This is a genomic window from Streptomyces sp. MAR4 CNX-425, assembly GCF_048656465.1.
GTDB lineage: Bacteria > Actinomycetota > Actinomycetes > Streptomycetales > Streptomycetaceae > Streptomyces.
Genome location: NZ_JBMDLF010000019.1, coordinates 1 through 57,671, shown reverse-complemented (window position 1 = coordinate 57,671; position 57,671 = coordinate 1). Strand labels below are relative to the sequence as shown.

The 57,671-nt window shown below is 72.4% G+C and carries 39 protein-coding genes and 1 pseudogene (1 of these 40 running past the window's edge); 18 read left to right on the top strand and 22 right to left on the bottom strand.

The window, feature by feature from the left end:
• Nucleotides 1-7: the start of a glucoamylase family protein gene (locus tag ACHZ99_RS32640; RefSeq protein ID WP_420308459.1), read on the bottom strand. Its footprint begins 1,535 nt before the window's first position; the window shows 7 of its 1,542 coding nt (coding positions 1-7); its start codon is at nt 5-7; its stop codon lies off the left edge, out of view.
• A 127-nt stretch (nt 8-134) separates the two neighbouring features.
• The gene (locus ACHZ99_RS32635; RefSeq protein WP_420308458.1) at nt 135-1,238 is read right to left on the bottom strand and encodes a TIGR04222 domain-containing membrane protein; all 1,104 of its coding nucleotides are present in this window, start codon (nt 1,236-1,238) and stop codon (nt 135-137) included.
• Nucleotides 1,239-1,503: 265 nt separating this feature from the next.
• On the opposite strand from ACHZ99_RS32635, the gene ACHZ99_RS32630 reads away from it, so the two are divergent.
• Entirely contained in the window at nt 1,504-2,916 is a 1,413-nt protein-coding gene (locus tag ACHZ99_RS32630; RefSeq protein ID WP_420308457.1) for a putative T7SS-secreted protein, read from the top strand.
• Entirely contained in the window at nt 2,913-3,737 is an 825-nt protein-coding gene (locus ACHZ99_RS32625; protein ID WP_420308456.1) for a hypothetical protein, read from the top strand. The genes ACHZ99_RS32630 and ACHZ99_RS32625 overlap by 4 nt, the downstream gene beginning before the upstream one ends.
• On the opposite strand, the gene ACHZ99_RS32620 is transcribed toward ACHZ99_RS32625, so the two are convergent.
• Together ACHZ99_RS32620 and ACHZ99_RS32615 are read right to left on the bottom strand one after the other, a co-directional pair.
• Nucleotides 3,698-4,318 carry a hypothetical protein gene (locus ACHZ99_RS32620; protein ID WP_420308455.1) on the bottom strand — a complete coding sequence of 207 codons (621 nt, stop codon included), beginning with the start codon at nt 4,316-4,318 and terminating at the stop codon, nt 3,698-3,700. The two genes, ACHZ99_RS32625 and ACHZ99_RS32620, sit on opposite strands and share 40 nt — an antisense overlap.
• Nucleotides 4,319-4,329: 11 nt before the next feature.
• Nucleotides 4,330-4,623, bottom strand: a complete 294-nt coding sequence (locus tag ACHZ99_RS32615; RefSeq protein WP_420308454.1) for a hypothetical protein — start codon at nt 4,621-4,623, stop codon at nt 4,330-4,332.
• A gap of 221 nt (nt 4,624-4,844) precedes the next feature.
• Between ACHZ99_RS32615 and ACHZ99_RS32610 the strand changes: the two genes are divergently transcribed.
• The 5 genes from ACHZ99_RS32610 (at nt 4,845) to ACHZ99_RS32590 (ending at nt 9,819) form a co-directional block, all read left to right on the top strand.
• The gene (locus ACHZ99_RS32610) at nt 4,845-5,681 is read left to right on the top strand and encodes an alpha/beta fold hydrolase (RefSeq protein ID WP_420308453.1); all 837 of its coding nucleotides are present in this window, start codon (nt 4,845-4,847) and stop codon (nt 5,679-5,681) included.
• Between the two features lie 71 nt (nt 5,682-5,752).
• Nucleotides 5,753-6,340 carry a TetR/AcrR family transcriptional regulator gene (locus tag ACHZ99_RS32605; RefSeq protein WP_420308452.1) on the top strand — a complete coding sequence of 196 codons (588 nt, stop codon included), beginning with the start codon at nt 5,753-5,755 and terminating at the stop codon, nt 6,338-6,340.
• A gap of 102 nt (nt 6,341-6,442) precedes the next feature.
• Nucleotides 6,443-7,132: a type 1 glutamine amidotransferase domain-containing protein gene (locus ACHZ99_RS32600; protein ID WP_420308451.1), complete on the top strand. Its 690-nt coding sequence runs from the start codon at nt 6,443-6,445 to the stop codon at nt 7,130-7,132.
• A gap of 100 nt (nt 7,133-7,232) precedes the next feature.
• Nucleotides 7,233-7,889, top strand: coding sequence for an NAD(P)-binding oxidoreductase (locus ACHZ99_RS32595; protein ID WP_420308450.1), 657 nt, complete (start codon nt 7,233-7,235; stop codon nt 7,887-7,889).
• Between the two features lie 217 nt (nt 7,890-8,106).
• Nucleotides 8,107-9,819, top strand: a complete 1,713-nt coding sequence (locus ACHZ99_RS32590) for a sugar ABC transporter substrate-binding protein (RefSeq protein ID WP_420308449.1) — start codon at nt 8,107-8,109, stop codon at nt 9,817-9,819.
• A gap of 231 nt (nt 9,820-10,050) precedes the next feature.
• On the opposite strand, the gene ACHZ99_RS32585 is transcribed toward ACHZ99_RS32590, so the two are convergent.
• The 4 genes from ACHZ99_RS32585 to ACHZ99_RS32570 are packed head-to-tail and all read right to left on the bottom strand — an operon-like array spanning nt 10,051 to nt 18,348.
• Nucleotides 10,051-11,349 carry a TIGR02679 family protein gene (locus tag ACHZ99_RS32585; RefSeq protein ID WP_420308448.1) on the bottom strand — a complete coding sequence of 433 codons (1,299 nt, stop codon included), beginning with the start codon at nt 11,347-11,349 and terminating at the stop codon, nt 10,051-10,053.
• Nucleotides 11,340-15,506 carry a TIGR02680 family protein gene (locus ACHZ99_RS32580; RefSeq protein ID WP_420308447.1) on the bottom strand — a complete coding sequence of 1,389 codons (4,167 nt, stop codon included), beginning with the start codon at nt 15,504-15,506 and terminating at the stop codon, nt 11,340-11,342. Before ACHZ99_RS32580 ends, ACHZ99_RS32585 begins: the two co-directional genes overlap by 10 nt.
• On the bottom strand, nt 15,503-16,750 hold the full coding sequence (locus ACHZ99_RS32575) for a TIGR02678 family protein (protein ID WP_420308446.1): 1,248 nt from the start codon (nt 16,748-16,750) through the stop codon (nt 15,503-15,505). The genes ACHZ99_RS32580 and ACHZ99_RS32575 overlap by 4 nt, the downstream gene beginning before the upstream one ends.
• A complete protein-coding gene (locus ACHZ99_RS32570) occupies nt 16,747-18,348 on the bottom strand; it encodes a TIGR02677 family protein (protein ID WP_420308445.1) in 1,602 nt (533 codons plus the stop codon). The genes ACHZ99_RS32575 and ACHZ99_RS32570 overlap by 4 nt, the downstream gene beginning before the upstream one ends.
• Nucleotides 18,349-18,696: 348 nt before the next feature.
• On the opposite strand from ACHZ99_RS32570, the gene pglW reads away from it, so the two are divergent.
• Together pglW and pglX are read left to right on the top strand one after the other, a co-directional pair.
• On the top strand, nt 18,697-23,124 hold the full coding sequence (gene pglW, locus ACHZ99_RS32565) for a BREX system serine/threonine kinase PglW (RefSeq protein WP_420308444.1): 4,428 nt from the start codon (nt 18,697-18,699) through the stop codon (nt 23,122-23,124).
• Nucleotides 23,125-23,272: 148 nt separating this feature from the next.
• Nucleotides 23,273-27,055, top strand: a complete 3,783-nt coding sequence (gene pglX, locus ACHZ99_RS32560) for a BREX-2 system adenine-specific DNA-methyltransferase PglX (RefSeq protein WP_420308443.1) — start codon at nt 23,273-23,275, stop codon at nt 27,053-27,055.
• A 24-nt stretch (nt 27,056-27,079) separates the two neighbouring features.
• Here the strand turns inward: pglX and ACHZ99_RS32555 are convergent, their stop codons facing one another.
• Nucleotides 27,080-27,346, bottom strand: a complete 267-nt coding sequence (locus ACHZ99_RS32555; RefSeq protein ID WP_420308442.1) for a winged helix-turn-helix domain-containing protein — start codon at nt 27,344-27,346, stop codon at nt 27,080-27,082.
• A gap of 231 nt (nt 27,347-27,577) precedes the next feature.
• On the opposite strand from ACHZ99_RS32555, the gene ACHZ99_RS32550 reads away from it, so the two are divergent.
• Nucleotides 27,578-27,922, top strand: coding sequence for a hypothetical protein (locus tag ACHZ99_RS32550; RefSeq protein WP_420308441.1), 345 nt, complete (start codon nt 27,578-27,580; stop codon nt 27,920-27,922).
• A gap of 178 nt (nt 27,923-28,100) precedes the next feature.
• Here ACHZ99_RS32550 and ACHZ99_RS32545 read toward each other — a convergent pair whose 3' ends face one another.
• Together ACHZ99_RS32545 and ACHZ99_RS32540 are read right to left on the bottom strand one after the other, a co-directional pair.
• Complete coding sequence (locus ACHZ99_RS32545; protein WP_420308440.1) at nt 28,101-28,364, bottom strand: Txe/YoeB family addiction module toxin; 264 nt, start codon at nt 28,362-28,364, stop codon at nt 28,101-28,103.
• Entirely contained in the window at nt 28,361-28,651 is a 291-nt protein-coding gene (locus ACHZ99_RS32540; protein WP_420308439.1) for a type II toxin-antitoxin system Phd/YefM family antitoxin, read from the bottom strand. Before ACHZ99_RS32540 ends, ACHZ99_RS32545 begins: the two co-directional genes overlap by 4 nt.
• A 319-nt stretch (nt 28,652-28,970) precedes the next feature.
• Here ACHZ99_RS32540 and ACHZ99_RS32535 point away from each other — a divergent pair, with 319 nt between their 5' ends.
• The 5 genes and pseudogenes from ACHZ99_RS32535 to ACHZ99_RS32515 form a co-directional block, all read left to right on the top strand.
• Nucleotides 28,971-32,906: a hypothetical protein gene (locus ACHZ99_RS32535; protein ID WP_420308438.1), complete on the top strand. Its 3,936-nt coding sequence runs from the start codon at nt 28,971-28,973 to the stop codon at nt 32,904-32,906.
• A complete protein-coding gene (pglZ, locus tag ACHZ99_RS32530; RefSeq protein ID WP_420308437.1) occupies nt 32,906-35,632 on the top strand; it encodes a BREX-2 system phosphatase PglZ in 2,727 nt (908 codons plus the stop codon). The genes ACHZ99_RS32535 and pglZ overlap by 1 nt, the downstream gene beginning before the upstream one ends.
• Before the next feature lie 4 nt (nt 35,633-35,636).
• Nucleotides 35,637-36,992 (top strand): BREX system ATP-binding protein BrxD, encoded by a 1,356-nt coding sequence (gene brxD, locus ACHZ99_RS32525; protein WP_420308436.1) that lies wholly within the window; start codon nt 35,637-35,639, stop codon nt 36,990-36,992.
• On the top strand, nt 36,989-39,151 hold the full coding sequence (locus ACHZ99_RS32520) for a DEAD/DEAH box helicase (RefSeq protein WP_420308435.1): 2,163 nt from the start codon (nt 36,989-36,991) through the stop codon (nt 39,149-39,151). Before brxD ends, ACHZ99_RS32520 begins: the two co-directional genes overlap by 4 nt.
• A gap of 26 nt (nt 39,152-39,177) precedes the next feature.
• Nucleotides 39,178-39,684: pseudogene (locus tag ACHZ99_RS32515) on the top strand (helix-turn-helix domain-containing protein); the annotation flags it as partial.
• 158 nt (nt 39,685-39,842) lie between these two features.
• On the opposite strand, the gene ACHZ99_RS32510 reads toward ACHZ99_RS32515, so the two are convergent.
• Nucleotides 39,843-40,904, bottom strand: coding sequence for a LacI family DNA-binding transcriptional regulator (locus ACHZ99_RS32510; RefSeq protein WP_420308434.1), 1,062 nt, complete (start codon nt 40,902-40,904; stop codon nt 39,843-39,845).
• 274 nt (nt 40,905-41,178) lie between these two features.
• Here ACHZ99_RS32510 and ACHZ99_RS32505 point away from each other — a divergent pair, with 274 nt between their 5' ends.
• Complete coding sequence (locus ACHZ99_RS32505; RefSeq protein ID WP_420308433.1) at nt 41,179-42,567, top strand: glycosyl hydrolase; 1,389 nt, start codon at nt 41,179-41,181, stop codon at nt 42,565-42,567.
• Between the two features lie 199 nt (nt 42,568-42,766).
• Here the strand turns inward: ACHZ99_RS32505 and ACHZ99_RS32500 are convergent, their stop codons facing one another.
• The 10 genes from ACHZ99_RS32500 to ACHZ99_RS32455 all read right to left on the bottom strand — a co-directional run bounded on the left by ACHZ99_RS32500 (nt 42,767) and on the right by ACHZ99_RS32455 (nt 54,942).
• Nucleotides 42,767-44,770 (bottom strand): hypothetical protein, encoded by a 2,004-nt coding sequence (locus ACHZ99_RS32500; RefSeq protein WP_420308432.1) that lies wholly within the window; start codon nt 44,768-44,770, stop codon nt 42,767-42,769.
• 76 nt (nt 44,771-44,846) lie between these two features.
• The gene (locus ACHZ99_RS32495) at nt 44,847-45,584 is read right to left on the bottom strand and encodes a ribonuclease activity regulator RraA (protein ID WP_420308431.1); all 738 of its coding nucleotides are present in this window, start codon (nt 45,582-45,584) and stop codon (nt 44,847-44,849) included.
• A complete protein-coding gene (locus tag ACHZ99_RS32490; protein ID WP_420308430.1) occupies nt 45,581-46,480 on the bottom strand; it encodes an SDR family NAD(P)-dependent oxidoreductase in 900 nt (299 codons plus the stop codon). The genes ACHZ99_RS32495 and ACHZ99_RS32490 overlap by 4 nt, the downstream gene beginning before the upstream one ends.
• Nucleotides 46,477-47,640 (bottom strand): mandelate racemase/muconate lactonizing enzyme family protein, encoded by a 1,164-nt coding sequence (locus ACHZ99_RS32485; protein WP_420308429.1) that lies wholly within the window; start codon nt 47,638-47,640, stop codon nt 46,477-46,479. The genes ACHZ99_RS32490 and ACHZ99_RS32485 overlap by 4 nt, the downstream gene beginning before the upstream one ends.
• A complete protein-coding gene (locus ACHZ99_RS32480) occupies nt 47,628-49,511 on the bottom strand; it encodes a dipeptide ABC transporter ATP-binding protein (protein WP_420308428.1) in 1,884 nt (627 codons plus the stop codon). Before ACHZ99_RS32480 ends, ACHZ99_RS32485 begins: the two co-directional genes overlap by 13 nt.
• A gap of 17 nt (nt 49,512-49,528) precedes the next feature.
• Entirely contained in the window at nt 49,529-51,085 is a 1,557-nt protein-coding gene (locus ACHZ99_RS32475; RefSeq protein ID WP_420308427.1) for an ABC transporter substrate-binding protein, read from the bottom strand.
• A 74-nt stretch (nt 51,086-51,159) separates the two neighbouring features.
• Entirely contained in the window at nt 51,160-52,032 is an 873-nt protein-coding gene (locus ACHZ99_RS32470; RefSeq protein ID WP_420308426.1) for an ABC transporter permease, read from the bottom strand.
• 11 nt (nt 52,033-52,043) lie between these two features.
• Nucleotides 52,044-52,985 carry an ABC transporter permease gene (locus ACHZ99_RS32465; RefSeq protein ID WP_420308425.1) on the bottom strand — a complete coding sequence of 314 codons (942 nt, stop codon included), beginning with the start codon at nt 52,983-52,985 and terminating at the stop codon, nt 52,044-52,046.
• Nucleotides 52,982-54,232: a hypothetical protein gene (locus tag ACHZ99_RS32460; protein ID WP_420308424.1), complete on the bottom strand. Its 1,251-nt coding sequence runs from the start codon at nt 54,230-54,232 to the stop codon at nt 52,982-52,984. Before ACHZ99_RS32460 ends, ACHZ99_RS32465 begins: the two co-directional genes overlap by 4 nt.
• Nucleotides 54,229-54,942 (bottom strand): GntR family transcriptional regulator, encoded by a 714-nt coding sequence (locus ACHZ99_RS32455; protein ID WP_420308423.1) that lies wholly within the window; start codon nt 54,940-54,942, stop codon nt 54,229-54,231. The genes ACHZ99_RS32460 and ACHZ99_RS32455 overlap by 4 nt, the downstream gene beginning before the upstream one ends.
• 326 nt (nt 54,943-55,268) lie before the next feature.
• Here ACHZ99_RS32455 and ACHZ99_RS32450 point away from each other — a divergent pair, with 326 nt between their 5' ends.
• Together ACHZ99_RS32450 and ACHZ99_RS32445 are read left to right on the top strand one after the other, a co-directional pair.
• Nucleotides 55,269-56,834, top strand: coding sequence for a right-handed parallel beta-helix repeat-containing protein (locus tag ACHZ99_RS32450; RefSeq protein WP_420308422.1), 1,566 nt, complete (start codon nt 55,269-55,271; stop codon nt 56,832-56,834).
• Nucleotides 56,835-56,985: 151 nt separating this feature from the next.
• Nucleotides 56,986-57,621 carry a TetR family transcriptional regulator gene (locus ACHZ99_RS32445; protein WP_420308421.1) on the top strand — a complete coding sequence of 212 codons (636 nt, stop codon included), beginning with the start codon at nt 56,986-56,988 and terminating at the stop codon, nt 57,619-57,621.
• Nucleotides 57,622-57,671 lie beyond the last annotated feature (50 nt).

Genomic DNA, 57,671 nt, shown 5'->3' with positions numbered 1-57,671 from the left:
ATCTCACTCGGTGACTCCATCCTGGACTCGGGCGGTGTAAGCGCATACATGAGTCTGTGAGCGACACCGCGGAGAGTCAATGCCGCGCACGGAGATCATCCGGCGCGGCGGCGGAGCCGGCGGGACCGGCGGGATCAGCGGGAGTGGTCGGGCACTCGCACGTAGAACCTGCTGAAATACTCCGGCCCGGGCGGGACGAACTCGGGTCCCTGCGGCACCTCGGCGCGCCGCCAGAGCCGGTGGGAGCCGAACGGGCCGAAGTCGGCGAGGGCGGACTCCTGCTGCCGGAGGAAGTCCCACAGCTGCGGCGGAGCGACCCGCTCGGGATGCGCGGTGTCCGGCCAGACGGCCGGGGAGTCCGTCGGCCGCAGCAGGCAGTGCGCGGACGCGGAGAGGTACGTGCCCACGGAGCCGGAGACCGCCAGCCGGCGCAGGGCCAGGTCCGGGGGCAGCTCCTCCGGGACGTCGTCGCCGCCTTCCCCGAAGCGGCGGCAGTACTGCTCCTGCGCCCGGCGGACGAGCCGGTCGCCGGTCGCCGTGCGCGGGGAGACGCGGCCGACGACCCGGTGCGACCAGAGCATCAGCAGGCCGGATCCCGCGGCCATGGCGAGCCCCGCGGCGAGGTACGGCAGGCCGGCCGCGACGTCGCGGGCCAGGGCCATGCCGGCGAAGGTGCCGTAGATCACCACCGCGAACCCCAGCGACATCGACAGGACGAGCAGCAGGCGCGCGATCGCGTAGCGGCCCCGGGCCCGGTGCAGGTGCCGGTCGTGGGGGCGCAGCCCCCGGGCCGCCAGGCTCTGCCACAGCTCCTCGGCCTCGTCGGTGAGCAGGCCCCACCCGAGGACCTGCTTGAGCGGGGCGGGCTGCCGCTTCGGGAGCTGCGCCAGCAGCGCACGGTGCGGCGGGGACGGCGCGGCGTCGTCCCGCTCCGGCCCGTCCGCGCGCGCCGCGACCGCGTACTCGCGCAGCCGGGGGGTCCGGGTGAGCTCCAGGCGCCCGGCGAGATACAGCTCGGTGAGGAGTACCCGGGTGAGCCGGGCCGGCCCTCCGGCCAGCAGCGCCAGCTCCGCCGCGCTCAGGTCGTCGGGCTCCGGCGCGTCCTGCGGCGGGAGCGCCCCGGCGGCCCGCGCGTAGTCGGCGAGCACCCGGCGCCGTACGAGCGGAATCCACGCCCACGTCAGCAGGGTGAGTCCGCAGAGCGCCGCCACGACGGCCTGGAGGGCGTGGGCACCCAAGGAGAACCTCCCGAACGGACGACGTGATCACCTGGCAGCTACCCGCCTACCCGCCCGCGCGGCACCGACTCCCGGCCGCCGCGCCACCGCACCGCCCGGACGGTGCCGCCGGGCGGCGGCGCCCGTTCCCCGGCGGACGGGTTAGCCTGCTGGTCGCCGCCCCGTCCCGCCGCCACCACCGCGGCATGGAACCGGACCGGCGGGTGGCAGCGTGCTGTTCGCCGAGGCAACAGCTCTGATCAGGCGGTGACTGCTGGGAGGGCACGTGAGTACCGAGAGGAACTTCCCCCATCTGGGCTTCGACCCGGCCCCGGGGGATCTCGACGACCTGTCGACCCTGGTGTCGCTGGTGGGGAAGGTGAGCGGCGAGGGCAACTCCGCGCACACCGAGATCAACAAGATCGGCACGTCGGACGGCATCTGGGTGGGGAAGGCCGCCGACAAGTTCAGCGAGAGCGTCTCCGAGATACCGCCCTACCTGAAGAAGGCGCTGGGTTCCCTCGACGAAGCCCACCGGGCGCTCTCGTCGTGGCACACGAGCCTCACCCGATTCCAGGCCACGGCCCGCCGCCTGGAGAACGAGGCCGCGGACGCCGCCGGGCGGGTGTCCACCGCGCAGGGGGCGGTGGACGGCCTGCCGACCGACACCGCGGGTATGTCCGACAAGGAGAAGGAAGACCACGAAAAAGAACAGAAGGGCAAGAAGCAGGCGTTGACCGACGCGCAGGGCGAGCTGGACGGCATCCGCAGCCGCGCGCGCACCCTGAACGGCGAGTTCAACACCGAGGCCCGGTACGCCGCCCGCAGGCTCCGCGACGCCGCGGACGACGCCCCGCCGAAGCCCAACTGGTTCGAGCGGCGGATCAACGATCTCGGCAACATGCTGGAGAACGCCTTCGCCTCGATCACGGACCCCGACTTCTGGAAGGCGATCGGGGACTTCCTCGCCGACGCCGCGATGGTCGTCGGCATCCTGGCCCTCCTCGGCGTCCCCGGGCTCGGCTGGATCGGCCTCGCCCTGGCGGGCGGCGCGCTGCTGTTCCACGGCGCCGCCCTCCTCGGCGGCGCGGAGGGGGTGACGTGGCAGACGCTCGCCTGGGACGCGGCCGGGCTCTTCGCGGGCTTCCGGGCGGTGAAGGGGATGCGGCTGGCGAAGGCGGGCAAGGACCTCAAGAGCGCCGGCACCGCCATCCGGACCCTGGGCACGGACAGCCTCAACGCGGCGAGAACCCTGAAGAACACGGCCGGCTTCAAGGCCATGGCGTCCAACTTCATGCGCAAGCCGTGGAAGGTGGGCGAAGGGCTCAAGGGGTTGCGTACGGGCGCGCAGAACTCCCTTCAGGCGTTCCGGGAGATGCGGCAGTCGTACCGCTGGATCGACAAGGGGAACAGCCTGATCCGCCAGGGCGAGTCGATGATCTCGTCGGGGCGGCTGAAGGACCTGCGGTGGACGCAGGCCGGCGTCGGCCTGGCCGGCGGTTCCAACATCAACGGCCGGTACCTGTTCGAGGACGGCGCGCCCTGGTACGGGGACTGGAACACGGGCGACATCCCCCTGGTCGGCACCGCGCCGAAGGTGTGGGACTTCGTCGAGCCCAACCGGGACCTCAGTCAGCCGCTCGCCTCCGCCGGCAACGCCTTCGACAGCGGCATCTCCCCCCGGGCGGTCGGCGCGTGACCGCCGGCCCGGCCCCGGAGGGGGCCCCGACCGAGAACGCCCGCTACGCCTTCCGCTACGAGCTGCCCGGCGCGTTCGTGCACGTCCGGGATCCGATCCGGCTCGACGGCTGGCAGGAGGCGGCCGTCGAGCTGCTCCCCGGCGCGGACGAGGCCGAGCGCACGGCGTACGCCCGGCAGATGCTCCGGACCCTGCCCACGCTCCTCGTGGCCGAGGAGACCCTCGTGGACGTGGCGGTGTGCCTGGGAGTCGAGGACGGCGACGACGGCTACCGGCTCTCCCAGGGGCTGCTGGCCGTCTGCGCCCGCCCGAGCCGGCACGGCGACCGGCTGCTGGCCGCGGAAGGCATCTACCGGGCGAAGGAGCAGACGTTCTTCTCCGGCGAGCGGGACCTGACCGAGATCGACCTCCCGCGGGCGAAAGGCCGGCAGGGCAGCAAGGACACCCTGCTCGCCGTGCACCTGCCGTGCGGCCCCGGGGTGATGTCGGCGTCGGTGCGCGCGGTCACGCGGGCGGGCATCGCCGCGTCGATGCAGGACGGGGATGCGCCGCCGGCCGGCAGCCCGGCGATGGTGCCCGAGACCGTCTCCCTCGCCGCCCTCCAGCTGATCATCCCGGCGCCTCGGGACTACGTCGTGTACGTCACCATCTCCACGCCCTGCGTCGACCTGCTGACGGAGTACACCGAGCGGCTCTCCGCCATCGGCCGGACCTTCTCCTTCGACGACCCGGACGACCCGGACGAAGGGGACGGGCGGGACGAGGCGGCGGGCGCGGCGGCTCAGCGCTCCGCCCGCGCCGTCACCGGCGGAGGCCACTGAATCCCCTCGCGCGCCAGCAGCCGCAGGTACGCCGCGCGGCGCCGGCGCATGAACACCTTGGAGAACACGATCAGCAGGATCAGCCCCGCGGCCAGGCCGCCCCCGGCGACGAACGCCAGCGGCTCACCGACACCCCCGCTCACCAGCACGGCCACCATCAGCACCGCGAAGACCTTGACGGCCAGCCCGCGCACCGGCTCCCGGCCCACCACCCCGAAGTAGTCGGCCTTGATCCGGGCGTGCAGCAGCCGGACCTCACGCCGGGCGGGCCCCCGGGCGGTCAGCGGTACGCGCCAGGGAAACATGCCGGGCAGCCGGCCGCCCCGGAGCGCGCGCGGATAGTCCTGGCCGGTGCGCTCGGCGCGGCGGCGGGCGTCCGGCAGCCGGCGGAAGGTGTGCAGCGGCGGCCGCAGGTCGGCGGGGACGCCGGTGGCGAGCCCGGCGTAGCGGTAGCCGAACTGCTCGGCGCAGTAGGCGAACTTGGCGAAGAGCCAGACGGACGGCCACGGGATCGGTGTGTGGAACTCCCCGAGCGCTTCGCCCTCTTCGAGCATCTTGCGCAGGTATCGTCGCATCCGCATGAGGGCTCCGCTCAGCCGCCCTTGCCCATCAGCTCGTTGTAGAGCTTCTCGTCCAGCTTCTCGAACTCGTCGGCCGCGGTCTTCGTGAACGACGACACGCCCTTGGTCATCTTCGACAGCTGGCTGAACCCGTAGTCCCAGGATCCGGCGAAGTCGTCGCAGGCGGAGTGGAGCTCCTCGTGCCCGATCCTGGTCGCGTCGGCCCGGGTCATCTCCTTCGAGGCGCCCTTCATCCGGCTGCCGCTCTCCTCCAGGGTGCGGGCCATCTCCCTGACCTCGTCGTAGGCGAACCTCAGAAACGACACCGGACGCTCCCCTCAGCGCTCACCGAAGAACCTCCGCCACCGTACCAGCGGCCCGTGGACCCGGGTACGAGCCGAGACCGCCCGCCGCCGGCGCCGGTTCAGGAGCGGTGGGCGTCGCGAGTCGTGCGCGCCGACCCGGGGTTGCGGGGCGAGTAGACCGGTCGTATAGTGAGTGCGGAACACGGCAGCCAGCCACCGAACTCCCTGAAGGGGAAGACATCATGGGACGCATCAAGGTCGGCACGGAGAACAGCACCGACATCGAGCTGCACTACGAGGACAAGGGGACGGGGCAGCCGGTCGTCCTCATCCACGGCTACCCGCTGGACGGCAACTCCTGGGAGGGCCAGGTCCCGGCCCTGCTGGACGCCGGGTACCGGGTCGTCACCTACGACCGGCGCGGCTTCGGCAAGTCCAGCCAGCCCTCCACCGGCTACGACTACGACACGTTCGCGGCCGACCTGAACACCGTCATGGAGACCCTCGACCTGCACGACGCGGTCCTCGTCGGCTTCTCGATGGGCACCGGCGAGGTCGCCCGCTACCTGTCCACCTACGGCTCCGGCCGGGTCGCCAAGGCCGCGTTCCTCGCGTCGCTGGAGCCGTACCTGGCGATCACCGAGGACAACCCCGACGGCGCGGCCCCGCCCTCCTTCTTCGAGGGTGTCTCCGAGGCGGTCAAGAAGGACCGGTACGCCTTCTTCACCGGCTTCTACGCCGACTTCTTCAACCTCGACGAGAACCTGGGCACCCGGGTGAGCGAGGAGGCCGTACGCAACGCCTGGAACGTGGCGGCCGGCGCGGGCCCGATCGCCTCGGCGGCCGCCCCGCTGAGCTGGCCCACCGACTTCCGGGCGGACATCCCCCGCATCGACGTCCCCGCCCTGATCCTGCACGGCACGGCCGACCGCACCCTGCCCGTCGACGCCTCCGGGCGCCGCTTCGCCAAGGCCCTGCCCGCGGCTCGGTACGTCGAGATCGACGGCGCGCCGCACGGGCTGCTCGCCACCCACACCGCCGAGGTCAACGAGGTCCTCCTGGACTTCCTCGGCCGGTGACGCGCCGGCCGGTGCGGGCGACGCACGGAGGTGGACAGACGACTGGTCTAATGGGCGGTACGATGGGGTGCATGGCAGCCATCCATGGCGACACGCGCCGCAGCATCCTCGACGCCGCCCAGCGGATCATGTCCCGTAAGGGGTTCTCCGCGGTGGGCATCAACGAAGTGCTCACCGCGGCCGGGGTGCCGAAGGGGTCGTTCTACCACTTCTTCGGCTCCAAGGACGCCTTCGGCGAGGCCATGATGCGGGCCTACTTCACCGACTACCTGGCGGACATGGACCGCATCCTCGCCGAGCCGGGCCTGACCTCGGCGGAACGGCTGATGAACTACTGGCGGAACTGGCGCGAGACGCAGAGCGTCGACGAATGCCAGGGCAAGTGCCTGGCCGTCAAGCTCGGCGCGGAGGTCGCGGACCTCTCGGAGAGCATGCGGCTCGCCCTGAAGGAAGGCACCACCGCCATCGTCGACCGCCTGGAACGGACGATCACGGCCGGCCGCGAGGACGGGTCGATCACCGTCGACGGCACCGCCCGCGACACCGCGCAGGCCCTGTACGACATGTGGCTCGGCGCGAGCGTGATGGCCAAGATCCACCGCGACATCGGCCCGCTGGACACCACGACGACGATCACCCGTCACCTGCTGCACCTGTAGGACCCGACCCAACTTCGACCCAGCCCGACCCACCCGGGAGCACAAGCCCGGACACCGGTCACGCCCTCGCGAAGACGACCAGTCTACTATTGGAGAAACCGCGTGAAGATCCTTCTCGTCCTCACCTCGCACGACGAACTCGGCGACACCGGCCGCAAGACCGGCTTCTGGCTGGAGGAACTCGCCGCCCCCTACTACCGCTTCAAGGACGCCGGCGCCGAAGTCGTCCTCGCCTCCCCCAAGGGCGGCAGGCCGCCGCTGGACCCCAAGAGCAACGAACCCGGCTTCCAGACCGACGAGACCCGCCGCTTCGAGGCCGACCCCGAAGCCATGGCCGCCCTCGCCGGCACCGCCCGGCTCGACTCCCTCACCGCCGACGACTTCGACACCGCCTTCTACGCCGGCGGCCACGGCCCCCTGTGGGACCTGGCCGAGGACCCCGACTCCGTCCGGCTCATCGAGACCACCCTGCGCGCCGGCAAGCCCCTCGCCCTCGTCTGCCACGCCCCCGGCGTGATGCGGCACGCCGTCAACCCCGACGGCACTCCCCTCGTCCGGGGCCGGAGGGTCACCGGCTTCACCAACGGCGAGGAGGCCGCCGTCGGCCTGACCGACGTCGTCCCCTTCCTCGTCGAGGACGAGCTGAAGAAGCTCGGCGCCGACTACTCCAAGACCGGCGACTGGCAGCCCTACGTCCTCACCGACGGCCTGCTCGTCACCGGCCAGAACCCGGCCTCCTCCGGCCCCGCCGCCGACACCCTCCTCGCGCTCCTCGCCGACACCCCCGCATGACGGGCGGGGTGACCACCACCGGCTGAACACCGGACGGCCCCGGCGGGCCCCCCGGGCCGCCCACGCCCGCTGCGACGTACGACCGAGAAGAGAAACACACATGAAGACCTTCATCGTGGGCATCGCCGGCGGCGTAGGTGCCCGCCTGGCCCGCCTGCTGACCTCCGCCGGCGACCAGGTCGACGGCCTCTACCGCCGCCCCGAACAGGGCGAACACCTCGCGGCCCACGGAGTCCACGCCACCCACGGGGACCTGACCCGCCTCGACGCCCCCACCCTCGCCACCCACCTGGACGGCACCGACGTCCTCGTCTTCGCCGCCGGCGCGGGCGGCGAAGGCGGCACCGCCGCGGTCACCGCCATCGACGGCACCGGCCTGACGACGGCCATCGAGGCAGCCCGCCTCGCGGGTGTCCCACGCCTGCTGCTCGTCTCCGTGTTCCCCGAGGCATGGCGCGACCGCGAGGTGTCCGACACCTTCGAGCACTACATCGACGTCAAGAAGAAGGCGGACGCCGCGCTCGCCGCCACGGACCTCGACTGGGTCATCCTGCGCCCGGCCGCCCTCACCAACGACCCGGGCACCGGCCGCGTCAGCCTCGCCCCCGCCCTGATCCACACCCAGGTCACCCGCGACGACGTCGCGGCAGTCCTCGCCCGGCTCATCCACACCCCGGGGATCCGCCGCCGGATTCTCGAACTCACCCAGGGCCCGGATCCGATCAGCGACGCCGTCCGCCGGCAGATCGAGAAGTGACCGCACCGACCCACCGCCCGCGCGGACCGGCCCCCGAGTGCCCCGCCCGCCCCCGCGACATCCCCACGCCTCCGCACGCCACCAACTGCCCCGCATGACCAACTAGTTCCCCACACCGGGACCAACGCCCCGGAGCACCCGCCGTCCAGGCCCGCCGAAGTCGCCCTCCGGCCTCGAACTTCTCGCGACGATGCAGGTGACTGGGTATGGTGCGGCAATGCGGTCACATGACTACGCGGCGGTGTTGCCGTTCCTGAGCGACATCGAGGTCGTTGCCTCCACGATCGTCGCGATCTGTACCGCGATCACCGGAGTCGTCGCTCTCGCCCGCGCCATCCGCTCCAACCAGCGCACGGTGCGGGCGAACAGCCTCAAGATCGGCTGGCAGGTCGACTCGGGCCCCGACGCGACAGGTGCCCTCGTCCTCAACGAGTCCAACACCACGTTCCAGAAGCTGGTCGTCACCGTCACCTGTGGCGCACGCCTGCGTACGGCCCGCAAGGACATCGCCGTCCTCAAGGCGGGCGACGAGCATCTGTGGCCGAGCGGCGACGTCCACCGGTCGGTGCCCGCCGAGCCGTCCCCCGCGGATGCCTCGGCCAGGCACCACGGCACACCGCACGATGTGCAGATCACCTTCCGGGACGGCAAAGGCTACTGGTCCCGAAACGACGAACGGCTCGACCGGGTGCGCTCGCTGGTGGTCTGGGCGGAGCGGACCCGGGCCCGCACTCTGGCGAAGTACTTCGGGTCTTCCAGCCCTTTCCGCAGAACGTACGCGGTCTCCGTCAAAGTGGAGTCCTTCGACCGCACCGAGGCGCTGGAAGAAGCGTTCACCAGACTCGTCGCGACCGGCCGCCCACCGCGCGGCTACCACGTTCCGGACGTGGTAGCCGGGCCGCATGACTGGATCGGGCGCGTCGTACGGGAAGGCTCGGTCCTCGAACCACCGTTCAGCCCCGCCGGGCTCGCCCGGATCTCCCCTGTCGCCGTGGCTGCCCTCACCAGCCAGGAACAGCTCTACGCGATACCGTACGTCTTCGACAGCGTGGCCCTGATCCGCAACAACGCGCTCACGGGCGGCGGTCCGATGCCGACGACGTTCGACGAGGCCGTCCACGCCGGTGCCGCGGCCGTCGAAGCCAAAGGGATCGAGGACGGCACCGGAGTCGCGCTCCAGGTCGGCTCCCCCGACCCGGCGGGGAATGCCGGCGACCCGTACCACATGTGGCCCCTGTTCTCCAGCTGCGGCGGGACGTTCTTCGGCCTGGGCGGAACGCCCTCCGAAGCGGGCGGCGCGGCCGGGTTCGAGGACATCTCGGCGTGGCGCGAGAGCTTCGTCCACGCGTTCGTCGAGCTCAGCAAGCTCGGCACCGGCCCGGGCGGAAGCGGCGCGCTGAACCCGGACCTCGGCCGCGCGGAAGCGTTACCGCTGTTCTTGGCGGGCCGCGCCCCGTTTCTGGTCTGCTCGTCACGTGCCCTCGCCTCGATCAAGGACAAGCGCATGGACGTGACCGTGGCCGCGGTGCCTCCGCTGGGTGACAGGCCGGCCGTGTCGATGGTCTCGGTGTACGGCTTCTACATCTACCGGGACGCACCGAACATTCCCGCGGCCCGCGACCTGGTGACCTCCTATCTCTCCCAGCCCGACGCGGGTGAAGACCTCAACAGGCTCCAGCAGCTGGTGCCCGTACAGGAGGAGGCGATGGACACCGTCGCCGCCCGGGACGCGGTCCTGCGCCCGTACATCGGCCAGTGCGACGACGGCCAGGTGATGCCGTCGTGGCCGGAGATGCGTGACGCGTGGCGGCTCCTCGGACAAACCGAGTACAAGGTGCTGGCCGGCGGGAGCGACCCGCGCGCCGTGGCCGGGGAGGCCGCCGAGGCCGGATGGGAGCTGCTCCGCGAAGCACGCGCCTCCGGACAGTGACCTCCCCGAAGCCGTCCCCGGAGCCGCCTCGGAGCCCGAGCAGGGAACGTGCCGACGCAGCGCAAGGCCGGTGCGCCGACACGCGCCCACCGGCAGTCGCCGTGCGCCTCGCCACGGCTCGGGGAGAGGCGGTTGCGAGCCTGCGACCCGCCGCTCGCCGGAGCCGGTAGTGACCGCGTACCTCGGGCTGCCGGTGCCGACCCGGTTCGCCCGGGGCGGAGGCCCTCGGGCTCACCGAGTCAGATCGCCGAGCAGATCGTCGATGACGCTTTCCTCCTCGACCCGGACCCCGAGTTCGGTGAGGGCAGCGGTCAGCCCGGGGTCCCAGGGGGCGGGCTCGGGGGTGCCCCGCAGCGGGGGCGCGAGTGGCGTCGTGGCCGCCGCCGCGCGGTAGTCCGACGCCGTGTAGCGCCAGGGGCGCCACGGTACGCGGCGCAGCAGGCCGCCCGCGATGCGCAGGCCGCCCCAGTCGAAGTCGCCGTGGTAGCGCAGCCCCGCCCCGCTCGTGTGCAGCAGCCGCAGCAGGGTGAGCGCGGCGGCCGAGGGCTGGCCCTGGAGGCAGACCAGGGGTGCGCAGGCGGCGCCGTGTGCGTCGGCCGCGGCGGCGACGACCGCGGGGTTCTCGCACACGTACACCGTGGGCGCGGCGGCGAGCGCGGGGGGCGCGCCGCCGGCGAGCTGGCGCAGGGGCAGCACCGTCGGCTCGCCCGCGTCGGCCAGCGCGTCGAGCGCCGCGGTGCCGCGCACGCCCAGCACCAGCACGGTGGCGGACAGGGCGTCCTTCAGCAGGCCCGCCGAGGCCCAGGCCGCCCGGCGCCACTCGGCACCCTCGCCGTCGGGGAAGCCGGTGAGGGCCCGGACGCCGGAGCGCACCAGGGTGGCGAGCGGGGCGCCGTCGTCGAGGGCGTGGGCGTCGCCGAGCGTCTGGGCGGCGAACTCGGGCAGCGGGCGGGGCGGGGCGGCGGGGAGCGCGGCCAGCGCGGAGACGGTCGCGGCGAGCAGCTGACGGGCCGTATCGGGGGTGCGGGCGAGACGGCGTACGAGGCCGTCCCGGCGAATGCGGTCGGCCCACCCCGCCAGGCCCGCGGGCAGGGCGGCAAGTGGCGCGTACGCCTCCTCCCATGCGCGCGCCTCCCGCTCGCGGGCCTCCGCGAGCGGCGGCACGGGTCCGCTCAGCGCGGTCACGGCGGCGGCCAGGCCCGCGGGGCTGACCCGGGAGCGCCGCAGCACCGCGTCGACCTCGTCCAGCCGTACGCTCAGTGAGCGACCCGGACGCGGGGCGCGGCCCAGCAGCCGTTCGGTGGCCGCGCGCTGTGCGGCCGTGGCGGCGGCGAGCGTGACCGTGCCGGTCAGAGGTTCGCCGCGGGCCATCCGGCGGCGGGCGCGCTCCACCAGCCAGTCGAGACCGGGATCGCCGAGCAGGCGGGACAGCCGCTCGGGGTCGCGGCGCGCCGTGTCGTCGGGGACGTCGGGGACGTCGGGGACTTCGGGGCCGCCGGGGCCGGCCGGCCGGTCCCGGCTCACGTCCACAGCGCCTTGGTACCGGACTCCTCCCCGCCGTCCCGCGGCACGGGGACGCCGCCATGCGCCGCCGCCGCGCGCTCCGGCTCCACCCCCCGGTCCCGCTTCGCCCCGTCCCACTCCCAGCGCGTGACCAGCACCGCGGCGATCTCGTCCACCCGCGACAGCTGCGCGATCGCGATCCCCGGCACCTGCGGATAGCAGGCCCACTCCCGCTCGCTGGTCATCACCACGTCGAGGTCGAAGGCGTGCAGCAGGCCGAGGCACTTGGCCCGGGAGTCGTCGTCGACACCGGCGAACGCCTCGTCGAGGGCGACCAGCCGCGGCGCGTCCGGCGCGGCGGTGGCGTAGTGGGAGGAGGCCGCCGCGAACAGCGGCACGCTCATGGCCAGCACCCGCTCTCCTCCGGAGGCGGGTCCGGTGGCCGGTACCCAGCGGCCCTGCTGGTGGCGTTCCACGCCGAACTCGTGCCAGGAGCGGTAGTCCAGCGCCGCGGTGAGCACCTCCAGCCAGCTGCCCGGTCCTCCTCCCGCCCCTTCGCCGGTCTGCTGCCGCGCGATCTGGGCCTGAAGGAACTCCCCGACCGCGGCCCGGTCCTCCGGCGCCCAGGCGTCGGCGGTCTGCCGCAGCCGCGTCCGGGCCCGGTCCAGGCCGGCCGGGGCCCTGCGGGAGGGGCGCCAGACCAGCCGCAACCGCATCCCGGTGGAGGTGGGGCGGTGTTCCAGCTCGTCGTTCATGCGCCGCACCTGCCGCTCGGCGGCGCCGATCAGCTCCTGGAGGGTGCCGGCGACCTCGGTGAGCAGGTGGGTCTCCAGGATCTCCCGCTCGTGCGCGGACAGGATGCGCTGCAACTCGGCCACCTCGACCGCCAGCGCCTCCGCGAGCTCCGGCACGGCGCGCTCCCTGCCCTGATAGCGGACGTCGACAACCATGCCGTCGTCGGTCATCCGCGCGCTGGCACCGTGGCCGCCGCGGGAGAGGGCGTCCTGGAGCTTCTTGTACTCCTCGCCGAGCCGCTTCTGCACCCGCTCCCAGGCGCCGTCGGAGTCGTCGACACCGGCTTCCGCCAGCTCCGCCTCCACGGTACGGGCGAGCGCGATGGCGGGCTTCGCCGCCCAGCCGCCCGGGTCCTGCGCCGGCACCGGCACCTCCGGAAGCGCCACGGCCAGCAGCCCGGTGGCGGCGAACCGCCGCAACCCGGCGATCGCCTCGGCGCGGGCGGCGGTGGCCTCCCGGGTGTCCTTCTCCAGTTGCTCGATCCGCCCCTCCGCGTGCCCGGCACTCGTCGCCGCCGCGGTGTGGTCCGTACGCGCCTGCCGCTGACCCCGCTCGCACGCTTCCCGGGCGGCCGCGGTCTCCGCCAGCCGCCGCTGGAGCTCGGCGACGGCCGCGCCGACCGTGCCGCTGAGGGTGGCGTGGCGTTCCTGGGCAGCCGCCGCCGTACGGGCCGACTCCTCGGCGCGTACGGCCAGTTCCGCCACCCGTTCCCCGGCCCGCTCGGTCTCGCCGCGGTCGTCGGCGGCGGCGCGCGCGGCGGCGGCCCGTTCGCGCAGCGCCGGCCACAGCGCCGCCAGCACGGCGGTGTAGTCGGCCAGGGCCTGCCGTACGGCGGTCAGGCCCGGCCGGTCGGGGGGCAGGTCCACGGCCGCGGCGGTCTCCGCCAGTTCGGTGGCGGCCGCCTCCTCCGCGCGGGCTGCTTCGCGGGCTGTCGCGGCGTCCTCGTCGCGGCGGCTCCGGGCCCGGTGGGCGGCCTCCGCGGCGGCGGCGGTCCGCGCGTGGGCGTGGCGCAGGTCCGCGTCGTCGGGGACGGCGGCGAGTTCGGCGTCGAGGGTGCGGCGGCGGGCGGCCAGCGCGTCGCGCTGTGCCTCCTGCTCCCCCTGCGCCGCCGCCAGTTCGCCGAGTTCGCCGCGCAACGCGGCGATGCGGGCCCGGCGGGCCTCCTCGCGGGCGCCTTCGCCGACGTACACGGCGGCGTCCTTGGCCCAGCTGCCGGTCAGCGCGCCGACGCGGAAGCGGCCGTCCGGAGCCACCCAGGTGTCACCGGGCCCGGTGCCGCTGCCGCCACCCGGCCCGTCGCCCGGCCCGCCACCCAGGCCGATCGCCCCGAGCAGCCGGACCACCGCCGCCTCCCCCACCGCCGCGGCCCGCGCGTCGCCGTGGTCCACCGCCGGGCGCAGCGCCCCGTCGAGCCGCGGGCGTCCGGTGAGCGGAGCACCGGGGGCGAGGAGGACGTCGTACCCGTCCGCCGCGAGCGCGGTGCCGTCGGGGCACACCCGGGCGTCCAGCAGCCCGGACGCCTCCAGCGCCGCCTCCAGGCCGGCGCGTTCCGCCGTACCGACGTGCTCGTGGAAGTCGACAAGACGCCACAGCGGCGCACCCGGCGCTTGTTCCCGGACCCCGGGGGTACGGGTGTGGGGCACCGGCGGCCCGACCTGCCCGCCCGCTTCGAGCCCGGCCAGTTCCGCCTCGGCCGCCTCCCGCCGGGCGCCGAGGTCCGCCAGCCGCCGCCCCAGCGCGGCCGACTCGTCGGCCAGCCGCGCGGCGCGTACGCGATGGGCCCGGGCGGCGCGCTCGCGGGCGGGTGAGGGGCCGGTCAGGTGCGTCATCCAGTCCGTCAGGACGTCGAGCAGCCCCTCGGAGTCGTCGACGGCCAGCTCGGCACAGCCCCGGAGATGGCCGCGTACGGCGGCGACGAGCGCGGTTCCCGCCGCGGCGGTCGCGGCCTCGGCCTCGGCCTGCCGCCCGGCGGTGTGCCCGGCCTCCCGCTCGGCCTCGTCCAGGCGGCGGGCGGCGGCGCGGCGCTCGGCCGCGGCCTGGTCGGCCTGCGCCGCGAGGTCCGCCACGTGGTCCACGGTGCGCCGCCGGCGTTCGACCGCCTCCCCGGCCGCCCGGCGCAGGTCCGCCTCCGGGACGCCGTCCGTCGTCAGGCCGCCGCCGAGCCTGGCGGCCCGGGCCGTCTCCCGCTCCTGCTCCTGGGTCCGCGCGAGCTGCTCTTCGGCGTCCGCGAGCCGGGCGGTGGCATCGGTGAGCCGGCCCAGCGCCCGGGTGTGGTCCTGTGCCGCCTGCTCCCGGTCGGCCTCGGCGCGCCGCAGCTCCGCCGCCGTCCGCCGGGCGTCGGCCGCGGCCTGCTCCAGCTCGCGGGCGCTGCGCATCTCCGGTCCCGCCCGCAGCGCCTCCTCCTGCGCCGTCAGCCGCGCGGCCGTCTCCTCCAGCTCCGCGATCCGGGCCCCGGCCGCCTGCCGGTCCGCCGCCGCCCGCGCCAGCTCGTCGCGCGCGGCGCCGAGGTCGCGGCCCAGCTGCTCGTAGCGGGCGTGCTCGGTACGCGGCAGCCGTGCGCGGCGGCGGGCCGCGACGCGGGCGTAGCGGCGGTAGTGATCGAGGAACGCGGCGGAGGCCCGCTCCGCCTCGGCCGCCTGCCGCAGCTCCTCCTTCTCCTCGTCCAGCGAGCGGAACGCCTCCGCCACGTCCGCGACCACCGCCTGGTCCAGCGGCGGCAGCGCCTCCGTCAGCGCCCGGGACAGCGCGGCCTCGCTGGGACGCTTCGACAGCTGCGGCTGGCGCAGTTGGACGAGCAGGTCGACCAGGGCGGCGTAGCGCCGCTCGCCGAGCCCGAACAGCGCCTCGTCGACCGCCCTGCGGTACGCCTTCGCCTGGTCGTAGACCATGCCGCGGCCCGCGACGGCCTCCGTGAGCCGGTCGCGGGACAGCGCGGTGCCGGTGGCGTCGACGAGGCTCAGCTCAGCGCCGATCCGCTGGTCGGTGACCGCGTACCAGTGGCGGGCGATGCCGCGGCCCGCGACCGCCTTCAGCCCGCACAGCAGGGTGGCGAAGTGCGGCCGCCCGGTCGCGGGGTCGAGGCGGCCGAACTCGATCCAGGTGTAGCCGAGCCGCTCGGGGTGCGGGTGCTCGCCGCCGAGCAGCAGGTTCCACTCCATCCGCTTGCCCGGGTCGGCGTCCGGCTCCACGCGGCGCGCGGACAGGTCGCCGTCCAGCAGGAACGGCAGGGTGAGGGCGAGGACCTTGGACTTGCCGGTGCCGTTGTTGCCGCGCAGGAGCAGGCGCCCGTCGCGGAACCAGAACTCCTCGGTGTCGTAGTAGAAGAGGTCGACCAGGCCGATACGCAGCGGACGCCACCGGCCGGGCTGGGGGTGCGGGAGGTCGGTCACTGCTCGGGGGCCTTTCCGGAGCCGGGGGCGGGGCGTACGACGGGTTCGCCCACCGCGTAGCGGGCGAGTGCCGGCCGCGGGACGACTCCCGCTGCCGTACGGGCCACCAGGCCCAGCGCGGTGAGCCGCTCCAGGGCCTGCCCGGTCAGCTCCGCCTCGGCGCCGGGCTGCCGGGCGCTCTTCGCCCAGAACCCGGCGTGCTGCCGGGCCAGCTCCCGCACCCGGGCGCCGAGCGCGGCCTCGGCCACCGGCCCGCTCGCCGCGGCCAGGTGCTCGGCGAGCAGCAGCGTGACGTGTCCGTACGTGCCCTGCTCCGGCATGCGTACGTCGGTCAGGTCCAGGGCGGCGCCGCCCGGTCGCAGGTCGCCGGGCGGGTCCACCATGGCGATGCCCTCGGCCCGTACTTCTGCGACGAGCCCGGTCAGTTCGGTGATGCGGGAGGTGAGGAAGGCCCGCTGGCGGGTCAGATACGTCAGCTCGTCGTCGCTCAGTTCGTCGTAGTACAGCACCGGGTCGTCGAGGAGCCGCCGGGTGAGGCGGTGGCGGATGGCGCGGAAGCGCAGCTCGTCGCTGTCCAGCGCGGTCTCCGCGGTGAGCCCGGCGAGCCGCTCCGCGAAGCCGTCGGCGGTGATGAGCGACGGGCCGCGCCGGGCGGCCAGCAGCCCGGCCAGTACCCGCCGCTCCACGTCGTACAGCACGTCGCCGGAGCCGGAGACGTACGCGTCCTCGTCCCCCGCGACCCGCCGCAGCACCCCGAGGTGCAGCAGGAGCCGTACCACGGCCGCGAGGTCGAGGCGCTCGTCGCGCCGCTCCAGGGTGAACTCCAGCCCGGCCGCGGCCAGGTGATCATCGGCGGCGTCGAGGACGACCTGCTCGGCGAGCCGGCCGAGCGCGATCTGCGCCTCGCCGCGTTCCAGCGCCGCCAGCGCCAGGCACAGCAGCACATAGCGGCGCCGGGTGAACGGCGCCCGCGAACGGCTCACTTCGCGCGCCGGATGCGTGGGGTCCGCCGCCGTGCCGGGGGTGCGCAACAGCCGCGCGGACTCGGCGTCCACGCGCAGCGGCCAGCCGGTGTTGCGGTCGAACCACTCGCGCAGCTCGGCCGCGTAGCGCCGGACGAGCCGGAAGCCGTCCGCTTGTGGACCGCCGGCGAGCAGCAGCGGCTCCCGTAGCAGCGCGCGAGCCGCCTTGTGCAGCTCGGCGCCGCGGTGGGCGTCCAGGAACTCCCCGAGGGGGCTGCTCATACGCGTACGCCCGGGGCCACGGGAACGTCTGCGGGCACGTCCACGACGGCGGCTGCGGCGCCTTGCGGGGCGGTGATCTCCAGCAGGTGGTCCGGCCCGCGGAACACCCCGCCCGGCGTGCGCACTTCCGCCCGGCCGCCGTCCCGCAGAGCGGTGAGGCGGATCTCCATCGCGCCGTCGGTGCTGGTCGCCGTCGTGGTCAGGGTGTCCGGGCGCCAGGTGGCCAGCGCGTCGCCGAGCAGTTGCAGGAACAGGCCGAAAGCCACCGGGTCGAGCTCGCCGACCTGGGACAGCCGGATCTCGCCGCCGGTGGCCAGCCGGGCCCGCGCCGCGGCGATCTCGGCCGTCTGCCTGTCCGCGTACTCGGCGAGCCGCCGCCGCTCGGCGGAGCGGTCCCGTACCCGCCGCGGTTTGCCGCGCCGCTCGTAGCTGCCGGTCCGGCGCAGCTGCGGGCTGATCCTGAGCGGCTCCGCCGCCGCCCACGGCGTCGCGGGCGGCACCGGCTCCGCGGCCCGCGCCGCCAGGGTGTCGGCGTCGACGGTCAGGTGCCGGGCCGGATAGAGCCCGAAGGCGGCGCGCCACAGCCGGTGCCGGGCCGCGTCGTCGGGCGCCTCGGCGAACCAGCGCGCCATAGTGCGGAAGTCCGCGGAGCGGTCGGTGCGCCCGGCCCGCCGCTCGTTGAGCTGCCGTACGACGGCCAGCAGCTGCGGGATCGCGCCGAGCGCCCGGCCGCGCAGCAGCCGCGCCTGCGACTCGCGGCCGTCCGCGGAGACGAACCAGGCCGCCAGCCCCGACCACCGGGCGGCCCACCTCTCGTACGCCCGCGCCTGCGAGGTCGCCGCCTCCTCCGGAGCGGCGTCGGCCGATTCGCGGGCGGCCGCGAGCCGCAGCAGCGTCTCCACCCGGCCCTGCTGCTCCAGCTCCCCGATCAGCCGGGCGATCCGCCCGCCGAGGGCGATGAGGTCCTGGATGAACCGCTCCAGATACTGGATCAGCCGGTCCTTGTACGCGAGGAAGACCTCGACCTCCACGCCGTGCAGGTCGATGGTGCGCTGGAGCGAGCCCATGAACGCACGCGCGTTCTCCGCCAGCGCGGCGAACCGGTCCGCGAGCGCGGCCAGCGCCAGATGAGCCTTGGCCGCGTCCGGCTCGTCCTCCGCCGCGAGGACCAGCAGCGCCCGCAGGTGGGTGACGATGTCGTGCAGTGCGACGGCCTGGAGTGCGCCGCGCTGCCCCAGCGCCTCGTCGTACGCCGCGATCGCCAGCTCCACCGCCTCGCCGGCCGGAGTGAGCTGGTAGATGAACCGCTTGCGGTAGAAGTCCTCGACCGCGGTGACCCGCGAGGTGTCCGGGTCGGCCCGCAGGTTGCCCCACTGCACGAGACTGTCCAGCGCCTTGGCCACGGCCTCCGCCTCGGCCGGCCGCTGCTCCGGCGGCAGCGCGGCGTGGACGTCCTCCGGCCGCAGGTGCACCGCGAAGCGCTCCTTGGCCGCGGTGAAGACGGCCATCACCTGCCGGTAGCGGGCGGCATGGGGAACCGTGAGGTGGGCGAAGGGGCCGTGCCCGCCCCCGTGCCGCGCGGATTCGGGTGTGCTCATCGCAGCGCATTCTTCCCGAGCGACCCCGGTCCGTGGTAGCCGTAACCGGATCCTCACCCACCGCAACCGCTTTCCCGCACGGACACCGCCCACCGCGGCCACCCGCCGGACTGCCGACGTCGTGCTCACCGCCACCGGGACCACCGGGCCCGATCGCCGGACAGGCTTGCGGTCGGACGACGTCGGTGCAGCGCTTGATCGCCCAGTTAGAATGCGACATCCAGGGCTTTGAGTGAGGTGACCAAGATCCCCAAACAGGATTATGTGTGACACTCTCCCGCCCAAAGCCCCAAAACGGACTCACTGCACTCGTCTTCCGTACCAACTCGCCCTTGTCAGGAGGTCTCGGTGACCCCGCCCGCCCGACCGGCCGAGCCGACTGGCACCTCTGCGGACCGCGAACGATGGTTCCAGCCGCGGCGCTCCCCGTACCCCTGGGAGCAGGAGGGGCTGGAGCACGTCCGGCAGCTGATGCCCCCAGCCGAGCCCTACCGGGCCTGGGCGACGTTCCAGTTCACCGGCCCCTCCGGCCGGGTGAACGAGTGCGACCTGCTGATCGCGGTGCCCGGCGGGCTCTATCTGGTGGAGCTGAAGGGACATCCGGGCCGGGTGGTGAATCACGGGGACACCTGGCGGTTCCACGACGACCGAGTGCGCTCACTCAAGAACCCACTCCACCTCACCGACCTCAAGGCCAAAGAACTCAAGGGGCAGCTCACCCGGGCGGCACGCGCCGCGGGCGAGGACCCCAGGCGGGTTCCGTTCATCAAGCCGGCCGTCTTCCTGCACGGCACCGGCCTCGTGAGCGGACTCGACGAGTTCCAGCGGATTGCGGTCTACGGGCGCAACGATGTGGAGAGCGGGCTGCCGGGAATCTGGGACGGACTGCTGAGCCTGCCGCCCGAGCGCGAGAGCTGGCGGGTCACCCCGCAGGCCAGCCGGCTCCTCGAAGAACTCATGAAGCGCATCGGGATCAGCCACTCCACCGCCCATCTGCGCTTCGGAGACGACTGGCGCCTCGAACCGCGCGCCCTCGACGGCGGCCCCGGCTGGGAGGACCGGTTCGCGCATCGGGACGACGGGCTGGTCCAGGAAAGCGGCCGGGTGCGGATCTACCTGGCCGGCGAGGCCGCATCGCAGGAGCAACGGCGCAAGGTCGACCGCGCCGCGCGCCGCGAGTACCAGGTGCTGCAGGGCATCAACCACCGCGGCATCGTGCAGGCCACACAGATCCGCGAGCACGTCAGCGGCCCGGCGATCCTGTTCCGGCACCGCCCTTCAGACCTGCAACTCGACGCCTACCTCGACGCGTACGGCGGCCTGCTGTCGCCCGAGGTCCGCCTGGACCTGGTGCGACAGCTCGCCGAGGCGGTGCGCTACGCACACAACCGGTCCCTCTACCACCGGGCCCTGTCCGCACGCTCGGTGTACGTCTCGTCGAAGGAAGACGGCAGAAATCCGGTCCTGCAGATCGCGGACTGGCAGACCGCCGCCCGTGACTTCGAGACCAGCCTCGGCCGCACACTCGGAGACACGCCGCTTGACGCGGAGATGATCGCGGACAGCGCGGAGGTGTACCTCGCCCCCGAAACCGACCAGGAGTTCGCCGATCCGGTCGATCTCGACGTCTTCGGGCTGGGCAGCCTCGCGTACCTGCTGCTCGCCGGAAGCCCGCCGGCCGACCGCCGCACCGCCCTCAAGGACCGGCTGAGAGAAGAGGGCGGACTGCACCTCTACGCGGTCGCCGACGGCGTATCCACCGCCATAGATTCCCTGATCTTCCAGGCCACCGCGGCCGACGTGCGCGACCGCCTGCCCTCGGCAGACGAGTTCCTGCGCCTGCTGGACGCGGCGGAAGCCGACAGCGTCCCGCCCGAAGTACCGGGCGTAGCGTCCGCGGATCCCCTGACGGCCCAGCAGGGCCAGCGTCTTGACGGCAGGTGGACGGTCGTGCGAGTGCTCGGCACCGGTGCTACCGCCCGTGCGCTGCTGGTACGGCCTGCGGTGGACGAGCCGGGTGCCGATACGGACTCCCCCCGGGTCTTCAAGGTGGCGCTGGACCGTGAGAAGGACGCCCGCCTGTACGCGGAGGCCACGGCGCTCAAGGAGGTGGGCGGCGGCCGCGTCGTCAAGCTGCTTGCCGAGCCCCGGGAGATCAGCGGGCACACGATCCTGGAGATCGAGTACGCGGGCGGCTTCCGCTCTGCTGACGACCAGGACCCGGTCAGTCTCGGCTCGCGGCTCCGTGCGCACGGGCCCCTCGGCTACGAGCAGCTTGAGCGCTTCGGCAAGGACCTCTTCGACGCCTTGGACAGCCTCGCCGCCCGCGGGGTGCGCCACCGCGACATCAAGCCTGACAACCTGGGCCTGTTCAAGCGCAACGACGGTTCCTGGCAGCTGATGCTGTTCGACTTCTCCCTGGCGGACGCGTCCGACCTGGACATCCGAGCGGGTACCCGCGGATACCTCGACCCCTTCCTGGGCGGCAGCGGACGCGAGCGCTACGACGACCACGCCGAGCGATACGCCGCCGCGGTGACCCTGCACGAGATGGCCTCGGGCGAGCGCCCGGTGTGGGGCGACGGCCAGAGCGACCCGCTCACCGTGCCGGACGCCGAGCTGTACGTCGCCCGCGAGTTGTTCGACCAGTCGCTCAGCGGCGGCCTGACGGACTTCTTCCGGCGCGCTCTGCACCGCGACGTCGAGCAGCGCTTCGACAGTCTGCACGAGATGCAGGAGGAGTGGCGCCGGCTGTTCCGCACCGCGGATGCGGCGCGGCCGGCCACCACGCCTGCCACAGTGCGCCTGACGGGCGAGGACATCGAGGACGTACGGGAGCAGGCCGCCACGGCCGCGGATCTGGAGACGCCGCTGGAGGCCGCGGGCCTGTCTCCACGCGCCGTATCCGTCGCCGCCGCCCTCAACGCCTCGACGGTGAAGGCCCTCCTCGATATCCCGCCGCACACCATCGCCCGCGCCCGCGGCGCCGGCAACGTGGTGCGCAAGGAACTCAACCGCCGCCACCGCCAGTGGACGCAGGTCCTGCGCAGGCGCCCCGCCCCCCGCACGCCGGCGGCGGTCCCGGCGGACGCCCCGGAGGAGGCCCTGGAGTCGGTCGAGACGCTGGCCGCCCGGCTCATGCCCCCCGAGGGAAAGAGCCGTGCGAAGCCCCGACGCGACGTCGTGCTCGCCACGCTGCAACTCCCGGGCGGCGAGCGACTGGAACCGTGGCCGGCCCAGCCCGCCATCGCCAGGGCCCTGGGGATCAGTCAGCCCACCGTCTCTCAGCACCAGTTGGCCGCGATCGGGCAGTGGGCCGCCCTGCCCTGGCTGGCCCGCATCCGCAGGGAACTGGTGGCCGTGCTCTCCGAGCAGGGCAGGGTCATGACCGCCGGGGAACTGGCCGCCGAGCTGCGTGCCCGGCACGGGGCGGGCGACGGCGCTCCCGCCGACACCCTGGCCCAGGCCATGGCCGTGGTCCGGGCCGCCGCGGACACCGAAGCCCGCAAACGGGACGAGGACGCCGGCCCCGGCGCCGAGGACACCGCTGCCCGGCTGGCCGTCCTGCGGCGGGGTGGACGGGTGGTACTCGCTCTGGAGGACCTGCCCGACACCGAGGAGCCGACGCCCGCGGAACTGGCCGACTACGCGACCGCGCTCGGCGAGGCGGCACGCCGGATCGCCGACCTGGAACCGTTGCCGGGGCGGGCGACGGTCCTGCGCGAACTCCGGGCGGTGCCCGCCCCGGAAGGACTGGCGACGCTGGCCGACACCCGCCTCGTCGATCTCGCGGCGGCCATGGCCGGGGGCGTCGCCGTCTCGCCGCGCCTGGAACTCTTCCCGCTGGATCTGAGTCTGGTCCGGGCGCTTCGCATCTCCCAGGCGCCCGCGGGAGTGCGCGACGGCGGCATCAGCACCGCGGACCTCCTCACCCGGATCCGCGTCCGGTTCCCCGGGCTCACGGCATTGACAGACATCACGTACGTGGAGCTGGACGAGGCGCTGGCCGAGGCGGAGTTCCCGCTCGCGTACGACAGCCAGCGCAAGCGGTTCATGCCCAAGGTGCGCGGCACGGCCGGGGAGAGCGCCGGGCCGACGGTCTCGGAGCCGGTCCGCACAGAAGCGCTGATGGCAGCGGCACACCGGGACCTGGGACGGGACCCGCGCCGGGTGCTGGAGGCGCGGCTGCGGGCGGCACACCGGCGCGGCGGCTTCCTCGCCCTCACCCTCAGGGGCGCCGAGCTGCCGGACGTGGCGGCCCGACTGGCGGAGCGGTTCGGCGTCGTGCCCGTCTCCCTCGACGACCTCTTCCTGACGGCGCTGCGGCAGCTGGCCGAAGAGCAGGGGGTCGAATGGCAGGCGCTGCTGCGCGCGGACGGCACGTTCACCACCTCGGGCTCTCTCGGAGCGGGCCTCTCCTCCTACGCGCGGGCCGCGTCCGAGCGGGTCGTCGCGCGTGCCGTCGCCCTGGCGGAACAGTCGGGCCCGCGTACGGTGCTCCTCCTGCACGAGGCCGCGCTCACCGCCCGCTACTGGGACGCCGGCGGCCGTGAGCTTCTGGTCGCGCTACAGGGGGCCGCCAGGCGTCCGGCGGACACCCCGCACGGCCTGTGGCTGCTGGTCCCCATGGAGGACCCGGAGGCGTCGCCGGCACTGGACGGACGGACGGTGGACGTCGTCGACCGGGTGAGCGAGTGGGCGGTCCTCGACCGTCTGTCCCTGAAGGACCTGCGGAACGGGTCCGCAAAGGCAGGAGCGTTGGCGGGCAGCGGCTGACGCGAGCCCGCCCGCGCGGGCCCGGGATGCGTACCGGCAGGGGCGGGGGTGTGGTGCGCGGGTTACGGAAAGCCGGCGGAGCCGGGCTGGCAGTATGGCTACGCACTATCCCGTACGGTCGAAATGTCTGAAAGAGAAGGGTTCGCCGGTGTCGACGGAGAAAACCCGGACCGCCGAGGCAGGTTCGGCGGCTACGCCGCTGAACCATGACGCGCTGCTCAAGGATCTGCAACGGCAGGTAACGCTGCTGGAGCGGGACCTCGGGGAGCGGGCGCAACTGGAGGAGTTCGCCACCGACCTCAAGGCCGAGTACGCCCGCGCGAAGGAGTCGGAACGTATGGCCGCCTCCTACGAGTCGTGGCTCGACGAGCGCCTGGTGCAGATCGCCGCCGCCTGGGTCCTGGCCTGCGTCTTCGTCCGGTTCAGCGAGGACAACGGCCTGATCCCGGACGCCTGGCTCTCCGGCCCGGACGAGCGGCTGGCCGAGGCACAGGACCGCTACGACGACTACTTCCGCACGCACCCGGCCCACAACGACCGCGACTGGCTGCTCGCCGCCTTCCACGAACTCCGCGACGCCCACCCCACAGCGGCGGGCCTCTTCGACAAGCGCTTCAACCCGCTGTGGGAGGTCACCCCGTCGTACACCGCCGCCAGCCGCCTGCTGGCCTTCTGGCGCGAGCGCGGCGCCGACGGCGAGATCCGCCACAACTTCTCCGACGCGAAGCTGGACACCCGTTTTCTCGGCGACCTGTACCAGCACCTCTCCGAACACGCCCGCAAGACGTACGCCCTGCTCCAGACCCCCGTCTTCGTGGAGGAGTTCATCCTCGACCTGACGCTGGAGCCGGCAGTGGAAGAGTTCGGCCTCGACCCGCTCTGGAAGCACAATCCGGTGGGCTGGCGGGGCGAGGCGGACGACGACGGCCAGGTAAGGGGCCTGCGCTGCATCGACCCGGCCTGCGGCTCCGGCCACTTCCTGCTCGGCCTGTTCCAGCGCGTCTTCGACAAGTGGCGCGAACTGGAACCCGGCACGGACCGCTGGGTCCTCATCCGCCGCGCCCTGGAATCCGTCCACGGCGCCGACAAGAACCCGTACGCGGTCTCCATCGCCCGCTTCCGCCTGCTCGTCGCGGCGTTGCAGGCGGGCGGGGTACGGGAGCTGCGGGGAGCGCCGGCCATGCCGATCAGGGTGGCGGTGGGCGATTCGCTGCTGCACGGCCGGGAGGCGGGCCAGGAGGCGGACCCGACGCTGGACGACGCGGAGCGCGAGGTCTTCACGTACCGGACGGAGGACGTGAAGGAGTACGTGCGGGAGGTGGACCTGCTGGGGCGGGGGTCGTACCACGTGGTGGTGGCGAACCCGCCGTATATCACGGTGAAGGACAAGCAGGAGAACCTGAACTACCGGAATGTGTACTGGGCTTGCTCGGGAAAGTACGCGTTGACGGTGCCGTTCGCGCAGAGGATTTTCGAGCTGGCGCTGCGAGCCGGGGGCAGCAGTCAGGACGGGGGCTTCACCGGGCAGATCACGGCGAACTCCTTCATGAAGCGGGAGTTCGGGAAGGTCCTCATCGAGTCGTTCTTCCACGGTCGGCCTTACAAGGACCCGAAGACCAAGCACAAGCGCGACTTCGGCGGCGTGGACCTTACCCACATCATCGATACGTCGGGAGCCTATATTCCGGGGCATGGTACACCGACGGTGATCCTTGCGGGACGGAACCAGGTGACTCGGCAAGCGAGGCCGATTCGCGCGGTGCTGGGCGTGCGGGGTGAGGCCAGCATTCCGGAGGATGGCGCCCTTGGGCCAGTTTGGCTCGCGATCACAGAGCAGGTGAAGAGGCCGGGTAGCGAATCGGAGTGGGTAAGTGTCGAGGATGCGGAACGGGCGCGTTTTGCGTTCTTTCCGTGGTCACTCAGCGGGGGAGGCGCGGGTGCAGTGATTGAGACGGTAGAAAGCCGTGGCGTCCGCCAACTGAAGGACGTCATCGAGTCCACCGGGTTTCATGACATCTTGGGCGAGGACGATGTTTTCGCTGCCGAACACCTCCCCACCCTCTGGAAACAACATCAAGCGGCCCACAAGACCCTCGTCACGGGTGACGCCCTCAGGGATTGGGCCATCAGCACGAACACGGTTGTGCTGTGGCCATATCGAAATGAAACGGCCGACGGCACACTACAGAATACCGCGCTCTTCTGGCCGTACCGAAGCAACTTGAGGGCGGGGTTGACCTTCGGGAAGACTCGCGAAGACCGAGGCATGGCATGGCACGAACACATCATGTTGTCGTGGGATCGCACGAATGCGCCTGCACTCATCTCCTTCTCCTTTGTCGCCACGCATAACCACTTCGTGTTGGACCGTGGCGGGAAGGTCTTCAACAGGTCCGCGCCGGTGATCAAGCTGCCGGAAGGGGTCAGCGAGGAGCAGCACCTGGAGCTGATGGGCGCGCTCAACTCTTCGACCGCCTGCTTCTGGCTGAAGCAGGTGAGCCACGACAAGGGAAGCCAAGGTGTTAACGAGGGGTTCAAGTCTCAAGAGTGGGAACGGTTCTATGAGTTCACGGGCACCAAGCTTCAGGAGTTCCCCGTTCCTGAAACTCTCCCCCTCCCCTTCGCCAGCGAGCTGGACCGGCTTGCGAAGGAACTGGCCAAGCACGAACCCGACAACATCACAGCGTCCAGTGTCCCTACCCGGACCGCGCTGAACGAGGCCCGAGCCGCCCAGCGCCAGATCCGTGCTCGGATGATCCTGCTTCAGGAAGAGCTGGACTGGACCGTCTACGGGGCATACGGCCTCCTCACCCCCAAAGAGGTGGCGGCCACCACTCTGCCTGGCGAGCCCGCCGAGCTGACCGACGCCGACGTTCCGCATCTCGCGCTCGGCCAGCGCGCCTTTGAGATCCTGCTGAAGAGGGACGTCGACGACGGCAAGGCCGAGACTGCCTGGTTCGACCGGCACAGGTCCACCGACACCGCCGTCTCCGAGATCCCGGCGGAATGGCCAGAGGCATACAAGAAGGTCGTGCAGGCCCGGCTCGACATCATCACGTCGAACAAGGACATCCGGCTGATCGAGCGCCCCGAGTACAAGCGCCGGTGGTCCACCGAAGAGTGGGACAAGCGGGAGGCCGCCGCTCTGCGCACGTGGTTGCTGGACGCGGCTGAGCGCAAGGAGCTGTGGTTCGGGGAGCGTGGCGAGTACACCGCGCCCCGCACCCTCACCATCTACCAGCTCGCCGATGCCCTGCGGCACGACAAGGACGTCCAGGCCGTCGCCGCGCTCTACGCCGCCGATCACCTCGGCAACCCCGACGCTCCCCTCGCCACCGTGCTCCAGTCCGTCATCGAGCCCGAGCACGTCCCCTACCTCGCCGCCCTCCGCTACAAGGAGACCGGCCTCCGCAAGCGTGCGCAGTGGGAGCGGGTCTGGGAGCAGCAGCGGGAGGAAGACGACGACGGGGAGCGGCATGAGATCACGGTTCCGCCGAAGTACGCGGGAGCCGACTTCCTCAGGCACTCCTTCTGGTCAAACCGGGGCAAGCTCGACGTGCCGAAGGAGCGGTTCATCTCCTATCCCGGGGCTTCCACCGACGGCGACCCCTCGCTCCTCCTCGGCTGGGCCGGCTGGAACCACCGCGACCAGGCCGAGGCCGTCGTGAACCTCATCACCGACCGCGTCTCCCAGGACGGCTGGGCAAAGGAGGACCCCCGGTTCGTTCCTCTTCTGGCCGGGTTGCAGGAGATCATGCCCTGGGTTCACCAGTGGTACGACGAGCACGACGAGGAGTGGGGCGACAACCCCGCCCGCGAGTTCCAGACCGCGCTGAACGTCGGGTGCGCGGACCGCGGCCTCTCGACGGCCGACCTCCGCGCCTGGCGCCCCGAGAAGCGGGGCCGCGGACGCGCGAAGGCCGCCGAGTAGCGGGATCGCGGTGGGGCGGGCCGTTCAGTCGGGCCCGTCCCCCTCGGTCCCGTCGCCGGGAGATCCCGCTTTCCCGATGACGTAGGTTCCCTTCGCCGGCAGGGTGGCGACGAGCCCGCGTCTTCGCAGCTCCACGATGGCACGACGCACCGTGCCGATGCTCACGCCGTGCAGTTCCGTCATGGCCCGCTCACCCGGGAGCGCGGCGCCCGGCGACAGCTTGCCGGACGCGATGTCGGCGGCGATGGCATCCGCGAGCTTCACGTACTCGTACCGGGGAATCTCTGTCACCCCTTCACGGTGGCGCACTCGAACGCGCTATGCAGTAGCAGGACGCGTTCTGACGCGTCGGAACGCGGTGGAACGCAGTAGGGTGCAGAGGGACGCAGTTGAGGGTATGGTCGTGAACAGAAAGACCCCGGCGAGGTGGATGAGACCTCCCGGGGCGCGGCCAACGCTGACAAGGAGCGTCGACATGCATGACCTTATCTTCCGCATCCCTTCCGGGAAGACGGCCGACTGATGGAGCCGCCCACCCACCTCCGCCTCCTGCCCTGGCTCTCCGCCGAAGGCAAACCCTGTTTCCTGGCCCCCGCCGACAAGGGCGGGTACCTCTCAGCTCTCGCCGACGAGACCGAGTCCCTGCAGATGGACGCGGGCACAGAGGCACTCGTCTGCGCCCGGCGGGTGCTCGACAACCCCTGCGTCCCGAACGTCGAGGTGCGCTACGCGGCCATCCGCCTCGCCGAGTGCCTCGGCGACATCCTGCGGGTGGCGGAGTCCCGCGGACACCGTCTGGCCGCCTCGGCCGCAGCTGCCGCGGCCGAGGACGACGACCCGGTGGAGGACGCCGCGGACGCCTGCTGAGATTTGCCGTGTGATGTCGCCTGGCCCAGCCTTGTGGGCTGCGGAGACGGTCGACGTGCGGGCGACTCCACTCGAAGACCATCAGTTGTCGTCGACTTCGCCGCCGCCCGGGTCCCCCCGGCCGGCGGCGAAGACCTTGCCCGCCCCCGGGCATGCCCTCACCGGCGTCGGCTGCCCCTCACCTCTCGTAGTGGAAACGACATGCCACGACGTGAATGACGTCGTCCTCGTCGATGCGGTACACCAGTCGGTGTTCGGAGTTGATGCGCCGCGACCAGTAGCCGGAGAGGTCGTTCCGCAGCGGCTCGGGTTTGCCGATCCCCTCATGGCCGTTGCGATCGATGTCGGCAATGAGCTGGTTGACCCGCTTCAGCAGCTTTCGGTCATTTGTCTGCCACCACAGGTAATCGCTCCAGCCGTCGTCGAGGAACAGCACCTTCACGCGGCGCCCTGCGCGGGCGGATCATCGGGGTCCACCAGCTCACGGACCGTGCCCCGGCCCGCACGATCCTGCTCGATCGACCTGCGCAGCCGCTCCGCCATCGCGGGCGACCGCAGCAGGTAGTCGGTCTCCTTCAGCGCCTCGTACTCGGCGAGCGAGACGACGACCATCGGCTCATGGCCGGCTCGGGTGATCACCAGCTCCTCGGCGTCGTTTTCGACCGCATCGAGGGCGTCAGCGAGTCCGGCGCGCAGTTCGGTGACACTCATCGTCCTCATGACGTACACGATAGCGTACAGAGAGGGGTGCGGCCCAGGCGTCTCTGCACCCGCCGCCCTGCCCGAGGGCTGGACTACTGGTGATCTTCGAGTGGAGTCGCCCGCGTCGACCGTCTCCGCAGCCCACAGGACTGGGCCATGCGACATCACACGGCGAATCTCAGAAACCGTGACCCAGACCGGACCGCCTCACTCCCCGCACTGCCCTCACCCCACCCCCACGGCTGGCAAGATGGTGGCGTGAGGGCGGAGCGCAGGTGGCTGCTGGGCTTCGCCGGGGGTCCGGCCGGACGGCCGGGCGGGACGCTGCGGGTAGCGGGAGCGGTTGATGGGCAAGGGGAGCAACGTCGTACTGCGGGACGTTCTCGACATCAAGGAGGACGCCCACGCAGGCGATTACAAGGTCGAGCTGTCCCGCGGATTCGGCGATGCCACGGCCGGCTCGGTGGACGAATACGTCGTCACCGAGCTGCTGGCCAAGGAGTTCGACAAGGCTCTGAGGCTGGTGCGCGGCGCCGTCCGGAAAGGATCTTCGTACGCCGCCTACCTGCACGGCTCCTTCGGGTCCGGCAAGAGCCACTTCCTCACCGTGCTGCACTCCGTGCTCAACGGCGACCCCGCCGCCCTCGGCAAGCCCCGGCTGCGCGAGGTGATCGCCGAGCACGCCGACTGGCTGCCCGGCCGGAAGTTCCTCATGGTGCCCTACCACCTGATCGGGGCGGCGAACCTGGAGTCCGCGCTGCTCGGCGGCTACGTCAAGGTCGTCCGCGACCGGCATCCCGACGAGTCCACCCCCTCGGTGTACAAGTCGGACGCGCTGCTGGCCGACGCCCGCGCCATGTGGGATTCGGTGGGCGACGAGGCGTTCGCCCGGATGCTCCCCACCGGCGCGGCGGCACCCGCCGAGGACGGGGTCGCGCCCATCGGTTCCGCGCCCGCCGCCTCCTGGACCGGCGCCGACCTCACAGCGGCCTTCAAGGCTCCCGCCGGTGACGAGCGCCGCGAGCGCCTGGTGTCCGCTCTCATCAGCGGGCCCATGAAGTCGTACGCGGCGACCGCGGCCGGGAGCGCGGACGCGTACGTCTCCCTGGACGACGGTCTCAGCGAGATCAGCAAGCACGCCCGTTCGCTGGGTTACGACGGGGTGGTGCTGTTCCTCGACGAGCTGATCCTCTGGCTCCAGGCCCGGATGCGTGACCGCACCTGGGTGAACGAGGAGATCCAGAAGCTCGTCAAGCTCATCGAATCGGACAATCCCGACCGGCCCGTGCCGCTCGTCTCCTTCATCTCCCGCCAGCGGGACCTGTCCCAGCTCGTCGGCAAGGACATCCTCGGCTCCGACGTGCAAAACATGGAACAGGCGCTGGAGTACCTCAAGGAGCGGTTCACCGTCATCAACCTGGAGGACCGTAACCTCCCGGAGATCATCAAGAAGCGGGTGCTCAAGCCCAAGCCGGGGCAGGAAGCGGTGGTGGAAGCCGCCTTCGCCCGCATCGACACGTCGAATCAGCAGGTCAAGGACATCCTGCTCGACGACAAGGGCGTCACGCACGCCGACTGGGACGACTTCCGTGCTGTCTATCCGCTCTCGCCCGCGCTGCTGAACGTGCTCGTCGCGCTCTCCGGGGCGCTCCAGCGGGAGCGCAGCGGTCTGAAGATCGTCCAGCAGCTGCTGGAGAACAACGCGGATGCCCCGCTCGGCCGGCTCATCCCGCTCGGCGACCTCTGGGACGTGCTCAACGACGGCACCGGGGCCGCGTTCACCGACGAACTCAAACACGAGGCGAAGGCGGCCGAGAAGTTCCAGGCCAAGGCCCACCAGTTCCTCCTGGAGAAGTACGGGCAGGCGGACCTCCCCGAATTCCGCGCCGACGAACTCTTCGTCAAGACCATGCTGCTCGCCGCGCTCGCCCCCCGGGTACCCGCGCTGCGCAGGCTGACCGGTGCCCGGCTCGCCGCCCTCAACCACGGCTCCGTCCACTCGCGGACCGTGCCCGTGGGCGACAAGGTCGTGGTGCGGATGCGGTCGCTGCAGGGCCAGTTCCCCACCGAGGTGCGCACCGAGGGCGAGACCGACCCCGTCTTCTCGATGCACCTCTCCGACCTGGACATCGAGCCCCTGCTCGACGCCGTGGCCGGAGAGGACAAGGACGGCGCGCGCCGCGTGTGGGTCCGCGACCGGCTGTGGGAACTCTTCGGCGTCCGGCAGGGGCACATCATCGACGAGAAGGACATCGTCTGGCGGGGCACCAAGCGCACCGTGGAGTTCGTCTTCGGGAACGTACGCGACACGCAGAAGCTGCCCGACGAGCAGTTCACGCCCCTCACCGAGGGCAACGTCCGGTTCGTCGTCGACTACCCCTTCGACGAGGACGGCGGCTACCCCACGTACGACTACCAGCGGGTCAAGGAACTCCAGCAGAGCGGCGTCGACGCACCCACCCTGGTGTGGCTGCCCGACTTCTTCTCCGAGCACCGCAAGGTCCAGCTCGGGCGGCTGATGCGGATCTCGTACCTGCTGGAGCGCAACCGGCTGGGCGACTACACGCGCAACTACGCCCCCGACGACCGCGAGAAGGCGCGGCGCCAGCTGGAGCTGGGCCGTGAGGCGCTCACCAGCACACTGGTGGACGCGCTCGGCGAGGTGTACGGCATCTCCCAGCCCCAGGAGGACACCAAAGCCGCCGAAGTGGTCGACGGCCGCCACGTACTGTCCCTGCTGCCGACGTTCCAGCGCCCCGAGCCCGAGGGCGGCAAGTCGTTCGCCGACAACGTGCTCCACCTCGCCGACGGCGTCTTCGGCGCGCTGTACGACAAGCACCCGGACTTCGGCCCCGACTCTCGCGGGCAGCGCAAGGCCGTCACCACGGGCGAGCTGCGGACCGCCCTGGAGTGGGTCACGCGGGCCATGGACACGGACGGGCGCGTCGACATCGACACCTCCCAGAACGGGGCCGTGGTCAAGCGCATCGTGGAGCCCCTGGAGGTCGGCACCGTCCACGACGGGCCGCTCGTCCTGCGGTCGGACTGGCGCAGCCGCATCAACCAGGCCGCGGCCAGGAACGGGGAGCGAGGTCCTCTCGACGTCGAGCACATCCGCCGCTGGATCGCCGACGACCTCGGTTACACCGGCCTCGACAAGCAGACCGCGAACTTCCTCATCGCCGTGTACGCCCTGCTCGACGACCGGGCGTGGGTGTTCCACTCCGGCCCGGAGAAGGCGGCACCCGACCTGATGGCGATCGGGCACGGATGGGCGCTGCGCTCCCAGCCGCTGCCCGGGAAGGACGCGTACGAGGCCGCCAGGGACCAGGCCGCGCGCCTGTTCGGGGTCCCGTCCAAGCCGAGCCCGTACGCGCGAAACGTCAACCAGCTCGCGGAGGACGTCCGCGCCAAGGCGAAGGAGTTCGAAGAGAACGTGCAGGGCGTCCGCACCACGCTGGACCGGCGCGCCGCTCTGCTCGGTCTCGACGGCGCCGGCACCGCCCCGCGTGTTGCAGTGCTGCGGGAAGCGCACGGGCTGCTGGCCCGGCTCGGCCGGCACCCGGCCGACGCGACCGCCCTGGTGGAGGAGCTGGCCACCGCCTCGTACGAGACTCCCCACAAGGAGCTGGCGCACGCGATGTCGAGCGCCAAGGGCGTGCTGGACGCACTGGACGAGACCGACTGGCGGGTCCTGCAGAACGTGCGCAACCTCAGGGACAGGGACGACGGCATCGGGGACCGTGCCGGCCGGCTGCTCACCCAGCTCGCCGAGGCTGCCCGCGTTCCCGAGTTCGAGCGGTCGCTGGTGCCGGTGCTCCGCGATGCGCGGGAAGCCGGTATGGCCATCGTCGAAGCGGCGCTCAAGGTGGAAAATGGGGCCCCGGTGACGCCGGAGCCGCCCGCCACCGGCGCGGAAGGGGTCCCGCTGACGGACGGGAATCCGTCGGTACCCTCGCAGCCGTTCCTCCCGCGTCCCGGCGGCGGGCAGACCTCCGGGACGGACTCGGCGACCCCGGCGGGCGGGGGCTCTTCGGCCCGCGCCGCCCGCAGGGTCATCGGCGGGGAGAACAGCGCGCTGGAGACGCTGCTGGCGAGCGAGCTGGCCGCCGTGCGGCGGGAGATCGAGGAGTTCCGCTCCGCTCATCCGGACACCGAGGTGGAGATCATCTGGCAGCCTGTCGGCGGCCCGGTACGTCAGGCGCCGGACGTACCGGGATCCGCCGCCGCGTCCGACACCGGCGGTGAGCCCACCGGCGAGAACGCCGGAGACACCCGCTGATGGCCGCACGCCCCGTCGTAGGCCGGCGCGCTATCGAGGTGCTCCTGCAAACCGAGCTGCCGCGGGCCGGCGGACGGCGGCTCGTCCTGGTCGACGCCGCGTACGAAGACCGGGGGGAGGAAACGGAGTTCACCGTCGAGATCGAGGGACGGGCCCGTCGCGTGCACGTCACCGACCAGGACTCCCTGCTCGGCATCGCCGACGCCTGGCGCTGTCACCGTGCCGAGGCGGACCCGGGCGGTGACAGCGTCCTCGTCGTCACCGGGCACGTCCCCGCCGGCCAACTGGGCTGGGACCTGCGGGCGCACGCCGTACGGCGCAATCCCCTGCCCGTCGACCGGGCCGACATCGTCAAGCAGATCTTCGGCGCCGCCGACCTGGACAGCCGCATGGTCGGGGAGCGCTGGCTCCTTGACGCGCTGCTGGAGGCCGAGCCGGTCGAGGGCTGGCCGCGGGCGGGCGCCGTCCTCACCCGCGACCGGGCGGTGCGGGCACTGCTCGCCGCCCGTCTCGGACTCGGCGACACCACCTCCGAGACTCTCGACCTCGACGCCGACACCCTGTTCAGCTGGTCGCGTACGCCTACGGGCCCGGCGCGCTACGCGGAGTTGCCGGACGCTGAGCGCACCGGAGTCGCCGAATGGCTGGAGCAGTCCGTAGGGCCGGTCGTGCCCACGCTGCTGGCTCTCGCCGCCGACGGGCGCGGCGCTGACGCCCTGCCGCTGGGGGCGCTCGCTTCGGCCGCACTTTCCGCACCGGCGACGGAGGCCGCCGGGTTCGCCCTGGGCACCCTCTTCGGCTCGGCGCTCTCCTCCTTCGAGGCGCTGCGGCCCTTCGCGGACGCTGCCACGGGGGTGCTCACGCGCTGGATCGCCCAGGCCGAAGGCAGCGGGCCGCAGCGGCGGGAAGCGCGCGACCGCGCCCTTGACGTCCTCGACCACGCCGACCGGCTCGCCGCCGAGGCCAGGCTCAGTCCTCTCATCGGTACGGACCGGCTGCTCCCCTCCGGCTATCAGGCCCGGCTGCGCCACCTGGCCGCCGCCCTCGACGGGTCGGCGGAACCCGCCGAGGCGGCCCTGCGGGAGCTGGCAGAGCACCACCTCAGCGGCCTCTACGCCGAGTCCACCGACATGGCACGCACCGCCGTGCGCCTGGTGCGCTGGACGCAGTCGCCGCTGCCGCCGGTGGAGTCGGTGGCCCAGGGTGTGCGCACGCACCTGGCCTCCTCCAGTTGGGCCGACCTCGCCGTGGGCATCCTGTGCGAAGGAGAGATGTCCTGGGACCAGTCCGTCGCGGTCGCGTACCAGCGGCTGATCGAAACCGCCCGTGCCCGCCGCGGGCGGCTCGACGAGGCGTTCGCCCGCAGGCTCGCCGTATGGACGGAAACGGCGTCCCAGCAGGCCCCCGCGGGGGCTCTGCTCATTGAGAACGTGCTCGCGGAGGCAGCCGCGCCGCTGGCCCGCGACGGCGGCAGGCCGCTGATCATCGTCCTGGACGGCATGAGTGCCGACATAGCGGTCCAGCTCGCGGACGAACTCGACCGGCAGGGCTGGACCGAAGTGGTGCCCAGCCCGCCGGCGGGCGCGGAGGCCGCGCGGCAGGCCGCGGTGTCGATGCTGCCGTCCGTGACGAGGGGCAGCCGCACCTCGCTCCTGTGCGGCCAGCCGGCCGTGGGGGGCCAGGACAAGGAGCGGGCGGGATTCGCCGCCTTCTGGAAGAAGCGTCATCGGCAGGCGCGTCTCTTCCACAAGGGTGATTACGAAGGCCCGCCCGGTCACCGGCTGGCACCGGAACTGCTCGACGTCCTTGCCACCGACGATGTCGTCGCCGTCGTCGTCAACACCATCGATGACGCGCTGGCCGACGGCCGCGAAGGCAGCGGCGACCGGTGGTCCGTCGGCGATATCGGCAAACTGCGCGACCTGCTGAACGCGGCGAAGCAATACGGCCGGCCGGTTGTTCTCGTGTCCGACCACGGCCACGTTCTCGACCGCTCCCCGCGTGAGCAGGGACGAACCGACGCAGAGAGGGCGGAGAGCGCCCGCTGGCGTACCGGCACCCCCGGCGACGGCGAGATCCACGTGGCCGGTCCGCGCGTGCAGGGCGGCGCCGGGCCGGTCGTCCTGCCGTGGCGTGAAGACATCCGCTACACCACCCGGAGGGCCGGGTATCACGGCGGCGCCTCCCTCGCCGAGGTGACCGTACCTGTGATCACCTTGGTACGGAACGCCGAGCAGATCCCCTCGGGCTGGACTCTGCTGCCGGTCGAGCAGGTCGCGCCCGGCTGGTGGCGGGACGGGGACGAGAGCGTGCCCGACACCGCCGCCCCCGCCGAGCCCCCGGGCGGCACGCGGCGCAAGAAGCGGGCAGAGCCGCAGAGCGAAGGCATCTTCATGGTGCCCGGCCAGGGCACCGCGGGCGAGCGAACCGTACAGTCGCCTCCGTACCGGGAGCAGCGCAAGTTCGTGCGGCAGGCGCCGAAAGACAAGGCGGTCACCGCCGCACTCGACGCGCTGGTCGCGGCCGGCGGCAAGCTGTCGCCCGGCGCGGTGGCGGCCGCGGCCCAGACGGCCACCGGCAGGTCGCAGCGCAACCCGGAGCGATTCGTCACCGTTCTGGAGCGCCTCCTCAACATCGACGGCTACCCCGTACTCCAGCTGATCGAGTCCGGACGCACCGTCCAGCTGGACAGGGCGCTGCTCGGCCAGCAGTTCCTGGGAGAGTGACCACATGGGGACACCTGGACCCGAGGTCAGCGCCGCGCGCAGGCGGGACGTGATCGACGCCTTGCGGCGTGGCACGGTGCCACAGGCCGGCCTCGGGCTGTTCGCCGTCGGCCTGCAGCGCTTCGAAGCCGCCCTCGACGACGACCTGGCCACCGCGGCCCGGGGCGGCTCCGCCTTCCACGCGCTGCGCGGCGAGTACGGCTCGGGCAAGACGTTCTTCGCCCGCTGGCTCGCCGAACGGGCCAAGCGGAACGGCCTCGCCGTGAGCGAAGTCCAGATCTCCGAGACCGAAACCCCCCTGCATCGTCTGGAAACCGTCTACCGCAGGCTCATCGAACGCCTCACCACGGCCACGCACCAACCGTCCGCGCTCCGGCCGGTCATCGACTCCTGGTTCTACGCCCTGGAGGAGGAGGTCCTCGACGGTGGCGACATCGCCGACGACGACGAGGCCGCACTGGCCCAAGCGGTCGACGAGCTGCTGGAGCGCCGGCTCGCCGAGGTCGCCCGAACCACACCGGCCTTCTCCGCGGCGCTGCGCGGCTACCGGCGGGCGGTGGCGGACGGTGACGGCGCGCATGCTGAGGCGCTGATCGCCTGGCTCGGCGGACAGCGGTCCGTCGCGGCCTCCGCGAAGCGGGCGGCAGGCGTCAGGGGCGACCTCGACCACTTCGCCGCCCTCGGCTTCCTCCAAGGCTTGCTGACAGTCCTCCGGGACTGCGGTCACCCCGGACTGCTCCTCGTCCTCGACGAGGTGGAAACCCTCCAGCGCGTCCGCGGTGACGTGCGGGAGAAGTCCCTCAACGCGCTGCGCCAGTTCCTCGACGAGATCGACGCGGCGCGTTTCCCCGGTCTGTTCCTTGTCGTCACCGGCACCCCCGCCTTCTACGACGGACAGCAGGGCATCCAGCGTCTGGCCCCGCTGGCCCAGCGCCTGGCCACGGACTTCACGACCGAGCCTCGCTTCGACTCCCCCCGCGCGGTCCAGCTCCGCCTCCCCGGTTTCGACCTGACGTCGCTCGGCGAACTCGGACGCAAGGTGCGGGACCTGTACGCGGGAGCCGCCCGGCACCCCGAGCGCATCACCGGCCGCGTGGACGACGGCTACCTCGACGAACTGGCCCGTGCGGTCACCGGGTCCCTGGGCGGCAAAGTCGGCGTCGCTCCCCGCCTGTACCTCCGCAAGCTCGTCGCCGACGTCCTGGACCGGGTCGACGAGTTCGCGGACTTCGACCCGAGGGCGCACTACGCGCTCACGCTGCACTCCTCGGAACTCGACGAGGCCGAACGCAGCGCGGCCGCCGGCGCCGGGGACGTCAAACTGAACATCGACGCAGACCTTGACCGGGAGCCGTCGTGACAGAGAGGGCCGATCCGTTCGACCTCCTCGACCCCGTTCTCGGCCATCACATCGTCAACACCCTCGGCTGGCGCTCACTACGCCCCCTGCAGGAAGACGCGATCAAGCCCCTCCTCGCCGGTGACGACGCCCTGCTCCTCGCCCCCACCGCGGGGGGAAAGACCGAGGCAGCGGCTTTTCCGCTGTTGACCCGCATGAACCGGCACGGCTGGAAAGGCACCAGCGTGCTGTACGTGTGCCCGCTCAAGGCCCTGCTCAACAACCTGCACCCTCGCCTGCGCGCGTACGCGTCGTGGGTGGGCCGCACCGCCGAGCTGTGGCACGGAGACGTGACCACGGGGCAACGGCGCCGCATTCTCACCGGTCGCCCCGACATCCTCCTGACTACACCGGAGTCCCTGGAATCCATGCTGGTCAGCACGCATGTCGACCACCGGGCGTTCTTCGCTGGACTGCATGCCGTGGTGATCGACGAGGTGCACGCCTTCGCAGGTGACGACCGCGGCTGGCACCTGCTGGCGGTGCTGGAACGACTGAGCAGCCTCATCGGGCGGCCACTTCAGCGGGTCGGCCTCTCGGCCACCATCGGCAATCCCGGGGAACTGCTGACCTGGCTACAGGGATCGAGCCGGGCCCTACGCCCCGCCCGCGTGGTGGCACCTCACCTCGTTCCGCCCACCGGCACCGTCCCGTCGACGGGAGACCGAGCCCTCAAGGGAGCACCCCCGGGAGACATCGAACTCGACTACGTCGGCTCCCTCGCGAACGCCGCGACGGTGATCACGGCTCTGCACCGCGGCGAGAAGCGGCTCGTCTTCTGCGAAAGCCGGCGCGCGGTCGAGGAACTGGGCGAACAGCTGCGCCTGCGGGGCGTGACCACGTTCCTGTCGCACGCTTCGCTGTCGATGGACGAGCGGCGACGCGCCGAGGCCGCCTTCGCCGACGCACGCGACTGCGTGATCGTCTCCACCAGCACCCTGGAACTCGGCATCGACGTGGGAGATCTGGACCGCGTCATCCAGCTCGACGCGCCGAACACCGTCGCCTCGTTCCTCCAGCGTCTCGGCCGCAGCGGGCGCCGTTCCGGCACCACACGCAATTGTCTCTTCCTGGCGCTGGGCAGCGAAGGGTTGCTCTCCGCGGCGGCGCTGCTCCTGCAGTGGGCCCGTGGCTGGGTGGAGCCCGTGGTCGCTCCCCCCGAGCCCCGCCACCTGGTGGCCCAGCAGTTGCTGGCACTCTGCCTGCAGGAACACCGAGTCGGAACGAATCTGTGGCACGAATGGTGGGGCGGCATGGGCCCTTTCGGGCCGGGCGCGACCCCGATCACACGTCACTTGGTCGAGCAGGGATACCTGGAACTGGACGGAGAGCTGCTCTTCATCGGTCCCGAAGCCGAACGCCGCTACGGGCACCGTCACTTCATGAACCTGACGGCGGTGTTCACCGCTCCACCGGAGTTCACCGTGTACAACGGCCGCACCGAAATCGGCCGCACCGACCCCGACCTGCTGACCGAAGAGGTCGAAGGCCCGCGCAAGCTGCTCCTCGCGGGTCGCAGCTGGCTGGTAACGTACGTTGACTGGAAGCGCAAGCGCTGTTTCGTGGAGCCCTCCGACGCGGGTGGACGCGCCCGGTGGAGCGGCTTCGGAGCCGAGCGCATCCGCTCCTTCATCCTTACCCGCGCCGCCCGCGACGTCCTGCTCGGCGAGAACCCGCCGGTCCGCCTGACGGGACGGGCCAAGGCCAAACTCGCCGAGGCCCGCAACACGCACCTCCACACCGTCCACCCCGGCGGGACCGTTATCCTTCGCCACTCCGAGGGAGACGTCCGCTGGTGGACGTGGGCAGGCCATCGCGCAAACGCCACGTTGGCCGCCTCGTTGTCTACCGTGGTGGCTCCCCATCGGCGCGTCAACGACCAGTGGATCCCCCTCCGGGACGACGAGGACACGGCGGCCCGGCAGCGGGCCTTCGCAGACGCCCGAGAAAGACTGTGCCTGCCCGAAGTCGACGGGCGCGCCGTGCGCGGCCTGAAGTTCGGGGAGGCCCTTCCGCCCCGACTCGCTGAAGCCACACTCGCTGCCCGCATGGCAGACGAGATGAGCGCGGCCGAGGTTCTGACAGAGCCGGTCCGCTTGGGCAGAAGTATGGATGCGTAGCGTGCTTGGCACGCACGTCCTTCTGCATGGATGACGAGACATCAGACGAACCAGCACGGATTCCGCGCATGAGAGCGACTCCTTCACGTGCCGGTCGGGGGTGGCACACGCCCCCGGTTCGGCGGCGGTCCTGCCGAACTCCCTCCAGTCGACCCGCACCGGACCGTCCGGGAAGACGAGGTGCAGCGGGAACGTGCCGTCGCTCGGCGCCAGGTCCAGCGTCACGTTCTGCCAAGTCGCGGCGCCTTCGTCGCCGAGGCCCTGCGGTTCATCCGCGACCGCTCGGACCAGAACCTCGCGTCACCGCCGTCCTCCGGCACGTCGGGCTCTCCCGGCGCGCGCTCAACCACCGGTTCCCCAAGGGCCTGGGCCGGACGGTCCACCGCGAGATCGTGCGCGTCCGGATGGCGCACGTCGCCGAGTTGCTGTCCTCGACGGACTGGACGCTCCCGCAGATCACACACGGGCTCGGCTTCAGCCACTCCGAGCACATGAGCGTCGTCTTCAAGAAGCACACCGGCAAGTCACCGGGCCAGTACCGCCGGTCCGTGAAACGGAGCCGTGGCACGTCAGACCTTCCGGGGAGGAATAGCCGCCCCGAAGCGATCCGGGCCCGGGACGGCCGGACGGCACGGCGAGGGCACGGGGCCGAGGTGGGATCCACCACGTGCGGGCCCGGCGACCGGCGCCGTCACGCGGGCGGGCGCCGGGTGGATTCGCGGATGACGAGCTCCGGCTGGAAGACGACCTCCCGATGGCGGTGGCCGGACTGGTTCTCGGAGAGCAGAAGTCCGGCGGCGGTGCGCCCGAGTGCGTACGTCGGCTGCCGGATGGTGGTCAGGCCCGGGGACAGCTCGGCGGCGAAATCGATGTCGTCGTAGCCGACGACCGATATCTCTCCCGGCACCTCGATGCCGTGCTGCCGCATGCCCCGCAGCAGCGCGAGTGCGGTGAAGTCGTTGAAACAGATCACGCCGGTGGGGCGCGGCGCGTGGGCGAGGAGCCGTTCGACCACCTGGCGGGCGATGAGGTCGATCTCCGTCGACCGCTGGGTGGTGGTGACCTCGACGAGAGCCCGCGCCGGGTCGTGTCCGGCCGTTCGAAGGGCGCGCCGGACGCCCTCGGCCCGGTCGGTGACGCTGCGCACCGGCTGGGTCGCGCGGACGAACGCCAGTCGCCGGTGGCCGAGGCCGAGCAGGTGGCGGGCGGCGAGTTCGCCGCCCCTGACGTTGTCCACGGTGACGGAGCACAACTCGGCCGCACCGCGCGGGTGGTCCAGCAGCACGAGGGGCATGCCCCGCGGCCCCTGCCGCTGGATGTCCACCAGGTGGTCAAGGCCGGCGCCGACGGGGTTGACCAGGATTCCGCGTACGCCCTGTTCGCGGAGGAGCCCCAGGAAGTAGGTCTCCCTCTCCGGCCGGACGTCCGTGCTGCACTGCACGAGCACGCATCCCTCCTCTGCGACGCGGTCCTCCGCACCGCGCGCGAGAACCGAGTAGAAGGGGTTCGCTGTGTCGAGCACCACGCAGCCGACGACGCGGCTGGGGGCACCCCGCAACTGCCGGGCGGCGCCGTTGCGGACGTAGCCGACCTCGTCCATGGCGGCCTCGACGCGGCGGCGCGTGGCGGGGGTGACGATGTGCGGACGGTTCAGGACGTTGCTGACGGTGGTCATCGACACGCCCGCCGTCGCGGCGACCTCCCGGATGCCGACCCGGCCGATCTTCCCCTCCACCTGCCTCGACGAGCGCATTCGACACCTCTCCGCCGGTCACTTCGCGCCACCGGATGCCGCTGGCGGCCGCGGTCGAGCGCCGCCGCACGGCAACTCCCGTGCACCGTATTGACAGAGGATTTTAACGTCACAAGAATGGGAGCGCTCCCAATTCCGCGATGTGCAACCCACACCGCACCCCCCACCACCGGAGATTGTCATGATCAGATCACTATGCGGGCGACGCCGTCCGGCACCGGCCCTGTCCGTGCTCGCCGCCGGCGTCGCCGGCCTGCTCTCTACCGCCTTACTCATGCCGAACGCCGGGGCCGAGGAGCCCGCGCCCCCGTCCGCCGCCCCGACCGTCTACGAGGCCGAGGACGGCGAACTCAGCGGCGTCACCGTCGACACCGCGGTCGAGGGCTACTCCGGCACCGGCTACGTCACCGGCTTCGACACCGGGACGGACAAGCTCACCATCACCGTCCCCGACAGCTCCGCGGGCCTGCACGACCTCACCCTCCACTACCGCGCCCCCTCGGGGGAGAAGACCACCTCCCTGCGGCTCAACGGCGAGGGCGCCGGCGACGTCGTCCTGCCCCAAACCGAGTCCTGGAGCACCGTCCCGGCCGGGCGCGTCCTGCTGGAAGAGGGCAGCAACACCGTCGGCATCGTCAGCAACTGGGGCTGGTACGACATCGACGCCATCAGCCTCGCACCCAGCGAGCCCCGCCCACCGCACCAGGTCTCCGGCATCCCCGTCGACCCCGACGCCACCCCCGAGGCCCGCGAGCTGCTGGCCGACCTCACCGCGAACTACGGCGAGAACATCCTCAGCGGCCAGCAGGACATGGGCTCCCTCACGTGGCTGGAGGACAACGTCGGCAAGACCCCGGCCGTCGCCGGGCTCGACATGATGGACTACTCCCCCAGCCGCGTCGAGCGCGGCACCACCTCCACCGAGGTCGAGAACGCCCTCGCCTGGGACGAGCGCGGCGGCATCACCACCTTCACCTGGCACTGGAACGCCCCCACCGGCCTGATCGACGAGCCCGGCAAGGAGTGGTGGCGCGGCTTCTACACCGACGCCACCACGTTCAACGTGGCCGAGGCGCTGGCCCACCCCGACTCCGAGAACTACCGCCTGCTGCTGCGCGACATCGACGCCATCGCCGCCGAGCTGCTGCGCCTGAAGGACGCGGGCGTCCCCGTGCTGTGGCGCCCGCTGCACGAGGCCGAGGGCGGCTGGTTCTGGTGGGGCGCCCACGGCCCCGGACCCGCCAAGGAACTGTGGAACCTGATGTACGACCGGATGGTCAACCACCACGGTCTGCACAACCTGATCTGGGTGTGGAACTCCGTCGACCCCGAGTGGTACCCCGGCGACGACACCGTGGACATCGTCAGCGCCGACACGTACCCGCCCGTCGGCGACCACGGGCCCGTCAGCGCCACGTACGAAAAGCTCGTCGAGCTCGGCGGCGACAAGAAGCTCGTCGCCCTCACCGAAACCGGCTCGATCCCCGACCCGGAGCTGCTGCGGGCGTACGAGGCGGACTGGAGCTGGTTCACCACGTGGAGCGGCGACTTCATCCAGGACGGCCGGCACAACCCGCCGGACTTCCTGGACCGCGTGTACAACGACCCGGGTGTCATCACCCTGGACGAACTCGACGACTGGCGCTCCGCAGCGGGAGGCTGACGCCCCTCCGCCCTCAACGCCATGCCCCCGGAGGCTGCCGGTGCGGATCCGGCAGCCTCCTCGCCGCGTCACGTCTCCCCCGGACGGTCCGGGCGCATCGGCGCGTCGATGACGCCGCGAGGTCGGGGAAGGCGACGGTCCCCCGGGTGCCGGCGGCTCCCGGGGGACCGAGGGGCGTGAGTGCCCTGCGCGAGTGCGCCTAGAGGGTGACCGCCGAGCGGTCCGCGACGAGGACGGGCGAGTCGTAGACCGGCACGTCGGTGAAGGTGTACGTGTCGCCCCGGACCGACCAGTCGGCGTCGGGGATGTCGAAGACCGCGCCGGTGCGCACGTCGACGTAGACCGGGTCCTTGAACTCCCCCTTCTCGACCGTCAGGTCGACGGGAGTGCGCTCGTTGCTGTCGCCCGGGACCTCCGTTCCGTTCCACACGGCGACGGCCTGGCGGCCGGTGCCCCGCTTCTCGAAGGCGTAGAGGGTGAGATCCGCGTCGCCGGTCGCGGTCCACCCGTAGTCCGGGAGCGGGCTCATGGTGCTGTCGAAGACGGACGCGGCGGTCTGGACGGCGTAGTAGGAGGGCTTGGCGTAGCGGATGCTCTTGTCGGTGTTGGTCTGCAGCAGGCCCTTGGTGTTGACCTTCGAGGGATAGTGCAGGTCGGAGATGGTGAACACGCTGGTGCTGACGTCGTGGCCGAGGTCGTTGAGCACCCGGCGCAGGAACCACTTGGACTGGCTCAGCTCCGTCCAGTCCAGGTCGCCCAGGGCTCCGAAGCTGCCCGGCGTGCTGGGCGCGCCGTTCTCCCCCTGCCGGACCTCGACGTCCAGCCCGTGCCGGGCGGCGTGCGCGCGGATCATGTCGACCCGGTCGAAGATCCAGTACGTGTCCGGGTTCGCCAGGTACGGGTGGTAGGTGATCCCGTCCAGGAGGTCGATGCCGTCCTCGTCGGCCAGGTGGTCGAGGAACTCCCCGACGTAGTCGGAGTTCACCCAGGTGACCACGCCTCCGTAGAGGACGGCGTCGGGCTGTTCGGCCCGGACGATGGCGGCGGTGCGGGCGTAGAAGGCGGCGTAGTCGGCGGGGTCGATGCCGCCGCCGTCCGGCTCGTTCCAGACCTCCCACTCGTCGACGCGGTCCTTGTACCGCTCGACCATGGCGGTCACCCACCTGTCCCACGCGGCCAGCGCCTCCGGGGAGGTCGGCAGCCGGCCGCCGAGGCCGGAGCCGCCGCCGCCGGGGTAGGCGCCGTTGCCGTACGAGAGCTGCACCCAGGGCTTGACGCCCCGCCGGTCGGCGTCCTCGACGATGTGGTCGAGCCAGGTCCAGTCGTAGGTGCCCGGGGTCTTCTCCGTCTTCGCCCAGCCGCCCTGGATCCGTGCGCCGGTCGCGCCGAGCCTGCCCAGGTAGGGGGCGTAGGCGTCGTAGTCGGCGTAGTCGCGGTCCAGCGTCTCGGCGCCGACGAGGATCTTCGACGTGCCCACCTCCTTCGCCGTGCGCGGGGCGACCGTGCCGAGCTGCCGCCAGCCGTCGGGGGCGGACTCGGGGACGACGCGCACGTCGTCCAGCCAGGCGGTGCCGGTGCCGGAGGTGGAGACGCCGGCCTGGATGCCGTTCAGCGGGGCGGCGGGGGTACGGAACGCCAGGTCCGCCGCCGTGCGCACCCCGTCGACGTACAGGTCCGCCGAGGCGTCGCCGGGCCGGGCGACGAGCCGTACGTCGTACCAGCGGTCCGGCTCGTACGTGCCGAGCGGGACCCGGCGGCCGCCGTCGTAGGTGTACCAGCGGCCCTTGTCGCCCAGGGCGACGGTCACGCTGTGGCCCGCGGCGGAGTCGAGGTGGACGCCGACCGTGGCCGACGTCTGCGCCGTGCGCAGCCGGAACCCGGCGATCACCGTGTCGGAGGTGGTGCCGAATCCGGTGCCGGCGGTGACGGGCGCGGTGGTGGAGGTGTCCCGCAGCCGCAGGCTGCGGTCGACGGTGCCGGGCACGTCCTGCACCGTCGCCTCCCCTCCCGTGGTGTCACCGGTCCAGCCGGGTGCGGCGGTGCCGGGGGGCACGGCGCCGAAGTCCGCGCGCACCTCGGCGTCGTCCGGCGGGGCGGCGGTGGCGGCGGGCACCGCGGAGGACAGCAGCCCGCCGACGAGGGTGAGGGACGTACCCACGAGGACGAGGCTTCTGCTGGGCTTGCGGCGTGCGGGAATTACCATGGTGACGCCTTCTTCCATCGGAGGGTGAACCGATCGGACGGACCGCCGCGGGGGACCGCCCGCGGCGGCGGCTTGTTCATTCGGTGACGGGCAGCGCCTCCTGTTCCCGCCGGTAGGCGTGGCGGGTGGCGCTGTCCGGTGGATACGTGCCGCGCAGCGGCGCCCCCTCGGCGACGCGCCCGGTGATGAAGGTCTCCAGCCGCTCCTGCTCCCGCGCCTGCCGGGCAATCACCGCGACGAGGTGGCGCGGTACGCAGACCACCCCGTCCGCGTCGCCGACCAGCAGGTCGCCCGGGTAGACGGCGACTCCGCCGCAGCCGATCGGGACTTGCAGGTCGACCGCGTGGTGCTGGGCGAGGTTCGTCATCGCGGACGCTCCGGTGGCGAACACCGGGAGCGGGAGCCGGCGGATCTCCTCCATGTCGCGCAGGGTGCCGTCCGTGACGAACCCGGCGGCGCCGCGCACCGACATGCGGGTGAGCAGGATGTGGCCCGCGGACGCCGCTCTGCCCTGGCCCCGGCAGTCCACGACGAGGACCTGGCCGGGGCCGACCTCTTCGACGGCGCGGCGCTGCGGGTGGTCGTAGTCGTCGTAGACGTCGAGGGTGTCGATGTCCTCGCGGGCCGGGATGTAGCGCAGGGTGAACGCCTCGCCGAGCAGCCGGGGCGCCCGCGGGGTCACGTGCTGCACGCCGGCCAGAAAGGTGTTGCGCAGGCCGTGGCCGAAGAGCTGGGTGGTGATCGTGGCGGTGCTGGCGGCGCCTAGAGCAGCCAGGTCGTCCGGGTCGAGGGGGGCCTGGGGCGTCTCGCTCATGGAGTGGTTCCTTCGTGCGGGTGGGTGGGGCGCGGCCGCGGCGCCCCGGCGAGGGCGTGCGGCAGGTCCAGGGAGGCGTCGAGGCCCGGGGGCCGGATCTGGGCGCTCAGCCCGCCGTCGACGGTGAGCACCTGGCCGGTGATGAAGGCGGCGTCCGCCGAGGCGAGGAACGCGACGGCCGCCGCGACGTCGGAGCCGTCGCCCATGCGGCCCAGCGGAACGGGCTGGATCCGGGCGCGCTGCCGGACGGCGTCGAGGGCCTCGAACCGGTCGTTGGCCACGGGGCCGGGTGCGACGGCGTTGACGCGGATCCCCCAGGGGGCCAGTTCGAGCGCCGTCGCCCGGGTCATGGACTCCACGGCGCCCTTGCTGGCGTCGTAGGCGACCGCGGCGCGGTGGGCGCGGGCGGCCCCGACGGACGAGATGTTGACGATCGCCGAGCCGGTCGCCATCGCCCGGGCGGCGGCCACCGTGGCGAGGAACACCCCGCGGGCGTTGACCGCGAAGCTGCGGTCCCAGTCCGCCGGGTCGAGGTCGAGCAGCGGGCCGCGCCCGGCCAGGGGGGCGGCCGCGTTGTTGACGAGCACGTCGAGCCGGCCGAACGCGTCGGCCGTGCGCGCGACGCAGGCGTCGACCTGCGCGGCGTCGGAGACGTCCCCGGGGGTGGCGAGCGCCCGGGCGCCGCTTTCACGCAGCGACGCCACGGCCGCCTCCGTCTCGGCGGGGTCCGGGCCGTTGACCGCCACGGCGGCGCCCTCGGCCGCCAGCCGGCGGGCGATGGCCAGGCCGATGTTGCGTGCGCCGCCGGTGACCAGGGCGACCCGGCCCGCGAAACGCCCGGCCGGGTCGCCGCCGCCGTCGCCGGGGCGCGCCGCGGGCGGCCCGTGTCCCGTCATACGGCGCCCGCCTGCCGGTCGACGACGCCCCGGGCGCTGGTGGCGGCCCAGGTCAGCGGGCCGGCCGCGGCCGCGACCAGCTCCGGGTCGAGCCGCATGCCCAGGCCGGGGCCTTCGGGCACGTACAGGTGGCCCCCCTCGTACCGCACCGGGTCGCTCACCACGTCGCGGGTGTACAGCAAGGGGCCGACGGGGTCGCTGGGCAGGGTGACGGCGGGCATCGCCATCGCCACGTGCGCGGCCGCCGCGGTGCCGACGGACAGCTCCTGGGTGGTGCCGACCAGGCAGGCTTTTCCGGCGGCCTCGGCGATGGCGAAGATCCGCCGTGCCGGGGTGATGCCGCCGATGGCGATCACGCTGACGTTGAAGACGTCGACGGCGTCGGCGGCGACCAGGTCCAGCGCCCAGCGGTAGCCGTAGACGTGCTCGCTGACCGGCACCGGCAGCCGGCCGCGGGCGTAGGCCAGGCCCGCCACGTCATGGTTCGGCGCCGGCGCCTCCACCAGCTCGTAGCCGACGTCGGCGACCTTCTCGGCGAAGGCGCAGGCGGTCTTGGCGTCGAGGAGGTTGGAGAAGTCCAGGGACTTGATGCCGAGCCGGTCGCCGAAGCGGTCCCGGGCGGCGCGCAGGAACCGTTCGTCCAGGTCCGGCCGGCGCCCGACGTAGACGCGGACGTACGCGAAGCCCTCGGCGAGCCGCCGCTCCACCAGGGCGAGGTTGCGCTCGACGTCGTCCTCGCCCTGCTGCCGGAAGACCGGGTAGGCGATCGGCACCGAGGCCCGGACGGCCCCGCCGAGCAGGTCGCACACCCGCACGCCCAGCTGCTTGGCCGCGAGGTCCCAGAAGGCGATGTCGACGCCGCACTTGACGGCGCGGCTCTTGTCGTAGATGTAGCCGGCCTGCGGGAAGTTGTCCTCCATGCGCCGCTCCACCTCGGTGAGTTGGAGCGCGTCGAGGCCGACGAGGATCTCGTTCAGCGTGGCTTCGAGTTCGGGTACGTCGAAGTGGTACCGCGGCAGGTGCTGGAGGTCGGACATCTCGCCGACGCCCGTGAGCGCGTCGTCGTCGGTGAACAGCTCGACCAGCACGTGCCCGCAGGTGATGCTCCGATGCCTGGGGGTGTTGATCGAGGTCAGCCGCACCCGGGTCACCTTGGCCACACCGTGCTCCTCTCCTTGGGCCGCTGCCCGGCAGCGGCGCTGTGCTCGAACCCGGGGGCCATGGACAGCAGCTCCCGGGTGTACGGATGGTCGGGCGCCTCGTAGATCCGCTCCGCCGGCCCTTCCTCGACGACCCGGCCCTCCTTCATCACGGCGATGCGGTGCGCCACGGACCGGACGACGGCCAGGTCGTGCGTGATGAAGAGGTAGGCCACGCCGTGCTCGTCCTGGAGGTCGGCGAGGAGGTTGAGGATCTGCGCCTGGATGGAGACGTCGAGGGAGCTGACGGCCTCGTCGCAGACGATGAGGCGGGGCCGGAGCGCCAGGGCGCGGGCGATGGCGATGCGCTGCCGCTGGCCGCCGGAGAACGCCGCGGGGAACCGGTCGAGGGCGAAGGGGCCCAGGCCCACGTCCCGCAGCAGGCGCGTCAGCGTCTCCTCGTCCGCCTCGCGACGGTGCACGCGCAGCGGTTCCGCCAGCAGCCGGCGGACGGTCATGCGCGGATCGAGGCTGGCGTAGGGGTTCTGGAAGACGACCTGGATCTCCCGCTGGAGCCGGCGCAGTTCCCCGGCCGTGGGGCGTTCGACGTCGATGCCGTCGTAGCGGAGGGTGCCGCCGGAGGACGTCTCCAGCCGCAGCAGCATCTTGGCCAGGCTGGTCTTGCCCGAGCCCGACTCGCCCACCAGGGCGAGCGTCCGGCCGGGGGCGAGGCGGAGGTCGACGTCGCGTACGGCCTCGACGTGGCGGGTGACGCGGCGCAGCGGCCCGCTGCGGACCGGGTAGCGCAGGCTCACCGACGCGAACTCGACCAGCGGCCCGCCGCTCCCGGGCCCGCCTTTCGGCCCGGGTACGCCCGGCGTGGCGGGGCCGGCGGCGGGTTCGGGGGCCGGCAGCTCCCGGGGCGAGTCGGCGAACAGGCAGGCGGCGGCGTGGCCGCCGGGGAAGGTGGCCAGGTCGGGCACGGTGTGTGTGCAGGCGTCGGCGCTGACGGGGCAGCGGGGGGCAAAGGAGCAGCCGGGGGGCCGCTCGGCCAGCCGCGGCGGGCGGCCGCCGATCGAGACCAGCCGGGTGCGGGCCGGGGCGTCGAGCCGCGGGGTCGCGGCCAGCAGCGCCTGGGTGTACGGCATCCGCGGCCGGTCCAGCACCACGTCGGTCGGCCCGCTCTCGACCACGCGGCCGGCGTACATCACCGCGATGCGGTCGGCCCGCTCGCCGGCGACGCCCAGGTCGTGCGTGATGAGGATCAGCCCCATGCCGAGGTCCGTGCACAGCGCCCGGAGCATGTCCATGATCCGGGCCTGGACGCCCGCGTCCAGGGCGGTGGTCGGTTCGTCGGCGATGAGCAGCTTCGGCCGGGCGGCGATGGCCAGGGCGATGGCGGCGCGTTGGCGCATACCGCCGGAGAGTTCGTGCACGTAGCTCTTGAGCCTGCTCTCCGGCTCGGGCATGCGGGCCCGTCGCAGGGCGTCGACGGCGCGGGCGCGGGCCTCGGTGCGGCCGAGGGGTTCGTGGGCGCGTACCGCGTCGACGAGCTGGGTGCCGATGGTCAGCAGCGGGTTGAGCGCGGAGCTCGGGTCCTGGAAGACCATGGCGACGCGGCTGCCGCGCATCCGGCGCCGGGCGCGCTCGTCCAGCTCCCGCAGGTCGGTGCCGTCGAGCCGGATGGATCCGGTGATCTCGCAGGCGGGGGCCGGCGGGTGGAGTCCGAGCAGGCTCAGCGCGGTGGCGGTCTTGCCCGAGCCGGACTCGCCGACGAGGGCGAGGATCTCGCCGGCGTCGAGTCGCAGGCTGACGTTGTCCACGGCGCGGACCGGCTGCCCCCGCGTGCTGTGGAAGGTGACACCGAGGCCGGTGACGTCGAGAAGGCTCATGGTGCTCTCCTGCTGCCTCAGGCGGCGAGATGGGCGTGGGCGAGGCGCCACTGGCCGTCGATGTCCAGCTCCAGGCCCTTCAGGTCGGCGCTGTGGATCAGTGGCGACTTGGCCTGGTGGAGGAAGACCCAGTAGTGCTGGGCCAGGATGCGGCGCTGGATGTCGACGTACGCGCGCGTGCGCGCCGCCTGGTCCGTGCTGCCCGCCGCCTCGTCCAGCCGGGCGTCGAGAACGCGGTCGTCCAGGCCCGACCAGTTGTTGGGGCCGTCGCTGGCGAAGTACGGGTCGAACGTCAGCGACGGGTCCAGGCGGGGGACGTCGATCACCAGGAGCCCGGCGTCGAAGTCCTGCTTCTGCAGGCGTTGCAGCAGCGTCTGGAACTCCAGCACCTCGACCTCCGGGGCGAAGCCCACCTCGCTCAGCTGGCTCTGCAGCAGCTCGGCGATGGTCGGGTCGGGCGCCCGGCGGCGGGCCACGATGGTGATCGGCACATTGCCGCCGAGCCCGGCTCTGCGCAGCGTGCTGCGGGCCCTGTCCGGGTCGTAGGCCGGCGCGGGGAGGGAGCCGTCGTAGAACCAGTCGCCCGAGGTGGCGAAGGAGGGGGCGATGTCGAACTCGCCGGCGGCGGCGGCCTTGCCGACAGCCCGGGGGTCGACCGCCAGGGCGAACGCCTCGCGCACCAGGGGGTCCTTCAGCGGGCCCCTGGTGACGTTGAGGGCGGTGTAGTAGGAGCGGCGCACGCCCGCGTCCTCGATGGTGAGCTGCCCGTCGCCGGCGAGCTGCTTGTACTCCTCCGGGGGCAGGGTGCGTACGAGGTGCAGCCCGCCCGTGGTCAGCTCGGCGCGCAGGACCTTCGCCTCGGTCATGAAGCGCACGACGACCTTCTCCAGCTTCGGAGCGCCGCCGCCGGTCTTCCCGGCCCAGTAGGAGGTGTTGCGCTCGGCGGTGAGCTGGACCTTCGAGCGCCACTCCCGGAAGGTGAACGGCCCCGTCCCGACCGGGTGGCGGCCGAAGTCCCCGGGGTTCTCGCGGAGCGCCGTCGGCGAGGCCATCATGCCGGTCTCGTGCGCCAGCTGGATCAGCAGCAGCGGGTCGGGCTCCTTGAGCGCGAGCCGCACGGTCCGCGGCCCGCGGGCCTCGACGGAGGCGACCTTGGCCAGCGCGGCGGCCTTGGTGGAGTGGGTGCCGGGGTCCATGACGCGCTTGAGGTTGAAGACGACCGCGTCGGCGTCGAACCGGGTGCCGTCGTGGAACGTCACGTCCTTGCGGAGCGTGAAGGTGACCGCGGAGTCCTCGGCCTCCCACCGGGTCGCGAGCGCGGGCGCGAAGCTGCCGTCGCGGCGCTGGCGCAGCAGGCTGTCGTAGAAGAGGTTGAGGATGTTGCGGTCGGAGGAGATGGCGGCGCTCAGGGCGGGGTCGAGGGTGACGGGCTCGTTGTCGAAGCCGGCGGTGAGCGTGCCGTCGCCGCTCGACGACGTGGCGCCTCCGCAGGCGGGCAGGGTGGCGACGGCGGCGGAGCCGGCGGCCGCGGCCAGGACGGAACGCCGGGGCAGGGCGTACGGGAGCAGGGTCATGGGGAGCACTTCCTGTGTCGCGGTACGAGGGGTGGGCGAGGGGCCCGGAAGGGCCGGGGCGGGACGGGGCCCGGTCAGCGGGCCGGCGCCAGTTCCGGCCGGTGGGCGTCGAGTGCGTCGCGCAGGGCGTCGGCGAGGAGGTTGAAGGCGGCGACGGTGAGGAGGATGGCGAGGCCGGGGAACACGCTGAGGGACCAGCTCGCGTCGAGGTGGTCGGTGCCGCTCTCCACCATCGCGCCCCAGCTCGGCTGCGGCGGCTGGACGCTCAGCCCGAGGAAGCTGAGCGCGGCCTCCGCCATGATCGCGGTGGAGACCTGGAGGGCGGCGAAGACCAGCAGGGTGCCGGCGAGGTGGGGCAGGAGGTGGCGGCGCATGACGACCGTCTCGGACACGCCCATGATGCGGGCCGCGGAGACCCACTCGCGGGTGCGCAGCGACAGCACCTCGCCGCGGACGACACGGGCGAACCGCGGCGTCGTCACCACGGCGATGGCGATCAGCGCGTTGTGCAGCCCCGGGCCCAGGGCCGCCACCACGGTCAGGGCGAGCACGAGCAGGGGGAACGCGAGCAGGCCGTCGGAGAGCCGCATGATGACGGCGTCCAGCCAGCCGCCGCGGTGGCCGGCGATCAGGCCGATCACCGTGCCGACGACCAGGGACGCGCCCACCGTGAGGGTGGCGACCTCGACGGTGACGACGGCACCCGCGATCACCCGGGACAGCACGTCGCGTCCGAGTTCGTCGGTGCCCATCCAGTGCTCGGTGCTCGGCCCGGCGAGCAGCCGGGACGTGTCGGTCTCCTTCATCCGCCCGCTGATCAGCGGGCGGGCCGCGGCGGCGAGGACCAGAAGCAGCAGCACGGGCGCGGCGAGGCGGGCACGGCGGTCGCGGCGGAGCCGGTCCAGGACCGGGTGGCGGGAGACCTTGGCGGGCGGGTCGGTGGCCATCATCGCTCCAGTCAGTACGTGATGCGCGGGTCGAGCCACGCGTAGATCAGGTCGGCCAGCAGGTTCACGAGCAGCACGAGCACCACGACCATGAGCACCGCGCCCTGGACGACCGGCAGGTCGCGGCTGAAGATGCCGTTGACGATCAAGGTGCCCATGCCCGGGATCGTGAAGACGGTCTCGGTGACGACGGTGGCGCTCACGAGCGCCCCGATCTGCAGCGAGACGACGGTCACCACGGGCACGATCGCGTTGCGCAGGGCGTAGACGCCGACGATGCGCCGCCGCGTGAGTCCGGTGGCCTCGGCGGTACGGATGTAGTCCTCGCCGAAGGCGGCCAGAAGCGCCGCCCTGGTCTGGCGCATGGTGACCGCGGCGATGGTGGAGCCGATCGTGACGGCGGGCAGGATCATGTGCCGCAGGTTCTCGACCGGGTCCTCGGTGAACAGCACGTAGCCCGAGGGCGGCAGGACCCGCAGCCAGATGGAGAAGACCAGGATGAGCAGCGCCGCGAGGTAGAAGTGCGGTGCCGAGAGCGCCAGCAGGCCGGCGGAGTTGAGCGCGGTGTCGGTGGCCTTGCGGTGCCGTACCGCGGAGAGGATGCCGGCGGGAATCCCGATCACGACGGCGAACAGCAGCGCGACGACGCCGAGTTCCACCGTGGCCGTCATCCGCTCGGAGAGCATGGTGCCCACCTGCTCGCTGGTCAGCCAGGAGCTGCCCAGGTCGCCCCGCACGATGCCGCCGATCCAGTCCGTGAACTGCCGCCAGATCGGCTCGTCGAGGCCGAGGTCCGCGCGCAGCGCCGCCCGGTCGGCGGCGGTGGCCTCCTGGCCGAGGATGTCGACCGTCGGGTCGCCGGGCATGAGGCGCAGCAGGGCGAACAGCACGACCGAGACGATCAGGACCACGGGGACCAGCTGGAGCAGCCTGCGTATGAGATATCCGGTCACGGTGTCGTCTCCCGGTCCGAGGGGGCGGCCGTCAGCGCGGCCGGGGCGTCCGGTGCCCCGGGCAGCCGGCGCAGCCAGTTCAGGCGGGGGGCGGGGAACAGGTCGTAGGCGTACAGGGCCAGCGAGGCGGCGCGGTGCTCGTGCGCGAGGCGGCCGATCCCGGCGAGTTCGTCCTCGTCGGCGGTGTGCGCGGCGCACAGACTCCACCCGGCGCGGACGGTCGCGCCCGTGCGCCCGGCGGCGGCGAGGTCCTCCCGCAGCCGCGCCGTGCGGCCGGTCAGGTCGGTGACGGTGAGTCCGCCCGCGGCGGCGGCCAGCTCTCCCAGATCGCCGGCGGACTTGCCGTTGCACGCGTAGGGGTCGCTCGTGGCGCGTACCGAGACCGGCATCCCTCCGGCGGCTGCCGTGGCTTCCCGTACCAGATCCGTCGTCACGTCCGACCGCACCGCGACGACGGCGTCGTGCAGCTCATGTCCCAGCGCGGCGGAGGCGAGATCGGCGATGCCGGGCGGCGCGTCGAGGTCTTCGAAGTCGGCCAACCCGTCGAGGTCGTCGAGGTCGGCGCCGACGGGCTCGGCGAGCTGCGCCAGAATGGCCGCCCTGGTCCGCATCCGCACCTCGGCCACGTCGATGCCCGCCTCGATGAAACGGGCGGAACAGGCAGGGCAGAAGCAGAGCGAGAGCAACCACCGGTCGACGGGGCGCAGCACGGTGCCGTACTTGTCGTGCGCGCTCGCGTGCTGCCAGCCCAGGTAACCGAACGCTTCCAGCTCCACGCCCGAGACGCCCGGTATCCGGACGGCATCGGAGACGAGCGCGTGGGCGTACTGCCGCACCCGGAGTGCCGCGGGGCACAGCGCGTGCCGGTACCGGTGGCCGAAAGCGTTGCGCAGGGCCAGCTCGGGGTGGCACATCGCCAGGTACGACTGGTGCAGGCCGACCAGCCAGGCCGTCACCGCCACCCCGGAACGGACCAGGGCCGCCGAGGCCGTCGTCGCCTCGTCACCGAGGACCGGCAGGCTCAGCGCTTCGCCGGGTCCGGTTTCCTCCCGCGCCGGCGTCGCGAACCAGCGGCCGGCGGGGAAGTCCACCACACCGGCCGGTTCGCTGGTGGTCAGCAGCCACCGTCCGCTGTGGTAGCTGAAGGCCAGACAGACCCGGTCGGCCCCGTACGCGGCCAGGCGTTCCGCCTCCGCGTCCGCGGCGCGCCGGAACGAGACCGGGTGGGCGAAGACCTCGACCGTCATGGCCGGTCTCCCAGCGCCCGGGTCAGGATCTGCTGTGCCTTGCGGATGTGGGCGAGGGTGAGCTGGTGCGCCTGATCGGCTTCGCCCCGCTCCATCGCCTCCAGAATCTCCGCGTGCTCCGCCGCCTCCTCCTCGAAGGTGGCCAGCACCCGCCAGCCCACCGTCGCGACGAAGGCGGTCAGGTCCTGCATCTGGTCGAGGAAGCCGCAGAGGAAGCCGTTGTCGCAGGCGGTGTAGAGCTCCCGGTGGAAGCGGCGGTTGACCATGCCGAGGCCCCGCGTCTCGCCCGCGGCGATGAGCGCGGTGGCCTCCGCCAGCGCGGCCCGGGCGCTCGGGTACGCCCCGGGGCCGCGCTCGACCACCGCCAGCCGTACGGCCTCCGGCTCGGCCGCGCACCGGGCGGTGTACAGCTCGCGCACCAGCCCGTCGTCCGGGCGCCGGACGCTGACGCCCTGGAAGGCGTTCATCTCGACCAGCCCGGTCGACCGGAGCTGCTTGAGCGCCTCGCGCACCGGGGTCTTGGAGACCCCGTACACCTCGGCGAGTTCGCGCTCCACCAGCGCCCGGCCGGGAGGCAGCGCTCCGGTCAGGATGGCCTGGCGCAGGGCGTCTCGCACGCGGTCCGTGCGGGAGACGGCATGGCCGAGCGGCGGCAGCACGACCTGCGCGGATGCCGCCTGTCCTGCGGCTACGGGATCACTATGTGGCATGGCGGCATGCTGGTATACCAGAATCCGGAAGCACAACCCCCCGGACAGAACTATTTCCGGACGGGCCGCCGTGAGCGCGTTCCACGGCAACCGGCATGACGGCCCGTCAGAACATTGACAACCTGTTCCGCTTGCCACCGCATCCGGTTTCTGTCAGCGTCACACCCGCATCGCACCCCCCACGTAGCGGAAATCCGAGTAGCCCCGGGTGCCCGACGCACAGCCGGCACCGGTACTCGCGCTTTCCCGCAGGACCACACTCCGCAACAGGGCTGCCCCTCGGTGGAGTTCATGCCTGCACGTGACGACTTCGAAGAAAGGAAGCGATGATACGCATGCGCACGCCGGGCATGGTGTCCGCACTGCTTGCGCCGTCCCTTCTGCTGGGCACGATCGGTGCAGGCACGGCCCAGGCGGCAGACCAGACCTATTACGTGAGCGAGAACGGCTCCGACAGCAATGCGGGAACGTCTCCCGACGCACCGCTGCGCACCATTCAGAAGGCGGCCGACCGCACCGAGCCCGGTGACACGGTTTCCATCATGAACGGCACGTACACGGAGCCGTACAAGGGCGGAGACGTCCTGAACATCACCCGTTCGGGACAAGCCGGCGCGCCCATCACCTACCGGGCGCACCCCGGGCACGACCCGGTCATCCACCCCGTCACCGGATGGAACGGGATCGGGATCAACGGGGCCGCGCACATCGTCATCAAGGACCTGGAGATCAAGGGCAACAGCGCCAACCTGAACCTGGCGGACGCCGAGCGCCTGGCGGACCCGAAGGACCCGACGTACAACACCAACTGCATCTGGGCCCAGCCGGACTCCTCGGGCGCCGAACCCCACCACATCGACGTCGTCGGCAACACCGTCCACCACTGCCCCGGCCTGGGCATTGGCGCGCGGGACGTCGACCACATGACGATCGACCGCAACCACGTCCACTCGACCTCGTGGTACACCGTCTACGCGACCAGCGGCATCTCCATCCTGGAGGCGCTGGACTCCGGCGGCGCGGGCGGCGACACGTACAAGATCCGCATCACCAACAACGTGGTCCACGACAACGAGACCATGGTGAAGTGGGAAGCCTGCAACTGCTACTCGGACGGCAACGGCATCATCGTCGACACCCTCAAGGACAAGCCGGGCGGAGGGCCCGCCTACCAGGGCAGGGTCCTGGTCGCCAACAACCTGTCCTTCGACAACGGCGGCTCCGGGATCCACTCCTTCAAAAGCCAGCACGTCGACATCGTCCACAACACGGCGTACCACAACAGCCGCAGCAGCCGGATGGAGAGCTACGCCAACATCTTCGCCGCGAAGAGCGAGGACGTGCGGATCCTGAACAACGTCTCCTACGCCCGCTCCGGTGAGAACACCAACCCCGCGCACGAGAACGTCGACGTGACCTACGACTACAACGTCTACTTCGGCGGCAAGGAACCCGAGGTGCAGGGCGAGAACGACGTGATCGCCGATCCGAAGCTCGTCGATCCGGGCACCGGCCCCGACGCCGACTTCCGCCTCCAGGAGGGTTCCCCGGCCATCGGCACCGGCACGTCCTTCCCCGCGGTCACCACGGACATCACCGGCGCGCCCCGGGATCCCGAAGCCCCCGACCGCGGCGCCTATGTCTACGGCGCCGAGAGCGGCGCCCCGGCCGCGGGCAAGGAAAGCGCGGCGGAATCCGGAGGGAATCCCGGCGCCGGAGACGGGAGCGGAACGGAATCGGGGAAGCAGCCCCAGGGCCATTCCCGGCCCCTCGCGGCGACGGGGACGGATCTCACCTTCCTCGGCGTCGGAGCCGCCGTGCTCGCCGTCGGCGCCGGATTCGTGTTCACGGCCGTCCGCCGTAAGTCACACCTGACCAAATCCGCGGGATAATCGGGCCAGGGCAGCACAGCGGCCCGTAATCCCCACCCGCCGTCCCGGCCTCCCCCGACCGGGACGGCGGGCCTATCCTTGGCCCCCTCGTTCCCGGCGGAATTCCGACACCGCCGGGCCGGGAACCCACTGCACGGACAGACGTACTTTTATGCACAGTCACGAGAACGCCGGCGAGACCGCGCCCGGCGAGGAACGACCCGACCCGCCCCGCCTCGCCTGGCGCAAGGAGATGAGGGAACGGGTCCTGGCCGCGGCGCACGAACTGACCTGTGCCGCCGGGTGGGACCAGGTGAGCATCTCCGCGGTCGCCGAGCGGGCGGAGGTGTCCCGCCCCTCGGTGTACAAGGAGTTCGGCAACCGCGCCGGCCTCGGCCGCGCGCTCGTCGTCCGGGAGACCCGGAGCTTCCTCGACGGCGTCGTGGACGCGCTCGGCCCCGCGGACCGGCACCCCCGGGCCGGCCTGGAGGGGGCGGTGCTCTTCGCCCTCACCGAGGCCGAGCACAACCCCCTGGTCCGGGCCGTCATCACCGCCGCCCGCCGCGGCTCGGACAGCCTGCTGCCCTACCTCACCGCCCGCACCGACCCCGTCTTCGACGCCGCACAGCACATTCTGCGCGCCTGGCTGACCGAGCGGTTCCCCGCCTGCGGCGAGGAGGACATCGACGTGGCCACCGACCTCATCGTCCGGATGACCATCAGCCACCTCGTCCTGCCCACCTGGCCGCCGCCGACGGCCGCGGAACGCCTGTCCCGGGCCGCGCTGAGGGCGCTGGGAGAGACCTGAGCGGGCGGGTCGCGGGAAAGCGACAGAAAACCCCCGGCGGACCGGCCCGC

What these genes read in the sequence shown, in the direction of transcription:
- ACHZ99_RS32620 (WP_420308455.1), bottom strand. Translation starts at nt 4,318, where the DNA reads ATGCGGATGCGACGATACCTGCGCAAGATGCTCGAAGAGGGCGAAGCG.
- ACHZ99_RS32610 (WP_420308453.1), top strand. Translation starts at nt 4,845, where the DNA reads ATGGGACGCATCAAGGTCGGCACGGAGAACAGCACCGACATCGAGCTG.
- ACHZ99_RS32605 (WP_420308452.1), top strand. Translation starts at nt 5,753, where the DNA reads ATGGCAGCCATCCATGGCGACACGCGCCGCAGCATCCTCGACGCCGCC.
- ACHZ99_RS32595 (WP_420308450.1), top strand. Translation starts at nt 7,233, where the DNA reads ATGAAGACCTTCATCGTGGGCATCGCCGGCGGCGTAGGTGCCCGCCTG.
- ACHZ99_RS32590 (WP_420308449.1), top strand. Translation starts at nt 8,107, where the DNA reads ATGCGGTCACATGACTACGCGGCGGTGTTGCCGTTCCTGAGCGACATC.
- ACHZ99_RS32575 (WP_420308446.1), bottom strand. Translation starts at nt 16,750, where the DNA reads ATGAGCAGCCCCCTCGGGGAGTTCCTGGACGCCCACCGCGGCGCCGAG.
- ACHZ99_RS32570 (WP_420308445.1), bottom strand. Translation starts at nt 18,348, where the DNA reads ATGAGCACACCCGAATCCGCGCGGCACGGGGGCGGGCACGGCCCCTTC.
- ACHZ99_RS32550 (WP_420308441.1), top strand. Translation starts at nt 27,578, where the DNA reads ATGGAGCCGCCCACCCACCTCCGCCTCCTGCCCTGGCTCTCCGCCGAA.
- ACHZ99_RS32535 (WP_420308438.1), top strand. Translation starts at nt 28,971, where the DNA reads ATGGGCAAGGGGAGCAACGTCGTACTGCGGGACGTTCTCGACATCAAG.
- pglZ (WP_420308437.1), top strand. Translation starts at nt 32,906, where the DNA reads ATGGCCGCACGCCCCGTCGTAGGCCGGCGCGCTATCGAGGTGCTCCTG.
- brxD (WP_420308436.1), top strand. Translation starts at nt 35,637, where the DNA reads ATGGGGACACCTGGACCCGAGGTCAGCGCCGCGCGCAGGCGGGACGTG.
- ACHZ99_RS32510 (WP_420308434.1), bottom strand. Translation starts at nt 40,904, where the DNA reads ATGCGCTCGTCGAGGCAGGTGGAGGGGAAGATCGGCCGGGTCGGCATC.
- ACHZ99_RS32505 (WP_420308433.1), top strand. Translation starts at nt 41,179, where the DNA reads ATGCCGAACGCCGGGGCCGAGGAGCCCGCGCCCCCGTCCGCCGCCCCG.
- ACHZ99_RS32500 (WP_420308432.1), bottom strand. Translation starts at nt 44,770, where the DNA reads ATGGTAATTCCCGCACGCCGCAAGCCCAGCAGAAGCCTCGTCCTCGTG.
- ACHZ99_RS32495 (WP_420308431.1), bottom strand. Translation starts at nt 45,584, where the DNA reads ATGAGCGAGACGCCCCAGGCCCCCCTCGACCCGGACGACCTGGCTGCT.
- ACHZ99_RS32490 (WP_420308430.1), bottom strand. Translation starts at nt 46,480, where the DNA reads ATGACGGGACACGGGCCGCCCGCGGCGCGCCCCGGCGACGGCGGCGGC.
- ACHZ99_RS32480 (WP_420308428.1), bottom strand. Translation starts at nt 49,511, where the DNA reads ATGAGCCTTCTCGACGTCACCGGCCTCGGTGTCACCTTCCACAGCACG.
- ACHZ99_RS32475 (WP_420308427.1), bottom strand. Translation starts at nt 51,085, where the DNA reads ATGACCCTGCTCCCGTACGCCCTGCCCCGGCGTTCCGTCCTGGCCGCG.
- ACHZ99_RS32470 (WP_420308426.1), bottom strand. Translation starts at nt 52,032, where the DNA reads ATGGCCACCGACCCGCCCGCCAAGGTCTCCCGCCACCCGGTCCTGGAC.
- ACHZ99_RS32460 (WP_420308424.1), bottom strand. Translation starts at nt 54,232, where the DNA reads ATGACGGTCGAGGTCTTCGCCCACCCGGTCTCGTTCCGGCGCGCCGCG.
- ACHZ99_RS32455 (WP_420308423.1), bottom strand. Translation starts at nt 54,942, where the DNA reads ATGCCACATAGTGATCCCGTAGCCGCAGGACAGGCGGCATCCGCGCAG.
- ACHZ99_RS32450 (WP_420308422.1), top strand. Translation starts at nt 55,269, where the DNA reads ATGATACGCATGCGCACGCCGGGCATGGTGTCCGCACTGCTTGCGCCG.
- ACHZ99_RS32445 (WP_420308421.1), top strand. Translation starts at nt 56,986, where the DNA reads ATGCACAGTCACGAGAACGCCGGCGAGACCGCGCCCGGCGAGGAACGA.